The sequence below is a fragment of the Polaribacter vadi genome, assembly GCF_018861005.1.
GTDB classification, from domain to species: domain Bacteria; phylum Bacteroidota; class Bacteroidia; order Flavobacteriales; family Flavobacteriaceae; genus Polaribacter; species Polaribacter vadi_A.
Map to the genome: position 1 here is coordinate 1 of NZ_JAHKQL010000003.1, position 57,671 is coordinate 57,671.

Below are 57,671 nucleotides of genomic sequence, written 5' to 3' on the forward strand. Positions count from 1 at the left end.
TATATTTGGTAAACCAATTTGGTCAACCAATTTTTAATTCCGTATATGAAATCCTATTTTTACTTATCTGTTTTTGTTGTTATTGTCCTTTTTACATCTTGTAATAAAGTGGAAAATAACATCTTTGTTTCTAATGTTAATGAATTAGCTGAAGCTTTAAAAAGTGTAAAAGCTGGTGATGATATTGTACTTAAAAATGGTACTTATAAGGATGTTAATCTAAAATTTATAGGTGAAGGTACAGGAGAAAATCCTATTACATTGAGTGCAGAAACTCCTGGAAAGGTTTTTATAGAAGGTGAGTCTAGTTTAGAGATTAGTGGAAATTATTTAAAAGTTAATGGGTTGTTTTTTAGAAACGGGCATTCACCAAAAACTAATGTAATTGCTTTTAGAACTTCTAAAAAAGATGTTGCTAATCATAGTACAGTTTCTAATTGTGTAATTCTAGATTTTAATAATTTACAAAGAGATCAAGATAATCTTTGGGTACAGTTTTATGGTAAACACAACGAATTAAGTAATTGTTATTTGGCAGGTAAAACAAATGGTGGGCCAACAGTTAGGGTAGATTTAAAAGGAAATCAGAGTATTAGAAATTATCATAAAATCGTTAATAATCATTTTGGTCCAAGACCTAGAAAAGGTGGTGCAAGAGGAGAGACCATTCAGTTAGGTAGTAGTTTTACATCAATGTCGCCAAGTAATACAACTATTGCAAATAATTTGTTTGAAGAATGTAATGGAGAGGTAGAAATTATATCAAGCAAAACCAATTTTAATATCATTAAAAATAATGTTTTCTATAAAAGTGAAGGTTCTGTGGTTACAAGACATGGTAATTATGTAACTGTAGATGGTAATTATTTTATTGGTGATGGTGTTAATGATCAATTTGGTGGAATTAGAATTATAAACACTGGTCATTGGGTAATTAACAATCTGTTTTATAAAATAAAAGGTAAGAATTTTAGAAGTCCGATTGCAATTATGAATGGAATTCCAAAATCGCCTTTAAATAGATATAACCAAGTAACAGATGTAGTTGTAGCATACAATACGTTTGTAGATTCAGATTCACCTTTTCAGTTTGGTGTAGGTACAAATATTGCACAAGCTGCTGTTTTGCCAAAATCTGAAATTAGATCTGCAAGACCTATAAGAACAGAAGTTGTAAATAATGTAATTTATAATTCTAAAGGTGATTCAAACCCAATTATAGAACATGATAAAGCAGATGGCGTAACATTTGCAAGTAATATTATTGATAATAATGGAGTAGAATTTTCAATGAGAAAAGGGTTAGTTACAAAAGAACTTAAGTTAAAAGATGTTGGGTCTGATATTTCTGTGCCAACCTCTGGTTTTGGTGATGTAGAACCTTATTCTGGTTTTGATTTCGAGAAAATCACTAATGATTTATTAGGTAAAACAAGAGTAAATTCTAATCAAGTAGGTGCTATTTTAAGTGCTGAAAGTGTTAATTTAAATTTGTTAGATAAAACTAAATACGGTACAGATTGGTACTCTAATGAAATTGAAAAGAAAGACCCAGTAACGCATAATGTAGTAAATGTTGATGAATTAGTGACTAAATTAAAGGCTGCAGAAAGTGGTGATATTATCAATTTAAATGATGGAACTTATGCAATTCCAAATTCATTAATTATTGATAAGTCAATTACAATTCAATCTAGTAATAAATCTGAAATTTTATATTCTGGTGATGAAAATACACCTGCAATACAATTACAGCCTTATGGAAAACTAGTATTGAAAAACATAAAACTAAAAGGAACAAATACACAATATGCTTTAGCTAGTTTAAAAGAAAATATGTCTAACCATTTTGGTTTAGAGGTTATCGATTCTGAAATCAGTAACTTTAATTTTGCACTTAAAGTTTTTAAACAGTCATTTTCTGAAGAAATTACTTTTAAGAATACAACTATCATAAACTGTAAAAACGGATTAGAATTATCTGAAGAAACAAATGATAGAGGTGATTATAATACCGAATTTTTAACCATTGATAATTGTAAATTTAATAATGTAAAAGAAAATGTGATCGATTATTATAGAGGTGGTTATGATGAGTCTACAATTGGTGGTAATTTATTGGTAACAAACTCAACATTCACAGATTGTGGAGCATCAGAAAAAAATAGAATTTTGATTAATCACAGAGGAATTGTAAATGTAAAAATCAACAATAATGTATTTAAAAATAATAAAGTAAAATTAGTTGCTTTATTGTGGGGTGCAAAAAACAATACACAATCAAATAACACTGTTACAAATTCTGGAATTATAAAAACAGAAGAGAATTTGAAGCAAAAATTAATGTATTAATTAACTCTTTTAAATAAATAGTAAAATGAAAAAATCAATCTTAATACTTGCTGCTGTAACTGTATTTTTTGCTTGTAAAAACAATTCAAAAACAAATGCGGATAAAATTACTAATACTAAAGAAGAGATAAAATACCCAAGTGATGTTTTACCTTTTTTAGATGAATGGAAAATTCTTTTGGGTGATGGTACTTACCAAGATTCATTAATAAATTATAAAAAAGATGATTTTTTCTATGTAGAAAATGATGGAAAAACGGATTGGGTGGTTTATAAAACACCAAATTCTGGTGTAACTTCTAGAACATCTAAAAACACAAGAACAGAATTAGGGCAAAAAGAACATTGGATTCCTGAGGTTGGTGGTAAATTAACAGGTACTTTAAAAGTGCAACACGTTTCTATTTCTGGTGATGCACGAGTTGCAGCTTCTTACTCAGTTGTTGTTGGTCAAATTCATAGTGATGAAGGTCATGAAAATGAACCAATAAAGATTTTTTACAAAAAATTTCCAGGTCATACAAAAGGTTCTGTTTTCTGGAACTACGAAATCAATACAAAAGGCGATAATTCTGGTAGATGGGATTTTTCAACAGCAATTTGGGGTAATGATATGTCTGTAGTTGGTAATGCAACAGATTCTTACCCAGAAGAACCAGAAGATGGTATAGAGTTAGGTGAAGAATTTAGTTACGAGATAAATGTTTATAAAGGTATTATGTATTTGACTTTTACCAGTGAAGGACATAAAACTGTAAAATTCACCAAAAACTTATTAAAATCAGATTTCTCAACAAAAGAAGAAGTGCCACAACAAATTTGGGATTTATATGCTGCAATTGGTAGAGATGGTATTGAAAGAGAGACTGCTTATGCAGGAGAAATTCAGTATTTTAAACAAGGTGCATATAACCAAACTAATGGTAAAAGTCCAGAAGACAATATTGTTTGGTATACAGGTTCAGAAACATATAATGGAGATATTGCAAAGCAATACGCAAACGGATGTTACTCAGAAGTATGGTTTAGAGAAGCTACTGTTGGTGCAAGTACGCAACCTATTCAATAAATATGAAATCAATAATATTATTGATTTCATATTTTATTAAGTGTTTAGTGTTCAAGTTTTTAATAAAGTGTTAATTAAATTTTGATAATTCAAATTTTATTGTATTTTTGGTAAACCAATGTGGTAAACCAGATTGGTATATTAATTATTAACTATAAACTAAACACTTAATTATGAAAAAAACATTACTTTTTTTTGTTACTTTAATCAGTACCTCATTATTTGCGCAAGACCCTGTGATTTATAATGATACTTTTTCAGAGATACCAAAAGCAGAAGGAACTTCAGATTGCTCTTGTTCTTTTTGGATTAACAAAGATTTGGGAGATCAAGCTGAAACTTCTAATTGGAATTCATCTACAATTCAAGGGGTTAAATTTGACAATGCAGAATCTGATTTAATTTATCAAGAAGTTGCTGTATTAGCAAATACAGAATATAAATTAACCTACAGGTATAGAATAGGTGATCCAGATGATAATAGTGTAGAGAGTAAAATTGAATTTAGAATTTTAGCTGGTTCTGGGTATAAAGCAGATTATACTCCAGTATATTATGATGATGCAACTACAAAGCCTACTTCTGGTTTTGGTTACGAAACTATTGCAGATGTTGAAAATTCAGCAAATAATTTAAAGGTAGAAGAGGTTGTTTATCCTGGAGATGATGATGATTATATTGCGGAATTTACTTTTAATTCAGGAGATAATACAAGTATTGCTATCTTAGGTAGAGGAATAGGAAGACCAAATACTCCTCCTTCTGACGCAAGTGATAGTCGTCCATGGCAATGGTCTTCAGGGGATCAAGAAACAAGATTAGATTATATTAAATTAACTAATGAAAGTGATGTAGATAATGGAGGTTCAGATGATGTGGTTATTCAAAATGCTACTTTAGATCTGGTTGAAAGAGATGGTCAATCTGATTGTTCTTGTGCTGGTTGGCAAAATAAAGATTTAGGAGATCAATTAGAATCTTCAAGTTGGAATAGTAGCTCTTCTTTTGGTGCTAAATTTGATGAATTAGAGTCAGATATTATGTATCAAGAAATAGCGGTTTCTCCAAATACCAATTACGAGTTTACTTACTTATATAATTTTGAAGATAAAGCAACAGGTGACCCAGCTTCATCTTTAGATGTAAGAATTTTAGCAGGTGCTAATTATACTTCAGGTTATTCACCATCTTATCCTACCCCTTTTGCGGCTAGTTCAACTGGTTACGGATATACAGAGATTACTGTTACTGAAGATAGTAATAATAATTTAGCATCAGATGTTGTAACAGCTCCAGCTGATACAGATTTTAGAACAGGAACTTTAACTTTTAATAGTGGTGATAATACAAGTGTAGCTATTTTCTTAAGAGGAATTGGACGTGATGTAGCACCAAGTGATGGTAAAGATTATAATTGGTCTAATGGAAGTTCAGAGATTAGAATTGATGAAGTAAGTATTTCTGTTGTAGCAACTGCATCTGTAGATGATTTTTTCAATTCTGAATTAAATGTTTACCCAAATCCAGCAAAAGAATTTGTAACTATCTCAACACTTGAAAAAATAGATCACGTAGAAGTATTTAACTTGTTAGGTAAACAAGTAATTAAAACTTCTAAATTAAATAATAATATTTTAGATGTATCTTCTTTATCAAAAGGAGTGTATTTATTAAAACTTACAAGTGGTGATTCTGTAGCTACAAGAAAGTTAATTAAGAACTAACAATTATATTGAAAACTGAAAATAAGGACTCATTAATTTGAGTTCTTATTTTTTTTAAAAATTGAAAATGAATTACCATAAAGCGCTTTTATTTGTTCTATTAATTGCCTTTTCTTGTGGCAAACAAGAAAAAGTATTGGTTTCTGATTCTAATAGTCAACATCCAAAATTAATTCTTACTGCACAAGGTGTTAAAGATATTAGAGCACAGTTAGGTACTATTCCAATTTTTGATAATTCTTTACAAAAAGTAAAAGAAGAAGTAGATGCAGAAATCGCTCTAGGTATAGAAACACCAATACCAAAAGATTATTCTGGGGGCTATACACATTCTAGGCATAAACGTAATTGGTTTATATTACAAAAAGCAGGTGTATTATATCAAATTTTAGATGATGAAAAATATGCAAAGTATGTAAAAGACATGTTAATGCAATATGAGGAAATGTATAAGACATTGCCTTTACATCCAAAAACAAGATCTTATGCAAGAGGTAAATTATTTTGGCAATGTTTAAACGATTCTAATTGGTTGGTATATGTAAGTCAGGCCTACGACTGTATTTACAATTATCTAACAGAAGAAGAACGTAATAAACTAGAAACAAATTTATTTAAACCATTTGCAGATCATATTTCAGTAGATAGTCCGCAATTTTATCAAAGAGTTCACAACCACAGTACTTGGGGTAATGCAGCTGTTGGTATGATTGGTTTAGTAATGGATGATGAAGAATTAATTCAACGTGCTCTATATGGTATTAAAGGTAAAGAAATGGATAAAACTGCAAAAGATGATGATGGTGGTTTTATTAATAAGTCTGGTAAAGCAGGTTTTTTAGCCAATATAGAAGAGCCTTTTTCTCCTGATGGTTATTATAATGAAGGCCCTTATTATCAAAGATATGCAATGTATCCTTTCTTAATTTTTGCAGAAGGATTGCATAATGTAAAGCCTGAGTTAAAGATTTTTGAATATAAAGAAGGTGTACTTTTAAAATCTATAAATGCACTTTTAAATTTATCAGATGCAGATGGCGATTTTTTTCCTTTAAATGATGGCCAAAAAGGTATGTCTTATTATACAGGTGCTTTAGTTACAGCTGTAGATATTTCTTATAAATATGGTAGTCAAGATGCTGGTTTATTAAGTATTGCAGAAAAACAGAATAGTGTTTTGTTAGATGATTCTGGCTTAGCAGTTGCATTAGGTATTAGAGAAGGAAAAGTAAAATCTTTTGAGAAAAAGTCAATTAATCTTTCTGATGGGCCAAAAGGAAAACAAGGTGGAGTAGGTATTTTAAGAAATCAAGACATGGAGCTTGTTTTTAAATATGCTTCTCAAGGTTCAAGTCATGGTCATTATGATAAATTATCTTACTCATTATATGAAAATGGAGAAGAAGTAATTCAAGATTATGGTTTAGCACGTTTTGTAAACATCGAACAAAAAGGAGGTGGAAATTATTTGAAAGAAAATAAAACTTGGGCTAAACAAACCATTGCACATAATACTGTTACTCAAAACGAAACTTCTCATTATCAAGGTAAATATGAAATTGGAAGTCAAAATCATCCAGACTTACATTATTTTTCTTCGGATGATGAAAACGTTCAAATAGTAAGCTCTAAAGTTAGTAATACATATTCAGGTACAGAAATGCATAGAACTATGGCTGTAATCAAAGATCAAGATTTCGAAAAGCCATTTGTGTTAGATATTATGAAGGTAGAAGCTGAGAGTAAGAATCAATACGATTTTCCTTTTTACTATTTTGGGCAAGTTTTAGATGCAAATTTCGAATATAAAACGCCTAAATCTTTAAAGCCTTTAGGTAAGAAAAATGGGTATCAGCATTTGTTTTTAGAAGGTGAAGCAAAAGCTACTAACGAAAACAGTAAATTCTCTTGGTTTAACAATAATAAGTTTTATACGTTAACTTCTATTACAAATAATAAAGACGAATTACTTTTTACAAGAATTGGTGCAAACGATCCACAGTTTAATTTACGAAGAGATCCTGCTCTAATTTTAAGAAGAAATAATGTTAAAAATACAACCTTTGTTTCAGTAATTGAATCACATGGTAGTTATAGTGCAGTTTCAGAATCTGCTTTAAATTCTAAAAGTAGTATTGTTAAATTACAAGTAATTTTAGATTCTGATTCTTATACAGCTATAGAAATAACAAGCATAAAAGGAAATACAAAATTATTTATTACATCAAATAAAAACGCTTCGAAAGAAGCAAAGCATACTTTAAGCATAAAAGGTAAGAACTATTCTTGGGTAGGAGCTTACCACTATAAACAAATTTAAATAAAAAAATAAAAAAAAATGAAACGATTTAGTGAAAAGTACGTCATCGCAAAAGACATGGAATGGGAAAACCTTGGTGGAGGAGTATCAAGAAAATTCTTGGGTTACGATAATCAAATCATGATGGTAAGTGTAAAGTTTGATGAAGGAGCATTAGGTTCTCCACATCAACATTTTCATACACAAGCTACTTATTGTGTTTCAGGTAAATTTGAGTTTGAAATTGATGGTGTAAAACAAATTGTAGAAGCTGGAGATGGTGTTTATATAGAGCCAAACTTATTACATAGCGCAGTTTGTTTAGAAGAAGGGCAGTTAATAGATACATTTAGCCCTGTTAGAGAAGATTTTTTAACAGGTGATGGTCCATCTTATTTTGGAGATAAAGAATCATAAATTTTTTTTGAACTTATACTTGAAGTTTCGAAATCAATAAATTTTATTCAACTTCAGGTAACAAATAAGATGATTTGTTAAAAAACAGGTCTCTTTTTTGATATATTTTGTTTTAAAGCTATAAAGTTTATGAATTTTTTAACAAAAAAATTAATTTTTATAAAAAAAACATATATATTTGGTAAACCAATTTGGTAAACCAATTGAGTGATTCAAAGAATTTTTGTGTAAAAACAAATTTAAAAACTAAAGTTTTGATTATAAACAAAACAATTTAAATCAGTTAACTATGAATTTAAAAATAAAATCAGTGTTTTTTGTAGTGCTTTTATTCTGTACATCTTTGTATGCGCAAAATGAAGTTACGATAAAAGGAACTGTTACTTCTCTGTCTGATGGAGAACCTGTTTTAGGTGCAAACATTATTATAGTTGGTACTAAAAAAGGAGCAAGTACAGATTTTGATGGAAAGTATACATTAAAAGTAAAAAAAGGAGATATAATTCAATTTACGTATTTAGGTTTCAAATCTAAAACCATTACATACTCTAATCAATTAACATTAGATGTAGCTTTAGAAGAAGATGCAGATGTTTTAGATGAAATTGTAATAGTTGGTTATGGAGACCAAAAACAGAAAAATGTAACTAGTGCTTTAACTAAAGTTTCTGGAGATGATTTACAAAACCAAGCAGTATCTCGTGTAGAAGATGCACTAAAAGGTAGAGTTGCAGGTTTAAGGATTCAAGTTGTTTCTTCAGAAGCTGGTGGTGATCCTAAAATTACATTAAGAGGGCCAGGTTCTGTAACAGGTTCATCTTCACCATTAATTGTGGTAGATGGTGTTATCTTAGGTACAGATTCAGATATTTTAGGTTCTATTGATAATAATAATATAGAGTCTATTAGTGTTTTAAAAGATGCTTCTTCAGTTGCTATTTATGGTTCTAGGGGTGCAAATGGTGTAATTTTAATTACACTTAAAAAAGGAGTTGTAGGTAAAACAACTTTCTCTTACAATACTTTTACAGGATATAAGTACGCAGATAATAATGATAATTTTAATACATCTATTGCTCAAGAAAGATCTAGATTAAATGGTTTACAAAGTACTGTTGATGCAATATCTACAACTAGTGCAAATTATGATAGAATTATTAATGATTACGAAACTGCTTATGCAGAATTAGAAGCTATGGATTTTATTGCTTCTTTAGGAAGTGGAGAAAAAAATTTACAAGATGAAGTCTTTGAAGGTGGTTTTATTAAAAATCATTCTTTCTCAGTAAGAGGAGGTACAGAATTAACAAGTTATTCAGCTTCATTAGGGTATTTAGATGATCAAGGTATTGCTGTTAAAGATAACTTTACTAAGTATAATGTAAGAGTTAAAGTTGATAGTAAATCAAAAAATAAGAAAATTAAATATGGTGGTAATCTTCGTGTAAATTACAACGATCAAGAAAAATTACCAGCAAGATTTACTGATCCTTTAAGACAAATGGGGCATATTCCATTATACTTAAATGAAGAACACTTAAAATATGTAACACAATTTTCTACAGATGTAGGTGTATCAACAGATGCAGGTAAATTATTCGAAAATTTAGGTGTTGGTAGTTATGGTTTTTCTAGAGCTTTCGATCATGTTTTTACTAAAGATCCAGCAAACCCAAGATCAATATTAAGAGATCCTGTTACAGGATTACCAGTAGCTAGTCCATTAACCTCTGGAGGTTTAACATTATCTACTACTAAAAATGTTCATCCTTTAGTTCACTTTTTAGAAAGATCTAGAACTAAGAAAAAATTAAGTTTAAATGCATCTTCTTATTTAGATTTTAAATTAGCAAAAGGACTTAATTTTAGACAAACAGTTTCTGGTGTTTTTAGACACAATAAATCTAATGAAGCAGATTATTTATATGGTCAAGAAAATAGAGATCAAGAAGCTTATCGTTTAGAAAGAAGAGACGAGTTAAACCAATTTACTTTCGAAACTCTTTTAAAATATAATAGAGAATTTGGTAAGCATGCTTTAAATTCAGTTGCTGGTTTTGAGTATATGGAGTCTCATAATTACAGACAAGAATCAGAAGCAGTTGGGTATACTAACGATTTTAATGATAATATTGCACTTGCAGATGGTGGAACAACATATACAGATAATGCAAGCGAAAAATTAGTTTCTTATTTTGGTAGATTAGATTATAGTTATGATGATAAATATTTATTTCAATTATCATTACGTAGCGATTCTAGTACAAGATTTGGGCCTAATACAAGAACAGGATTTTTTCCTGCAGCATCTTTAGGTTGGATTTTATCAAACGAGAAATTCTTGGAATCTAACGATTTAATTTCTTTCTTTAAAGTTAGAGCAAGTTATGGTGTTTCTGGTTCTAATAATATTTCTAATAACATTTTCGAATCATTATATAGATTCGAAGAAACATATAGCACAATTAGTTACAATGGGCAAACAGGTGTAAAAGGAACAACTTTAGCAAATCAAATTTTAGGTTGGGAAAAGTTAATTGAATTTAACCCTGGTATAGATGTAACTTTTGGTAGAGGTCTTGTTAATTTAACTGCAGATTACTATATTAGAACTAGTGAAGATTTACTTTTATTAGCGCCAGTTTCTGCAACTTATGGTACAGATAGTTGGTTGCAAAATCTTGGAGAGGTTCAAAACGAAGGTGTAGAACTTGAATTAAGTTCTAGAATTATGAGAAAAGATAACTTCAGATGGAGTGCTTCTGGTCAGTTTTCATTAAATAGAAATACTGTAAAAAGTTTAGGAAACAATGAGCAAATTATTTCTAGAATAGATCAAGATACAAGACCAACAGAATTTATAGCAAAAGTAGGTCAGCCAATAACATCTTTTTATGGTTGGGTTTATGATAAAGAAATTCCATTAGAATGGGTAGATAATCCTTTTAATAGATTTAATAATGATTTTGCAGATGTTTATGTAAAAGATTTAAATGGAGATGGTATTATAGATGATGATGATAGAACAGAATTAGGTAGCCCTTACCCAGATTTCGAATGGGGTTTTAACTCAGATTTCTCAATATATGATTTTGATCTTTCTTTCCAATTTCAAGGATCTCATGGAGCAGAAGTTAGAGTGGCAGATTTAGATCAATTATATTATGCAAGTGAATCTGCAGTAAACGAAGTGTCTAATTTTCCAGATAGAGATTTAACAGTTCACAGAAGGTTTACAGACGACCATATTCAAGATGCATCTTTTGTAGCATTAAGAAATTTAACGGTAGGTTACACTTTTCCAGAGGCTATTACAGATAAGTTAAACTGTAATAAACTTAGATTGTATTTAACAGGAGAAAATTTATTATTCTTTACAGCTAAAGGTTATGAAGGTTTTAATCCAGAAGCACAAGGGCAAACATCTAACAATGCAAATACGCCTTTAACAGCTGGTTATCAAAGAGGAGATGGACCTGTAGTTAAAACAGTTTCAGCAGGTATTAACTTTCAATTTTAATTAATTATGAAAAATATATATAAAAATATAATAGTTTGTTTTTCTTTTATGACTTTATTGACAAGTTGTGAAACAGAACTAGACTTAAGCAACCCTACTGCACTTTCTTTAGAAGAGTTGTTACAAACAGATGATGGTTTTATAGCCTTAGCAAATGGTGTTTTAGATGCATATCAAAAAGTACCAGCTAATGAGTTCTATTTAACAGAATTAAGATCAGATAATTCAAGAGCAAATTCAGAAAATGGAAATTTCCCATTAATTAGTTCTTATAATGTAGATCCTAATAATGGAGATGTTGCAACGTATTATTCTAATAATATGCATACAATTAAACATGCAAATACAATTATAGATAATCGTTTTTTAGCATCAGAAAGTCAACAATATGCTGTTGGTGAAGCTTATTTTATGAGAGCTTTATGTCACTTTAATTTAGTAAGAGCTTATCAAAATGTACCTTATATCGATAAAGTTTTAGATGTAACTACAGAAGAAGCTTTAGATTATCCTCAATTGCCAGAAGCAGAGGTTTATGCAAATATTATTGCAGATTTTAAAACTTCTATTGCTTATTTAGATGGAGCAACACAAAACAAATATCGCCCATCAAAAGGTGCAGCAATTTGTTTAGCAGCAAAAGCATATTTAAGTCAGCCAAGCCCTAATTATACAGAAGCAGAACTTTTATTAGCATCAGTAGTGCAAAATAATTCTGATTATAATTATGATTTGTTATATACTGATAGAGCAAACGCAGAAGATTTTGATGGAGATGGTATAGTTTCAGATAGTGAGTATTATGCAACTTTAGCAATTGATTTTGGAACTGTATTTGGAAATGATTATACAGGCGGATATCAAGAAGGAGAAATAGTTTTAGATGCAGATTGGTCTAATAATTCAGGTTTAGAGTTAAATGATGAAATAATCTTTTCAATTGCTTATGATTTAGTAAGTAGTGATAATTATGCAACTAGTGATAGTGGTTTGGATGATCAAGTAGAAACAGATTCTGAGTCTCATAGTTTTTCGATGACTTTACAAGGACCATCAAATGGTGTTAATATTGCAACTTTAGAACTTTTAGATGTAATGACACCAGTATTACAGCCTGTAAGATTTCCTGTAACTTTTGATGCAATTTCTTACAACCCAGCAGATATTACTAATGATACTTTTAATGCTAAGTTTCCTACGGATGGTGAAATAGGAGATAACGATTGGATTGTTTTAAGATATGCAGATGTATTATTATTATATGCAGAAGCAATTTTAGCAGGTGCAGACTCAACTACAGATATTAGAGCAATTGATGCTTTTAATCAAGTAAAAGCAAGAGCTGGTTTAGAAGAAGTAGCTAACTTAACCAAAGCAGAATTATTAGAGGAGAGAAGAGTTGAGTTTGTTTATGAAAACCAACGTTTATATGATTTAGTTAGATTTGGAGAAGCAGATAATGTTCTTGGTGCTTTTTCAACAGCTAATAGTTTAAATTATACAAGTGGTAAAAAATACCTACCTTTTCCTCAAAGAGAAATGGACAATTTACCTAATTTTTATTCACAGAATAATGGATATTAAAATCGCTTAATTATGAAAAAATATTTAATAAATTTAAAATATATAGTTTTAGGGATTTTTATATCTCTAACCTCTTGTGTAGACGATACTTTGCCAGATGTTGGTGATTTAGAAGATTTTACAAGCCCAACACCTTTTTATAGTGTTGCAGATGTCTCTTCTTCAGAGTTCGATTGTAATGATGTAGAATTAATTGCAAATTATGATTTCAATTTTCAAGCTGGTTCTAATTTAGCCGTAAATGGTACACAATATTTATGGTCAGTAACACCATCAGAAGGTTTAACTTTAATCAATAAAGATTTACCAGTATTACAACAATCAATAGATGCTCAATTATCTGCAGTAGTTGCTTTAGAAGCTGAAATTGCTAAATTAGAGTTTAAGATTCCTTGTGAATCTAATCCTGATAAAGTAACTGTAATGGAAGCTCAAATAGCAGATTTAGAAATAGCTTTACAAGAAGCTGAAGATGCTGTTACAGATGAAGTAAAACAAAACGTTGCAGAATTAGAAGCCCAAATTGCTAGTTTACCAGCTGCAACTTTACAAGATCAAGAATTAATATTTTCTTTTCCTGGTCCAGATGTTTATACAGTTGGTTTAACAGTAACAGATGAGCTTGGTAAATCAGAATATACAGAAAAAATAATAACGGTTAATCAAGCAGTACCAACAATACCAGTTCCAGAAATTGCTGAGCCTGGTTTTGAAGATAACAGTTTATTTGACGGTACAGGAGATGGTAGAGCTTCTTGGGATGTGCCAAGTCCAAGAGTAAATTGGAACCCTTTTGGTCAAGATTCATTTTCGGGAATACAAATCAATACCAAAGTAGAAGGTGTTTTACCAGAAGGTACACAAGCTGCTAAATTTCCATCTGATGGAGGTAGAGTTGCTTATCAAGAAATCGAAGTTACACCAGGAGCAACATACGTGTTAACGTATTTTACAGGATTTAATGTAGATGTTTATGGTACAATGACTGTTTCTGTATTAACTCCAGAAACCTCTTCATATACAGAAGCTAAACAAGAAGCAAATATATTAGGTTCTAGAGTAGATAATAATGTGGGTAGAGTTGCAGATGTTTTCAAAAAACACGCAATTACTTTCGAAGCAGGAGAAAATGAATCTGTTATAATTTTTGCAACTAATACAGGTGTAGAAACAAGATTAGATTTATTTGATATCGTTGTTAAACAATAAATAGTTTTTAAAATTTTATATTATGTTTTATAAATTAAATAAAAAATTCAATACAAGTTTCGCTCTAATATTTATGATGTTGTTAGGCTTTCTTTCATGTACTGATAATGGTTATGAAGAGTTTGTGCCACCAACAGGTAATATAAACGATATTCAGCCAACAACACTTTTTACGTCAAGTACTAGTGCAGATTCTAATTTAGAATTAGTGTTTAGAAGTTATTCTACAGATGCTATTTCTTATGCTTGGGATTTTGGTGATGGAGGATCATCAACAGAAGCAAACCCAGATTATACATATACAACAGGTGGTTTATATAAAGTAAACTTAACAACAACAAGTTCAGATGGCTTAATAGCTATAGATTCTGCTCAAGTTGCACCGATTTATGCAGATTATAGTTTTTCAATAATAGATTCTCAAGTTACTTTCGATAATATGAGTACTGGAGTAAGTTCATTAGTTTGGGATTTTGGAGATGGTTCTACAGCTTCTTGGGAAGCTGCAGATGGTTTAACAGACCCTAATTATAGTCCTGTTCACACCTATGCAACAGCAGAAACTTTTGATGTATCACTTACAGCAACAACTTTTTTAGGTAAAGAAGTAACAGTTACTAAAAAAGTAGAAGGTTTAGTTTTAGCAGCAATTCCAGATTTTAGTTTTACAACAAGTTCTTTAACAGCTTCTTTTACAGACGCTTCTCTTTTAGCAATATCTTATAGTTGGAATTTTGGAGATGGAAACACATCAACAGATCAAAATCCAGTACATACTTTTGCTACTAGAGGTACTTATGATGTAACATTAACAATTACCAATAGTGCTAATGTTCCTAGAAGTATTACTAAATCTGTACCTGTAGGTGGTGTAGAACCAACATTTAAAGCAATTGTTTTAAATGGAACTGCAGATGATTTTCAAAATGAAACAGGAGACAATGCAGATGCTTGGGATATGACTCCAAATAGTACAGTAAAACTCGATTCAGATGGTGGGGCTACTTCAGATAGTCCTTATAGAGCTTTATGGTATAATTCAGATTTAGATAGTTGGTTAGATACTGCCTTTGGTGATAATAGCGAACAACCAGGTTCGTCTAGTGATGGTAATAAATTTGCAGGATTAGGAGATAGAGGCGTAAAAATAAATGAAGCAAGTCGTCGTTTATACCAAGTAGTTACTGTAGAAGTAGGAGTAGAGTATACCTTTACTATCGATTCACGTTCTGAAGCAGAAGGTGTAAATACAGAAGTATTTATTTTAAATAATGAAATTACAACAGAAGATACTATTAATACAGAAGATCAAAGAGATAAGAATGCAGATGCATATTTATTAATTGATAATGATTTTAATTCATCTAAAGCTTCTTCTTCTAGTGATACTTTTACTACGAATACTTTTACATTTAAACCTTCAACAACAAAAGTTGTAATTTATGTTAGAGCTCTAAATGCTATTGATGGTTCAAATGAAGTATTTTATGATAACATAGATATCATTACACCAGGGTTTTAATATATTGCATATCAAAATTCTATTTATCTTTGCAGATTTTAATTAAAATATAATTATGAAGTTAGACATACTTACAAAATCAGAAAACTCTGATGTGCAGAAGGAAATTATTTCTAAAATAAAAGATTTAATAAATTTTAAAAATTTAGAACCTGGAGATAAACTTCCTTCTGAAAGAATGCTATCTGAAAAATTTGAAGTAAGTAGAAGTAGTGTAAGAGAAGCTATACAAAGACTAGAATTTTACGGTTTATTAAAATCTATACCTCAGAGTGGAACATTCGTAGCAAATATTGGTGTAATTGCTATGAATGGAATGATTGAAGATATTTTAAGGTTAAATGAACCAGGTTTTAAATCTTTAGTGGAAACAAGAATTTTATTAGAATTAAAAACGGTAAGACTTGCTGCTACAAGAAGATCAGAAGCAGATTTAGTAAACTTAGAAGAAGCGTTAAATGCTTATAGAGATAAAGTAATTAATGGAGAAGATGCTGTGCAAGAAGATTTGTTGTTTCATTTAGCAATTGCAAAAGCAAGTGGTAATAGTACTATGAATACTTTTATGTTAATCATTACTCCAGAAATTATTACAAATTTTCAAAAACATCATGTTTGTGATGCGGGTCTTTCTCAAAGAGGTATAGGAGATCATCAAGCTATTTTCGATGCAATTAAAACACAAAATCCACAATTAGCAAAGCAAAAAATGAAAGATCATTTTAAAGAACTTTATAGTTATTGTTATAACATAGAATAGTGTTTATTAAATAAAAAAACGATTTATAATTTTTTAAATAAAATCTAAAAAAAACTTTTTTTTAGGTAGTAGTAATTAATTTAAAAACAGTAAATTTGGTTTACCAAATTGGTTAACCAGAAATTAGTATAACATTTTAGATGATAAAAGAATGAAAATTAAAGGATTACGTTGGTGGATAATTGGATTAATCTTTATTGCCACAGTTATTAATTATATAGATAGAACTGCATTTGCCCTTCTATGGCCACAAATGGGTGAAGATTTAGGGATGAATCAAGAAGACTATGCCTTTATGTTCAATATCTTCTTAGGATGTTATGCTTTAGGTAAATTTGCTTCTGGTAAATTATACGATTCTATTGGTACAAGACTTGGTTTTACAGTATCTATTATAGTTTGGTCTTTAGCTTCTATTTTTCATGCTTTTGCACGTGGAGTAATTACTTTGTCAATTTTTAGAGGAATGTTAGGGTTAGGTGAAGCTGGTAATTGGCCTGGAGCTGTAAAAAGTAATGGTGAATGGTTTCCTGTAAAAGAAAGAGCAACTGCTCAAGGTATTTTTAATGCAGGTGCATCAATAGGTAATGTTATTGCTCCTTTTATTATTGTTTTTTTATATACTCAATTTGGTTGGAAAACTACTTATATCATTTTAGGTTCAGTAGGTATGTTATGGGTAATTCCTTGGTTATTTTTAAATAAATCAACTCCAGAAAAACACCCTTGGGTAACACAAGAAGAAAGAGATTTAATAATGTCTAGTAGAATAGACAAGGTAGAAACAACAGAAGTTAAGCAAAAAAGTTTATCAGTATTAAAAATATTGAGTTATAAACAATCTTGGGGAGTGTTATTATGTAGATTCTTCATTGAACCAATTTGGTGGTTTTTTGCAGCTTGGATGCCAATTTATTTAAATAAAACTTTTGGCTTAAGTATAGAAGAGATTGCTGCAACAATGTGGATTTCTTATTTAATGGCAGCAGCAGGAAGTATAATTGGTGGTTGGTTTACAGGTGTTTTAATGAAAACTAAATCTGTAGATGCATCAAGAAAAATAGCAATTAGTGTAGGAGGATTACTTGTCTTTTTAGGTTTTGTTGGTATTATTCAGTTTGTAGGTGAAGATAACTTTATGACCTTTATTTATTTAGCAGGTTTAGTATTGTTTGGTTTTCAGTTTGCAATTGGTAATGTACAAACTATTTCAAGTGATTTATTTAGAGGACCTTCAGTAGGTACATTAGCAGGTTTAGCTGGTACAATTGCAGCAGTTTCACCAATGATAATGAATTGGTTTATAGGTCAAATAACAAAAGGCGGTTCTTACACACCTGCGTTTATCGCAATTACTCTATCAGTAATATTAGGTGTGTTATCTATTTTCTTCTTTATCAAAAAAATAGAGCCAGTTAGAAAAACAGCAGAATAATCAACAAAAAATATTAGTAAAAAAACAATAACAAACATTAAAAAGAATACAAAATGAGTACAGTACAAGGAAAAGTAGCAGTAATTACAGGTGCAACTGGAGGAATAGGATTTGAAGTAGCAAAAAGATTAGGTAAAGATGGGTATACAGTTGTTTTAAACGGTATTGAAGATGAAGCTGGAGCTGCAAGAATTAAAGAACTTACTGCAGAAGGAATTACAGCAGAATATTATGGTTTTGACGTAACTAAAGAAGATGAAGTAACTGCAAATATTACTACTATTGGAGATAAATATGGTAAAATTGATGTTTTAGTAAATAATGCAGGTGGTTTAGGTGGTAGATCTAGATTTGAAGAAATGACTACAGAATTTTATAGATTCGTTATGGCTTTAAATTTAGATTCAGTTTTCTTTGCATCTAGAGCAGCAATTCCTTATTTAAAGAAAGGTGAGAATGCTACTATTATAAACTATACTTCTAATGCAGGATGGAATGCAGGTGGACCAGGAGCAGGAGTTTATGGTACTTCTAAAGCAGGAGTTCATGCAATAACTAGAGCATTAGCAAAAGATTTAGCAGAATACGGAATTAGAGTAAATGCAGTATCTCCAGGTACAATAGATACTCCTTTTCATAAACAAATTAAATCTACAAAACCAGAAGTTTTTGCTTCTTGGAAAAATAACATTATGTTAGGTAGATTAGGTCAGCCAGAAGATGTTGCAGGTGTTGTTTCATTTTTAGCAAGTACAGATGCAGCTTTCTTAACTGCAGAAACTATTCAAGTTGGTGGTGGTCAAGCCTTAGGAATCTAATAAGTTTTTATATTTTTTATTACTTTAAAGCCATTTTGTTTTAAACAAAATGGCTTTTTCTATTATCCCTATTTAAATTTATTATTACTTCATATTAGCCTTTAATTTTAATTATATCCTTTAAATATAATTACTTGTTTTTTCTTTATTTAAAAGTAAATCTTAAGAAGTTTTCATTTTTTCTTTTTTAATGTTTTTAATTGTCAAATTCTCTTTTTAAACCCCAGTTTTTACCAAGTTGTTATAACGAATCTTAATATTTTATGAAATAATTAACAAAAAGCTTTTTTATTATAAAATATGTATATATATTTGGTAAACCAAACTGGTAAACCAAAATGGACAGCCAATTAACTTTAAAATAGATACCTGCGTATGATGAAAATTATTTAATTAATTATAAACAAAAAAACAATAAACAATTAGGGTAAGAATTTACTTATCCGAAAAAAAACTAAATCTAAATTATCAGATTCAATCACAAAATAATCAAAATAAAATTTATTAAAGTAAATAAGATTTCACTTTAGTTTTTCTTTTTTTTGATTTATTCTGTAAACCAAAGTTCATTCACAAATGCTGAATGAAGTTCATTTTTAAACATAAAATAATATTATGAAATTAAAATTAAAAATAACATTATTGCTTATAATGTTAGTAAATATCTGCTCTTATGCACAAGACAGCTATACCGTAAAAGGTACTGTAACATCACAAGCAGATAAAGAAGTTCTTCCTGGGGTTACTGTTATTATACAAGGTACTACAAAAGGAACAGAAACAGATTTCGATGGAAACTTTTCTATTGAAGTAAAAACTGGAGATATCTTAGCTTTTTCTTATTTAGGATATTCTCAAAAAACAGTAACAATAACTAATCAGAAAACGATAACTGTAAGTTTAGCAGAAGATGCTAGTGAGTTAGATGAAATAGTTGTCGTAGGTTATGGTACTCGTAAAAGATCTCAAATTTCGGGTGCTGTTGCTAAAATTGGAGGTGAAGATGTTGCTGCAGTTCAGGTTGCACGTGTAGATGACGCCTTAGCTGGTAAACTTTCAGGGGTTTTAATTCAGAATCAAGATGGTTCACCTGGTGCTGCTCCAAAAATTCAAATTAGAGCAGCTTCTTCAATTTCAGGAGCTTCAAACCCTTTAATTGTTGTTGATGGTTATCCTATTTCCGGAGGTTTAGAAACAATTAACCCAAATGATATTGAAAGTTTAGAGATTTTAAAAGATGCTGCTTCTGCTGCTATTTATGGGTCTAGAGGTGCAAATGGAGTTGTTTTAGTTACAACTAAAAAAGGTAAATCTGGTGAAGCTAAATTTAGTTACAACACTTACTTTAGTACATCTAATAAATATAGAGATAATATTCTTATGTCTGGTCCAGAATGGGCAGCTCATTCTAGAGAGCAAATTGCTGCAGGAAATTGGGATGCAACAGTTGCAACTCAAGATCCAGCTTTCTTAGAATATAGATTAAGTGCTTATGAAGATTCTCCTGGTGCAATTAGTCCAGAAGACTGGTTATTTCAAACAGGTATAACTCAAAGTCATGACTTTAGCGTAAGTGGTGGTACTGATGACACAAAATATTTTGCTTCAGTTGGTTACCAAAATGCTGAAGGTGTTGTAATTACACAAGGTTTTGAGAGAATGAATGCTCGTCTTAATGTAGATGCGAATTTAGGAGATAAGTTTAAAGCAGGTTTAAGCTTTAATGGTTTTGTATCAGATAGAGATATTTTAGCTCATGATATGAGAGATTTATTAAGATCTTATGGAGTACACTCTATTTATCATACAGAAGAATCTATTGCATTTGTACAACAATTAGACCAACAAGCACAAGCTTTAGGTTTAGCAGCTTTTGATAGTGGTTATAGAGGATCTACTTATGAAGCTAGTAGTATTTATGAATTAGAGCCAGGTATGGCTGCTCAAGATTGGCATTATGGTAGAGCTAACAATGGTATTGGTGGTTCTGGTGATGCAGGTCCTGCTGCTAAACTTGATAATGTAGATAGCTGGCAAAAAACATTTTTTGGAAATGTAAGTGGTTATTTACAATACAATATTATAGAAGGATTAAATATTAAAACTGTATTAGGTGGAGATATGAAAGATACTCAAACCTATGCACACAGATTATTAGGTTATGATTCTAGAGCAAGAGATTCTCAAACTTTTATGGATCAAGTAGATTTAAAAGTATCTTCAGTTTTAAGCGAAACTACTTTAAGTTATGCTACAAAAATAGGTAAACATGATATCTCTGCAGTAGCTGGTGTAGAATTTCAAAACACAAGATTTATTGGTACTAGATTAGATGGTTCTAATGTGCCAGATGAAGCAGTTTTAAACTACAATTTATTCGATCCTGCAGACATCGTTGTTACAGAAACAGATGAAACAAGAGTAAGAGAAAGTGTATTTGGTAGAGTTAACTATTCATACGATGATCGTTTTTTACTTTCTGCTTCTTTAAGAAGAGATGGTGATTCTCGTTTTGGAGCTAATAAAAAATATGAAACTTTCCCAGCAATTTCTTTAGGTTGGAATTTACATAATGAATCTTTCTTAAAAGAAAATGAATTATTAAGTAGATTAAAAGTAAGATTTAGTACAGGTTCTTTAGGTACAACGTCTTTCTTAGGTTCTTACGATTCTTTAAGTCTATTAGATCCTTCTGCTACAATTTATGGAACAGGATATTTAATTCCTTCAAATTCTCCTAATCCAGATTTAACTTGGCAAACAAATACCGAGACTAACTTTGGTGTAGATTTTGGATTTTTAAATAATCGTTTTACTTTAGGTGTAGATTATTATACATCTGATATTCAAGATATTTTAATTAACCAAGCTCAATCAGAAGTTTTAGGTAACCCTTCTTCTATTCTTAATGTTGGAGATGTTGAAAGTTCAGGTTTAGAATTAGAAATAGCTGGTAGCTTAATGAATACTGAAGATTTCTCATGGAATGTGAGTGCAAACTTATCAACGGTTAATACAGAGATTACTTATTTAGGTGGTTTAGATGAATTACCGCAACAAATTTTTGGAATTAGTGGTAGAGGACCTGTATTTAGAAACTACGTAGGTGGTGGAATTGGAGAAATGTGGGGATTAGAAACTATTGGAGATGTAGAAATGAAATACTTAGCTGATGGTACAAGACACCCTAATAATGCATCTGGTGAATCGTATGTAGTAGACCAAAATGGTGATGGTGTAATTGATAGAACAAGAACAGTTGCTGATGGTGGAGATTTAGTTCAAATTGGTCAGAATACACCTGATTTTTACTGGGGTATGTCTCAAAACTTTAGATATAAAGATTTCGATATGTCTTTCCAATTACAAGGTTCTCATGGTGCAGAAGTTTATAATATAGATCCACTTTATTATGGTTCTCAATGGGGAGGTAGATTAACTAGCACATTTGACGCAAATAGCGATGGTATTGCAGATCATAATGGAGAACACTATACTGCAAACAGAAACCAAACAGATGCTATGGTTCAAGATGCTTCTTATGTTGCATTAAGAAACTTAACTATTGGTTATACGCTTAATTCAGATGTAACAGAGAAAATAGGATTCAGTTCTATTAGATTTTATGGAGCAGCTACTAACTTATTATATTTAATGGGTAGTGATTATACTTCATACAATCCAGAAGGTGTAAATACTACAGATCCTACAGTGTATGGTGCTCAAGTTGGTGCTAGTCCAGTAGTAAGAAGTTTCACTATAGGTTTAAATGTTAATTTTTAAATAAAATAAAATGAAAAAAATATATATATTATTAACATCGTTGTTTATAGCAACAGCATGTTCAACAGATTTAGATCAAGCTCCACCAAATTTAGCAAGTGCAGACTCTTTAACTGATTTTGAAGGTGTTTTGAATGCAGCTTATTACTATCAATTAAGTAGTGTTACTCCATTAGCAGTAATGGGTGAATTTAGATCAGATAACGCAGTAATGGACGAGGCTCCATATACAGAGTTTGATGTTTACACAAATAATTTGACAACAATGGAAGACCAGTTTTTTGGTCCATTATACACTGCAATGTATAAGTCTATTTTAAGTGCAAACAATGTTATTGAAAACTCAACAAATGCAACACATATTGCAGAAGCTAAGTTTTTAAGAGCTTTATCTTACTACAAATTAGTAAAATCTTTTGGAGCTGTTACAGTTAATTTATCTGCGGCACCAAGTTTAACAGATACATCAATCTTAGCTAGAACACCTGCTACAGATGTTTATAACAATGTTGTTATTCCAGATTTAAATGATGCTATTGCAGATTTATCTGCTACCATAGATAATGGTAGAGCATCTAAATACGCAGCACAAGCTTTATTAGGTAAAGTATATGCAGCTATGGGTAATTATGCTAGTGCAGAAACGCAACTTGCAGCTGTTGTAAACGGAGCTTCTGGAGCTGGAATTGCTTTAAAAGATGACTTTAGCGAAATATTTGGAGCTGATAATGAAATAGAAAATTCAGAAATTATTTTTTCTACTCAAGTATCTAGTTCTATTGTAGATGAATATTCTTTTGGTTCTGATTTTTGGAACTGGTTTGTTGGTGATGATTCTAAAGCAGATTTTCCTGTAGATCCAGATTTAGTTGCTGCTTTCGATGCTAGTGATGCAAATGGTGGTGGTACAGATTTAAGAAGAGCTGTTACTTTAAGTGATGCGGGTACTACTGCAATTAAATTTCCAAAAGATGGAGGTCTTGGAGGTGAGCATGATTGGATTGAAATTAGATTAGCAGACGTTATCTTATTATATGCAGAAGCATTAAATGAAAACGGAAGTACTGCTGCTGCTGTTACTCAATTAGACAAAATTAGAAATAGAGCAGGGTTAAATAACTCTACAGCATCTACTCAAGCTGAAGCTAGAACTGCAATTTTAGAAGAAAGAAGATTAGAATTAGCTTTTGAAGGTAAAAGATGGGATGATTTGGTAAGAACCAATAGTGTTAATGCTGAAATGGGAACAACTGTAAATAGTGATTATTACTTATTTCCAATTCCGGTTTCTGAAATATTAGCAACTGGTGGTGTAATTACACAAAATTCAGGATATTAATTTTATTTGATTTGTTTATATTAAAAGTCGTTTTGTAATTTTACAAAACGACTTTTTCCTTTTATATAAAATATTAGTTATGAAAAATAACAAGGCAATTATTTTTATGATATTTAGTGTAATTGCTTTTGCAATTATGAATGCAGTTGTTAAATACTTATCTGTTTTTAATGTATATCAAATTGTCTTTTTTAGATCTATAGGTACTTTGGTTTTTACTTTACCATTAATTTTAAAATCTAAAATTCCACTTTTAGGTACCAATAAAAAGTTATTATTAACACGTGCAATTGTAGGAGTAATTTCGTTAACTTGTTTTTTTCAGTCTTTAAATTATTTACCTGTAGGAACTTCAGTTTCTTTAAGGTATACATCACCCATATTTGCAGCCATACTTGCATTTTTTTTATTGAAAGAAAAAATTAAAACCATTCAATGGTTTTTGTTTTTATTAGCTTTTGTAGGTGTTTTAATGATAAAAGGTTTTGGTGCAGACGTAAATACATTAGGTTTGATATTTGTATTAATATCAGCTGTTTTTCAAGGATTAGTTTTTGTTTTAATTCGTAAAATTGGTAGCAAAGAACATCCTTTGGTAATTATCAATTATTTTATGGTTACAGCTTTTGTTTTTGGCGGATTAATGTCTATCAACAATTGGATAAACCCAAAACCAACAGAATGGCTTTTATTACTAAGTTTAGGTGTTTTAGGTTATATTGGTCAGTTATATATGACCAAAGCTTTTCAGACCAATGAAACCAATCTTGTTGCTCCTCTTAAGAATTTAGAAGTAATTTTTGCAATAATTATAGGTGCTTTTTGGTTTGGAGAAATCTATAATTTATTAACACTTTTAGGTGTTTTTCTAATTCTATTTGGTTTAGTTTACAATATTTACATCAAAAGAAAAAACACACATCAAAAATAACAGTTTTACTCTTTTAGTAAACCAATTGTATCAATATCATTATTTTCTTTTAGCAAAACAGATTTTTTACTTGGTATAAATAAATCGTTCTTTTCCCATTTTGGGTTCTTGTATAAAAGATTCTCTTTTTTAGCTCCTTTGCTTATTTTTACAAAACCACTATTGTAGATTAAAGAATTGGTTATAAAATTGAATTTACCTTTTAAGTCTATTGGTGTTTGAGTTTTATAACTGTTCTCAAACACAGAATTTTTAATTTCTACAATTTGAATTCCGTTAGTTTTTAAAATTTTCCCTTTTTCTTCATTAAATACATTGCTAAAAATGCAGTTTGTAACTATTAATTTACCTCCTGGAAGATCTTCTAAAGGGGTAGTTCTAACATAATTTACTGCAGCTTCTTCAATATCTTTAAAAACACTGTTTTCTAAGATTATAAAGTTTGCATTATAAAAACCCATAACATCTTTATCGTAAGATAAATTTAAGCCTCTATAACTGTTTTCGAACATAGTGTTTACAAAGCTTAAGGTATCTGCTTTAGTGCCATTATATGCCTTAAAAATAGATCCTCCATCTTTGTTTGTAAAGTTTTTGAATACAACATTATTTACAAATAAATTATAAAGACCTTTTTCTTTTTTATCTGGTGATACAATTGCATATTTTACATTAGAGGCTTCACCATCAATAGTAACATTTCTTAACGTTAATTTTGCGCCTTCGTTAACTCTAAAAAAATAACTCAAAGGTTTTTCTAAACCATCTCTAGATTTTATGATTGTTGCACCTTCTTTATCACCAATAATTGTAATTTCTTTGCTAATTTTTATTGTTTTTTCAGCAACATACTCTCCAGTATTTAAACGAATTGTAGATCCAGGTGCAGCTTTATCTATGGCTTTTCTTAAAGTTTCTGTACCGGGTTTTACTGCAATATCAGCAGGTTTAATAATTGGAGCTACTATATCTGGTTTCCAACCTGGACCAGCTCTTAAACCTAAGGCTTTAGGTAATTTTGTAGCATCTAAATTAAAAGCGCCAGCATTAAAAATTTGTCTAACAGCTTTTGTAATATCTCTTTCCGGACTTTTATCATTTTTAGAAACAACCAATAAATCTGGATTTTGTTTGGTTGGAATTGGAAAACTCTTAATTTCTTTCCAGTCTATTTTTGTGTTTTTAAACCCTTTTACAGGAGCTCCTTTAGCATCAATATAATTATTATTAAAATTGATGTTAGCAGTTTCATCTACAAATAATACGTTTTCTGATGCTGAACTATGATAAAATATATTGTTAGCAAAGTTTACATTTTTAGGTGATAATGATTTTTCATCATCTTTACCTTCACCAAAAGCAATTGGTCCAGAATTTATAATTGTATTGTTTTGAATATCTACATTATTTACTTGATGGTATCTGTTTAAAGGCGAATTTGGAACACCATTCATCAATACAAGAGAACCTCTATAACCATCGCCTAACAAACCAACCATTAAATTATTTCTGATGATATGCCCTGCATTTATAACTCTAATTCCACCAGTTTTAGAAACTCCGTTTCCTAAAAAAACATTTCTTTCTACTAAAGCATTATTTCCATGACGTAAGGTTAAACAACCTTTACTACCCACAAATAAATTATCTCTAAAAATATTATCACCAGATTTGTTTGATATAATTTCGATTTCTCCATCACAATTGGCAAAAATATTTCTTTCTACAATTGTTTTAGAAGATTTCATCGAATTTGCACTTGTACCAATTCTGATAGTTTCTCCTCCATTTGTACCTAATTCAGGTCTAGATCCGAAGAAATTATTATCTATTTTATGATTGTTTTCTATGTGTTCTTCGCCTTTTAACCAAACTACAACAGTAGTTCCAGGGCTTGTTTTACCAGTAAAATTATTATGATCTACTCTGTTATTTTTTCCCCAAATATCTACCCAATGATCTTTAATTCCGTCTGCAACTTTGTAATAAGAAATCGTTGAATTTGCAAAACGGCAGTTGTTTGCAAAGGTTTTAGAATCTTTACGAAACTGAACAACAGATTTATAATTAGAATCACCGTCTTTAAACCACAAACCGCTTACAATTACATATTCGCCATAAATATTTAAGGTAGAATTACCAGAAATGATAACTTCTCCTGCAGTTTCTGCCTTTACAACAATTGGGTTTCCATCTACACCATTACCAAAAGCGTTTATTTTTACATCTTTCCAAATTCCATTTTTAAGAATTATGGTTGTACCTGGAACTGCATTTTTAATAGCAGTATTATATTCGTTAATGTTAGAAACTAAAGTTTCTTGAGCATTTGTTTTTAAACTGGTTAAAGACAATATTATGATTAAAATTAGTGCTATTTTTTTCATATATCTATAAGTTTTACTTGCTTTATTTTTATTCAATAAATGAGCCAAAATATAGTAAAGCTATATATTTAATTGGTTTACCAAATTGGTTTACCAAATATACGATAAAATTATAATTATTTTCTAATCAAACTAAAATTTCCAGTTCTACTTTTTATTTGATCTTGTTGGTTGACTAATATTGCTCTAAACCAGTAGTTGTTAGAACTTAAAATGTTTCCATTATACGTACCATCCCAACCCAAATCATTAATAGTAAAGGTTGTAATTTGTTTACCATATCTGTTAAATATACTGATGGTACCTTCTTTATAATAACTTTTATTAATTCCTTTAATTTGCCAGTAATCATTGTTTCCATCTGCATTTGGAGTAAAATAATCAGGAAAACTTATTAAGGAAATTTCAAAAGGCACACTACCACAATTATTTAAATCGTTAACCTCTAATATATAATTCCCGCCTTCTAAATTTTCAAAATTAGGATCACTTTGATAATTAAATAAAACATTTAAATTATCATCTAAAAGTCTAAATTCATAATCTCCTAATCCTAAATTAGAGGTGTTTATTTTAATAAAATTGTTTTCAGAATCGTCTTGTACTTCAATATCATTTATTGTGATTTTTGAAACAGAAGATTCTTTGATTAGAATTTCTTCTTTGTCAGAATCACATCCATAGATAGAGGTTGCTATAACATTGAAGGTGCCTCCTTTATATACAGTTGTGGAAAATGAATTGCCAACAATATTATTATTTTCATCTCTCCAAGTGTAAGAATAATCAGAATTAGGGTTTTCTACTGTAATTTCTAACTGAGAGTTATTTGTGATACATATAATATCGTCTGAAATTAAATTTACAGTTGGTTTTTCTCTTACTATAAAATCGATAGTAGTTTCTTCAAAACAAATATCATAAGTAGGGTTTTCTAAACGAACTTTAATTGTTTGAGAAGATGTATAAAAAGGATTTGGTAAAGGACTAGGTAATGCATTATTATTCTCATCAAAATATTTTACTATCAAATTAGTTTGGGTGCCTATAATTGTGCTTTCTATGTTGGAAGTATCAAAACCAATAATTCCATCAAAATCGTCATCACATTCTTCTTGTGGTAAAATAGGATTTGCAATTGGTACAGTATTTACTATAAAGTTAATCGTAGTTTCATCATAACATTTACCATCTAAATCTTTAGAGTATGTGTTTTCTATTTTAACAGTAATATTTTGAGTTTTTGTTATAAACGGATTTGGTAAAGGGCTTGATAATTGTGAACCATTTTCATCAAAATAAGTAACAGTAACATCTGTTTGACTACCTATAATTGTATTTTGAATTGTAGATGTATCAAAAGAATAAAACCCATCTCTATCATTATCACATTCTGGATTTATAGTTACTGAATTTGCAATAGGTATGTTTTCTACATTTAAAGAAATATGAGCACCTAAACCTAAGCAGTCGTTATCAAATTTACTATCAACTCGAATGTAAATATTTTGTTGATTTGGGTAGCCAATATTTTGATAATTTGTTATATCAGTTATTGCATTTTCTTCAGCTAAAGCATCATCTTCATTTCTATAATAATTGATAATTAATAGTTGACCAGTTGGAAAAATATTTTCAATATCTGAAGTTACTGAACTAAAATTGAAAGTAGCAATGCCATCAGTTGTATTTGTTCCATCATCACATTGATAAAATGAATTTAATAATGTTGCAGGAATTTGAGTCGTAGAAACAAAAAGATTTACTTCACTTACTCTATAACATCCATTTGAGTTTTCTACTCTAGCCCAAACTTTATCTACACTTACAATTTCGTTTTTATAGGTTGTAACATCAGTTATTGAAACTCCATTATTTTCAGCATCTATTTTTTCTTCATAAAAAGTGATGGTATAATCATCGGAATTTGTAATAATTTCTTCTTTTACTTCATTTAAGTTGAAAAAGCTAAAGCCATTAATATCGGAATTGTCACATTGTTTTAGAGAAACAGGTGTGTTGATGTTTGGTGCTTCAAAAATTTCAATTTCTTTAGGTATTGTATAGCTAGTATTATCTAAGTGAACCACTTCTGCAGTAACATTATAAATGCCTGGACTAGAAAATTGATGATTTACATCAATATCAGTAGAAGTATTATTTGCGCCAGAACTTGGATCATCAAAATTCCAAACAACAGACTTTATTTCTGATTGATTGGTTAAACTAAGATTATTTGTTAAGTTACTACAAGTATTATCATTGGTAATTTCGAAAGGAAGTATTGTTTTTGCTTCTCCATTTACTGTTATAAAAAAGTTAGCATCTGGTATTCCTAAATCAGAGGTTTTTTTAAATTCATTATAAGGAGGACAACCTCCATTATAAGATTTAAACCAAGAGATACCATTATCTACTTTTGTTCCTGCTGCAAAAGCTACAGCAGCACTAGATAAACTAGAGAGTTGTTTTACCTCAACTAGAATTTTTTTTACACTTGCATCAATAATTATTGGATTATCAAAATAAATAATTGATATATGAGCATTTTGAGGACTTCCAAATTTTGATAAACTTTGACTTTTCCCTATAAGTTTTGTTTCCGAAAAAGAATCAGGGAAATCATCATCAATTTCATAGATGTTAAATTCAATATTAGTATCCCATTCATTAGACTCTACTATACCAATTTGACCTGAATTAATAATATATTCTTCATTTTCAGTAATTCCAAAGTCTGATAAATTAAAAGTTTTTGACCAACTAACTCCACCCCAACTACATCCATAAATACCAGTTTCAAATACTTCATCACTAACATTAGAAGACAATGTTAAATTTGATTTTGTATTAATTAGACTTCTTTTTTCTCCTGTAACATTAATAAAAAAATTAGCATTTGGTTTTGGACTATCTAATTTATCAGTTGTTGTCCAAGAATATTTTCTACAACCGCTAAACCAAGAAACATCACTGTCTTGATTTGTACCTGCAATTAAAACTTTCTTATAATTAGAATTATAAATATCATCAGATTGTGAGATAGTAACTAAAATATTAGTAGCCTTTGATGGAATAACAATAGCTCTATTAAAATTAATGGTAATGATTTCTGGAGTACTCCCAATTTCAGGAGTTGTAACAGATCCTCCTCCAAGATATGTTGTATTTGAGTTTGGGAAATTATCATCAATACTAAAAACTCCTATGCTTATTCTTGCTCCATTGTATGAGTTGCTAATTGCAGTTTGTCCAGAAGTAATTATAAATTGATCTGTTTCAGAGATTCCAAATTCAGAAAGTGTAAATGTTCTAGCCCAAGACTCTTCATCATCACAAGATTCCCAATCAGTTTTTATTGGTGTATTCCCTACATTATGAGTAAGTGTAATTTGTGAGTTAATGTTTAAATAAAATAAAAAGCAAAAAATAAATAGAGGTAAAAGTCTTTTCATAGACTTCAAAAATATGAAAAATTACCTCAACCAACCATCTCTGTCTAAACTTCTGTATTGAATTGCTTCTGCAATATAATTACGGAATTTGTATCTGTTATTATCTAAATTTTGATAATCTTTTTTGTCTGAATTCCTTTATCAGAGATAACTCTTAAAAAATATATTCCTTGAGTTTTATTTTCAAAATTAATGGTCATTTTATTTTGATTACTTTTTTTTGAATAAACGATTTTACCATTTATATCAAAGATGACAACCTGTTTTAAGAATCCTTCTTTTAAACTCACTTTTAATAGATTTACAACAGGATTAGGAGCAATTGAAATAGTATCTAAAAAGAAATTATTTTCTATTGATAACACTTCATTATTTAAATAATAAGCTTCAAAATCTGATAAAACTAATGTATTACCACTGTTATCTGTTACATCATTTTCATTTTTTAACTGTAAAGAAACAAGTCCTATTTCTGAATTTATATCTGAAATATTTACTTTGAATTGCGTCTTTGATAATGGTTCTACAGAAGAAATTGCTAAAGCATTTGCTGCTGCTCCTTTTAGCTTAAAATCAGTTTTATCAACGTTTAAAACATCTTCATTAAAATCAACAATAAACCACCAGGAGTCAGCATTTGTATCTACAGAAACAGTATGTATTAAAGGTTTATTAATATCGTAAATTATCGCTAGTTTATTTGAAATTTCATTTTGATTATTATCTTCATCTATAGTTGAACTCTCTTTAACTTGCGCTGATAAAAGACCTTGAGAAAGAGGAATAATTTCTACTTTAAAGTTTTTTGAATCTATTTTAGTGAAAGAAGAAATAATTGCATTTTCTATAATAAAATCAGATGCATCAAAGCCTATTATGTTATTAGAAAAAGAAATGTTTAATGGAATTGGAACTATATTTAAATTACTAGCGTTAGAAATAGTAACTGTTGTTGGGTTTTCATTTACAGTAGAAGTAACTGTAACTTCATACGTTGTTAAAACTGCTTCGTTTTCTGATAAAACTTTGTAAATAATTGGATTCCTAAAATCTTTAGTTGAATTGCCTGACTCTTGTAAAATAGCATCCACAAAAACTTTTGAACGAATACTTGAATTATAAACAGGAATTAATGTACTCAAATTTGTGTCTTTTGGCAACACAATATTTATTTTATCAGAAGAAATATCTTTACTTAGAGCAGTTATTCCTAAAAAATTAAAAGAACTAAAAACAGCTTTATCACTTAATGCAGGACTTGCAATACTATAGGATTGAAAAATTCCACCAACATTACCATCAAGAGCAAAAGTTTCATTTTTATCAATATTTACAACTACATCTTTAGCGCTATCATATATTTTAAAGTTGATAATTTCATTATTCGTATTTGCATAAACCGATAAATAAGCCACATATTTACTTACATTAGCTTCATAAATAACATTAGAAACACCTCTTATTTCTCCATTTACAAAAGCTGCAACTTTGTCGTTTGTAGCTGTTAAGGTTTTACCATCTATATTTAAAAAGGTAGTAAATGTCATACTATATTGATAATTGGATGTGTTTACAGTCCAATTTGGGTCTTGAGCATTTAAATTTTGGACCCAAAAACTAGTGAATGCTATGCACAAAATTTTATAGATAATTGTTTTCATACCTTAGTTTTGATGTGGGTTAATAGCAGAGTTTAGTAATACATTAGAAGCCTTGTCTTTAATCGAATTAGTCCCTTTTATGTTTAGTGAAACTGCACCTTTAATATCATCTATATTCGTAATTGTGACTATATATTTTGAATCAGTTTCTTTGGTTAACGCAATCTCAGAATCAGAAACACTTTCAAAATCGGTTACAGATACATTTTCTACAGCTTCACTAAAAATTACAATGAACTCCAAAGTATCGTTATCAGTTATTTCATCTATTGGATTATTTCTTTTGGTGGATAATACATAAGGATTTACAATATCATAATTGAATACTAATTTGTTGGAGGCTAAATTTCCAACATCACCAGTATTTTGAACTGAATTTTCAGGAAGTTCTATTGAAAATTCTCCTTGCTGAATAGGAACAATTTGAATTGAATAATTTAAATCGTTGTTTTTTTCTACGGATAATACAATAGCATTTGTTACAGAAATAGTTTCTTTTAAAAGATTGGTAAGTGGAGTACTAGTCTCTAAATTTATAAGCAGTGGTGCTTTGTTTACAAAAAGTCCAAAATCACTTGTTAAAACAATTTCTGGAGGATTTGAACTTTCTGTTTCTATTGTAACATTAACTTCATATGCTATAAGTTTAGATTCGTCTTCTGATAAAACTTTATAGATTACTGGATTTGTAAAATCTTGTTTTGAAACTCCAGAGGTTTGTTTTTCATTATCAACCAAAAATGAAGCGCCATCACTTAAAGAAAAATCAACAATTAAATTTGTTAAATTTGTTTCAAAAGGTAAAACAATATCAATCTTGTTATTTGTGATCGTTTGAGAAGTACTTGTAACTCCAGAAAAAGCAAACGAGTTTAAAATAGCCCCAGCATTTAATGCGGGTTTTGCAATACTAAAAGATTGTAAAATTCCACCAATATTACCATCAATAATAAAGTCTTGAGTTTTAACAACATCAATTACATTATCATTTGTACTGTCATAGATTTTAAAAGAAATGGTCTCATTATCGGTATTTGCAAACACAGATAAATAGGAAACATACTTATTTAAACTAGCTACATATTCTACACTAGAAACTCCTCTTATTTCATCATTTACAATAGCAGCAACTGTATCATCTAAAGATGTAAGAGTTCTGCCGTCAATATTTAAAAAGGATGTAAACGTCATACTATATTGATAACTAGCAGTATTTACAGACCAATTAGGATTTTGAGCTTTTATGTTTAATGTGATTAAACATAAGAATAGAAAAATAAAATAGCTTTTAATCATCTTATTTTTTAACTATTTTCTTAATAATACTCTTTCCATTAGAAGCGCTTAACTTCATTAAATAAACTCCTTTTGCTAAATTAGAAGTATCTACAGTAGTAATATCTTTATTGGTAGAAATTGTATTTACACGCATACCAATTGTATTAAATATTTCTATTTTAGTAACCTTGTCTGTTTGTAAAGAAGCGTTTATAATCAGACTATTTGAAAACGGATTTGGATACACAACAACATTACTTAAAAACACATCTTCAGTTGATAAACTCTTTGCATTTAATACCACTGGGTTTTTAAGGTTACCAAATACTTTATTGTTTTCAAAAACAAAACTAGTAGTAACATCGACTTCAGTATTTCCATCAGAAATTATAAACTTTAAAGCATCATTTGTATTACTGAAAACAGCAATAAAACTCATTCTTTTCTCATTCAAAGTAACAATTGGAGATGTTCCTCTTAAAACACCTTCAGCATCATATACTAAAATTGTATTAAACTTACTATTGGCTATAACTTCTGCAACAACACTCATATTTACACTGTATTTTGCAAACTGAGCAATTGTTTCTGATGAATGCTCTTGACCTGTTGTGTTTGATTTTTGTTGGTGATTAGAGTTTGGATAGTTCAATGTCTGTGCAACTCCAGATTTTATCATATACCCTATATTAGATTGCATATAATTAAGTGTGCCACTCCAACCAGAATTTGAATCGTAAATTGCAAAATTGTACTGATCTTTTATAACATCACCATCTGTGGGATTATAATTAGCAAGTGCTTCTTCTAAACTTATATTTCTGTGAATTGGGTATGCCAACCAGTTCCAACCTTCATTAATTACAATATGAACATTTGCTTCATCTACATCATTCCCAATTAATTTTAATAAATTTTCATTGGCTAGTTTTACTTTATACATTTTGGTGTTTTCTAAAGTAGTTAAAGAACCAAACCAATCGTTATTTTCGTAACGTGTAAATTCATTTTGAGATTTAATTTGATCATCGTCTTCTAAAATTAGCCCATCAAAAGTTGATTTGATATTTACAAAATTATCGTGTTCAACAAAGAAAGAAGCCCAAGTCCAACCTTTATTTAATAAAGTAGTTTGCTCGGAAAATTGAGCTCCAGAAAACACAACAGGTATTGTTTTTGACCCTAATACTTCATTCTGTAAAAAGAGTGTGTTTGTTGAACTATTAACTGCTGCTATTAATACTTTTCCGTTTAAAGCATCCCAAATTTTAAAGGTTACTTCTTCACCACTTGTAACATTGCTGTATGCAGTTAAGTACACAAAATAGCTATCAAAAGCATCATCATATTGTAAATAAGCTTCTCCTCTAGGTGTATCATTTACAAAAGCACCAACTTTAGTGAATTGATCTCTAGAAAATATTTCATTAATTTTAATTTTCCCAATAATATTCATAGTATTGGAATAATCAGGAGCTTCTACAGACCAATCAGGAGCAGGTGTTATCACTCTTAATGATAAAGTTAATCTATCATTAAATCCAGATGCAGTTTCTAAATAGATATCTGCATTATAAATACCCATTGATAATTCTTCATCAATTCTAAAAATAACTTGCTTTGTGGTATTTGGGGCTACAGAACCATCAATATTATCAGCACTTATCCAAGTTGGCAAACCACTAATTGAATAGGTATGATTGCTACCCCCTTTATTCACAATATCCATTGTAAAAGAATAGACTTCGTTTACAATTTTTTCAGTTACAATTTCTTTAGTTTGGTTTTGTGTAAACCATTCTATTTCTTGCTTACTTACTAATGCTGACCAAGTTATTGGAGATAATTGCTCGTTAAAATGGGTGTCATTCATTCTAGAAACAGAGAAATCTAAAATTTGACTTTCAAAAAGCGACCATTCTTCTTCTGTTAATGTTGGTGTAATAATCATTTGATCACCATTAATAACAGTAGAAAAAGGAATGTTTGTAAACTTTAATTTCGGTTTTAATGGTGGTGAATCTTGGGTGTAATTTTGTGTTGATGCTGCACTTAATATTGAAAATGAACTACTAACTGTATTATTTACAAATAAATGATTGTATTTAGGTCCTTTTGTAGTGTTGCCGTCTTCTTGATTAAAATCTGTATATAATAGTAAACCTTCAGAATCTCGTTCAATTTCAAAATAACGATCTCTTTTAATTTGTTGTAAACTCCTTGCAGTATTCCACAAACGAATTTCATCTAAATTTCCTGTAAAATGATTGTCAATGGATTCATTTAAATCAAAATCTTCAAATAATCTTGCTCCAATTATAATCCTATTTCCAGAAACACCACCAATATTTACAGAAGAAACAGAACTAGTTTCTAAAGCATTTACATAGGTATTTAAAGAGCCACCTCTTTTTAGAACCAAAGCAATATGATGCCAAGTATCATCTGCAACAGATACATTTGTTAAGTTGTAAGAAATGTTTTCTGACAATAATTCAAGATTACCATCGGCTTTCATGTTTATAGACCATTTATTTCTAAAACCATTGGATTGTTCTGATTCATCATCATTTCCTCTACCATTAGAAAAAATAGTTCCCACACTTGCTGTGGCAGTTTTTATCCAGAAAGAAAGTGTTATATCTTCTACTTCAGTTAGTTGTACAAAGCCTACATTTTCTAAAGATAGATAAGTATTGTTTTCAAAAGCATACCCAGTTCCTTTTGGTTTAATAGCCCAATCTAAATTTACAATTGCGTTTCTACTTTTAGCTTTATCAATACCAACTTTACCATTTCCTTCATCTAAAATCCAGTAGCCTAATAAATTTAATTCTCTACCTGTTAACGTTTTGTCTTTTGCTACTGTTGCTTGCGCTGGTGTAAAAGTTTTTGACCAAAAACGAAGATCATGAATGCTTCCTTTCACATTGTTACCACCAATAAAAATTGAACTGTTAGAATTGAAGTCTAAATCACTTGTTAAATTTGTATTACCAGTTAGTGCTAATTCAGCTCCGTTTTCAAAAATTAATAATTGAGGATTTGCTCCTGTTTGATATACTAATGAATAGAAATTATATTGAGAAGAATCTATAGTTGCTTTTACTGATTTTCCGCCTAAACTAAATGTAAGTTCGCTACCATTTAAACTAGCATTAATTCCGTTTTCTTGTGAAATTAATGTGCCAGGTGTTGCAAGTGTTGTTGCATTTTTAAACCAAAACTGTAAGGTAAAAGAACCATTTGGCAATATTTGATTTGGCAATTCAATTTGATTTGCTCCACCATCTAAAAATACAGAAACACTATGATCTATTTCTTGCTGATTGCTTAAACCTGTTACTTTAATATTTGTAGCTCCGCCTTTAAAAATATCTTCATTATATCGTAAAGAAATATCTTCTCCAACATCTAAAATACCATCAGAAGGTTGTGGTGTACCAAATTGAATAGGTGCATTTAAATTGATAACCCCTGTAACAATATCAGATTCAAAGGTTACATCAGCAGTACAATAAGAAACTGCTTTAAATTCGTAGTTACCATCTGGTATTTTTTCACCAATAATATTCCAGTTATAGGTAAATTCTGCATCTGAATCCTCTATAACTATATCATCAGCATTGCCACCGTCAGTAATTTTGAATTCTTCTGTTCCATAATAGGTTTTAAACTTTATCCAATTCGCAGAACTAGCATTTCTATATTGCAATTCTATTTTTTTAAAACTTGCAAAATTGGTATTAAAATCTGTAAATGTAATTGGTAATGTATTTGTAGTTATGGTACCCACTGCATCTTTAGAATACGCTTCCGTTCTATTAAAAATAAAATTATTTTGTGGTGCAGAAACAGTTACTTCAGAACAAGAAGGTTTAAACTCAACAGAAACATCTATAAAAGTATCAGAATCAGTAAGACCATCACAAGGACTTTTTAAATACACTCTAATATTATCATACTTAAAAGTGCTTGATGCCGATGTTTTATATACTTCAAAAGGAAATTCTATGGTTTCATTAAAAGGAATATATACATTTACACCATTGGTTTCTATATTTGTGGTTGCACCGTTTAAAGTTAGGGCATCTACTTCTATAATGTATTCTAAATCTGATTTTGTTACACTCGTGTTTTTTAATATTAAATTAAACAAAGCACCACTATTTTCTGGAATGTCTGTTAATGTTGTTACGCCTTCTACACCTATTTCTGATTGATATACAGCAACTGTACCTGCATTCAATTCTTCGCCACCAGTACCTACCAAAGCTTCATCAAAACCTATATTGTTATAATAGTTAGAAATAGTTACTTTTTCATTAGGGCAAGAAGTTGCACCACCTTTTGTTATAAAAATTGGTCCAAAACCGTCAAATAAATTTACAATATCTATGGCTAAAAAATTATCTTCATCATTATCTTTTAAAGTATAGGAAATAGTTGCTGTTAAATCTTCATCTGTAGAAAAACCTGTTTCATCTACAAGAGAAGAAGTACCAGTTATACTACCTACGGCTCCTACATCATTAAGAAGCAAACCCAGTTGCCCTATAAATTCAGTAGACATATCTATTGTTTTTGTGTAGCTTTTTGATGTGATTATAGAAGTACTAACAGAAGAAGTAAACTCACCAACACCAGCATCTATACTTATATTTGATTGAAAATTATCAGTAAATAAATTATTTAAAGTAACTTGATGAGAATCAAATTCCGTTAAGTCATATTCTTGTTGTAGTATAAATGGTAAGTCCATTAATTCAGTTAATCTTGCTTGTCTTTCTATATTTTTTATTTCAATGTCTGTAGTTAATTTAGCTTCTAAAGTTTCTCTTTCTTTTAAAGCTAAATATTTATCTCTTTCATTATTTTGAATTATTTTTTGCCATGAATCTACCTGATCTAAATAGAATTGTCTAGTTTTTGGTGCTTCTGGGTCTGTAGATGTTGTTGCTACAGTTTCTGGTGCTGTATTTCCTTTAGTTATTAAATTAGGTATTAAGGTTTCTATAATATGCCTTTGTGTGTAGATAAAGAAAGTATTTGTAGGTTGCTCTGCAACAAAGTAATCTTCTTTAAAACTAATATAAAGGTCGTTACCATTTGCATCTTTAACAAGAATATAAGGAACTTCTGTATTCTCTTTTAAGGTAGGTATCGTTGTTGTGATAAATGTTTTATTACAAATTCCATAATATTCATTTTTAGCATTCCCGATATAAATATCTGCATCTGCTCCTACATCGTTTGGGTCATCACTAGTTGATATTGTTTTATTAAATTCATAGGTTTCTGTAGAAGAACCATCTTCATTTAATTGTTGTGTTTTCGAAAAGTTAGTATCAGCAGTACCTATGGCGCTAACTGCTAAACCAACAGTGAAAAAAGGAGTCCCAGCATTACTTTCAAATGTAGGACCAACGCTAACGAATAATCCACCTCCTACAGAACCTTCTTCTGATGAACTATTTGACTTTTGAAAAGAGATTGTAGTCCCTTTTTCTATAGTTGCAAAACTATTAGAGCCTGGTGGATCTCTTAAAATAATGTCTGGTACTTCTGGAGCTACTGTTACAAAAATTGTACCTTCTGGTTCTATTGCACCAACAACGATACCTTTAGTTCTTACATCTTCTATATTTGAGATATTTACAGATGTATCATCATCAAGAATGTATGCTATGGAGATAGTATTTGAGAACCCAGCATCTACAGAAGGATTTGGTTTAGCTGCTTGAAAAGTATATAGATATTGTGCTACGTCACCTTGTCTCGCAAATTTTATACGTGGATCTCCAGCAGGCGCTAAATTATTATTAATATTAAATCTACCTTCATTATAATATTCTTTAGTTTCTTCATTTGCAACATCATCTTTGTTTATATAGTTTTGAGTTACCTCAAAAACCATAGAATAATCATTATTTTGTAAATATAATGGCACCTCCAAAGTACTAACATCAAAAGCAGTATCTCCAATACTATATTCCTCTTCAAATTGTTGTGTTATCAATTTTAAACTTACTGTAGAGTTATATCTAAAACTTTTTTTATAATGAAATGGCTTAGAATAAAGTTCTGTACCATCTTTTGTTGTATATTTAACAGAATCTAAAACTGGTGTTGCTGATAATTTTAAGGATTCAGTGGTAGTAGCAATGGCATTGTTAATTGCTGAATTTGAAGTGATTTTAACGTCTCCTGCTTTTATAAAATAAGTAAAAGGAATTAAAGAAGCACTATATTCACCAGTTACAGGATTTGTAGGAATTATAACCTCAAAAGTATTTACATCAACACTTTTTCCTTTTAAGATAATATTTGCTACACCAATATTGTTGGTTGATGAAATCATTTCTTTTTCTTCGTCTTCAGTTCCTGCTTCATTGGTAAATTCAAATGCACCATCCAAACCAAAACCTATCGGTTTATCCGATTCTATTTTACCACCAACAACTCTACCAACTAATGATATTCTTGTAGTATCTATAAACCATCTTGGGCTAATTTGATCTTCAAAAAAATCAAACGATCCAGAGGCTGGAAAAAAGCCTGTATGAGAAAAAGTATGTCCATCTTTTCTAACTTCAATTTTATGCTTACCAATAGGAACACTTACGCTAAAATTTCCTTCAGCATCGGTTTCTACTGGAACATTATCTTCATTAATTACAACGACGCCATCTATATATACAAGGGCTTTTTCTAAACCAACCACTGGGTATTGTTTTAAAGAACCACCTTCATAAAGGTTATTTGTTGAATTTATACTACCACCTTCGTAATAATATTCTCCTTTATTAATGATTTCAGTTCCATTAATTCTATATTGGTTATACCCATAATCTTCAATTTGTGCGCCTGCATAAGCATCTTCATCTACAGCGTTAAATACATTTTGAACATTATACACAGCTCTACCATTAAATTTAAAAGAAGAAATATCTTTAAAATTTAACTGATTTACAACACTTGATTCCGCTCCTAAAAATACAGTTTGACTGGCAGGTTCAAATGCATGTACACCAAAAGAAGGTGTAACAACAAAAGACTCTCCAGTACCAGAATACCCAATACTAGCAATAGCATAACTACCATTTGCATCTGTAACTCCAAAAACACCTAACTGATTTTTTGTAGGTGTTACTGAACTAAAAACAACACCACTTCCAAAAAAACCATCATTTTTGTTTTGACGAAATCCTTTTCTAGAGAAATCATATACATTGTTCCCTTCTTTTTCATCCATTCTTAAGTAAATACTTAAATCGGTTTCAGCACCACTTAAATACCTTCTAAAATCTCTTCTTATTTCTTTAGCAGAAAGTGCTCTTTGCCAAATTCTAACTTCATCTAAATGCCCTGTATATCCTCCTCCTTGAAAACCTTGTCCTAAAGTTACTTTATCAATGGTAGTATCTACAACATAATTTTGACGCTCACTTATGTATACAGTAGGTTTTAAAACGGCAGCAATTGCTGCTTCAGTATCTGTAGCAGGTATGCTATCAGAACCAGAAACTCCATCTATATATGTTTGGGTAATTTCTCTTCCATTAAGATAAAGTTTTGTTGTACTTCCTTGTTCAAAAACCGCAGAAATATGAATAAAAGTGGTATCTGTTAAAGAAGAAATATTTTCAAAAACATCATTTCCTTCATTGTCTATTTCTCCTGTTGGGTAAGAACCGCTGAGATGAATTGTTTGCCATTTATCATTTATTATCAGATTTAAACCTATTTTATGAATGCCATTTTCTACATACTTACCTCCATTTAATTGTATTTGATTGCCATCTCTGGTGTTTCGCAGAGACATAATATAGTTCGATTTTGTAACCCAAGTTTGCAAAGTTAATTGGTTGGTAGGTATTTCATATTCAATGTCATTAATTTCTAGAAAACCTTTTGTAAACTGTAAACTAGATCCAGAATTGTTTTCTGCCCCATTTGCTTCTGCAAAAACAATAACATCTTGCACTGGGCTACCACCATCATAACTTATAGATCCAGAAACTGTGGCAGTTGGGTTTCTAAACCCAATACCTTCTATAAAAGTAGTATATAACTCTTCAATAGGTGAAACACCAACAGCTTCAATTTTATATTCATATAAAACTCCACCTTCTATTTGGGTATCATCATACTCAAAAACATCTTTACTAACGCTACCAATTAATTGCACTGATGTTACACTCCCTAATTCTTTTCTATAAATATTAATTTTTTCTATTTTCTCTTGATTTGCACTCAAGGTCCATTTAATATTTATTCGATTGGTATAATATCCTTTAGAAACTTCTAAACCACCTTTTGGATGAAAGGTTGAAGCTATATAAAGTATACTATAAGGAAAACCAATGGTGGTAGGTTTTATAGATAGATTACTACTTGTATAATAAGAGCCAGAAAGAACGCCACTTCCTACTTGCATTTGAATTTGCAAATTATTGTTAGCTGCATCAGATTTATAATCTACTGCTGCAGTGCCCAGAAAAACTTGGGGATCGCTTTGTTCTTGTGCCTTGGCAACATACGTTACCAAACACATATATAAAATGTATAATATTTTTTTCATAATTTAAGTTTTATAAAAAAAAGATTATAATTTTATAATGTAGTTTACACCATAACTACTTGGTCTAACTTCAAGTGTAGTTGCAGTAGTATTACCTGTAGTACCTGTAACTGTATGAGAATGACTACCACCCCCACTAGTAGTAGACTTATTATCGGAGCCATCATTACCATTAGCAACACTAGTATAATACTCGGTTCCTCCATCACCTTCAGTACTTAATTCAACTAAACCTACACCTGCATAAGTTGTTGCTTTATCTTTCCATATTTTAGTTGTGTGGCTATGAGCCCCTTTACTATCAGTGTTTAAATTACTACCTGCAGCATGTGTGTGCTGGTTTAACCTTGTTTGTTGATTTTGGGTTGCTTTTAAACCAATTGCATCAACATTAGATTCTGCAGGAGTACCCACACCTTTTAAAAATCTTCCATTTAAATTAGGAGAATTTTCGCTACCTAATAATGTTCTTAAAGCTTGAGAATCTGGGATAGACGAGATATTAAGACCATCACACAGCACCCAACCTTTTGGCGCATTTTCACCTAAGAAGGGCATTATTGCACCTGTAGGAACACCATTTTCTGCTCTTTTAGCATAATGAGCGTAAGGTGTATATTGAAAAGGCTTGTTATAAATCTCAATATTATTACCATTTGGAGCTACAGAAATTTTTAATGTTAAATTATCTAACGAAAAGTCAATACTATTAAATGTTGCACCAGACGCATTTCCGTTACCTACAATGTGTGAAAAAACTCCAAAAAGATCGGTTTTAATCACTTGTGTTTCCTCAAAAAGTGGTGCGTCACTGCCTTCAGAAATTATAAATGTAAAGGTTAAATTTTGATCTGTAAGTGCAGCACCTGTAGCATCTCTGGCAATTCCTTGAACAGCTATACCTTGTGCAAAAGAGATTGAAGTTAAAAATAAAAATAATAATGTGCTGTAGACTTTTTTCATAATGTTAGGTTTAGATATTCTTTTAAGTGGAATAAAAATACCCAGAACCTAATCTTTAGAAGAATTTTAGCTGTAACGAAAAGTAACAATTAATAAGTAACTGAAAGTTAATATATTAAAAAGTATAATTATATGGATTTATTGACTTTAAATAAATAAAAAAATTGGATTCTATAAAAAATCAGTGATAATAAAAGACTTAAAACAATCGATTTTTGTTTTCTAAAGGCTTTGAAAAAGTGTTTCAAAAGACTCTTCTTTGGTGATTTTTAGTTTGGCTCTAGACCTTTGTCTTGTTACTCGAATACTTGGGCGTCCAACACCTAACATAGCAGCCATTTCTTTGTCTGATAACGAAAGATAAGTAAGACAACAAAAACGAACTTCTGACTCCGTTAATTTTGGATATCGCTTTTTTAAACTCATTACAAAACGTGGATGCACTTTATTATAATATTGAAGAAACTCACGCCAATCTTCATCAGTTAGTATTACTTTTTTAGAAAGTGCTTTTTGCTGTGCTTCTTGTATAAACACATTCAGTTGCTTTTTAGAAGCATTTAATTCTTGGGTAACTTTATCAACTTCATTTAACAGTGTGTTCTCTTGTTGTTTCGCTTTCTGTTTAGATTTTCTATAGCTAAAATAGGTTATAATAAGTAGCAAGCCTAAAATGAACAAACCAATATTTCTACGTTTAATATTATCGTTTTTAATTTGTAATGCTGTTTCTGCTTCTTTTTTTAGTTGATGCTTATTATAAGCTTGCTCTACATTAGCACCTCTAAATTGATTGTTTTTTCTTTTTAAACTATCTAGTGAAATAAAAGTAGAATCTGCATAAGTCAATGCAATATTGGGTTGCCCAATTGTTTTATAAAATTTAGATAAAACAGGGTACAATTTGCTGAGTCTTTTTATGTCTTTTGAAGTATGAGCTGCATAAGTTGCTTTATCTAAAACCTCTTTTGCTTTCTTGAAATCACCTTTTCTTAAGTAGATGTCTGCTATTAAAATAAGTGCATTACTAGCATTTCCCCAAACTTTTACTTTGGTAGTAAAATCTGCATCCTTTTGTAGCAAAGGCAAAGCATCGTTATAATTGCCTTGTAAATACAAATTCTCGCCTAAATTACCACCAGAAACTGCTTTCATAAGACTGTCGCTAGAGAAACTCTTATTCGTTAAAGGTAAATCATAAACTCTCTTAAAGTAAAAAGTAGAGGAGTCTAGTTGCTGATTTTCGCGATAATAGACACCTAAATTATTATTAATACTCCTATAGGTTTTATCTTTAGGTGAAATTAATTTTGAACCTTTAGGATAGTCCATATTTAATGCTTTTACGGAATAAATAATTGCATTAGGTAGATCTTCCATATTATAATAGCAACTAGTAAGCACTCTATAATGTTCTAAAAGAGTTGCTGGAGAAATATTTGTATCATTTTCTTTATGGATTTTCTCTATATTTTCTCTTAAAATCCAAATTCCTTTTTCTATATTTTTAAATTCCTCTTTTGCATATAAAAGCTTGTATGCATACTGAAATTTCGCGGTGGTTTCAATCCATAAAATTTTAGAATTGGTTGCTTTTTCAACTACTTTTTCTAAAATTTTAATAGACTCATAATTTGAAACATAAGTGCTTCCTCTAGTATAGTATTGCCAAATTCCAGCATACATTTCAAGACCAGAGTTTTGATGAGTTGCAGCCAATTTTTCTATTTTTTGAAACAGTTTAAGTAGCGTAGCCTTTTTTATTTCTCCTCTATTTATTTTTATTGTCCTCCAAATATTAGATAACGGAGCCTTTTCAGTAATAAGAATAATAGAGTCTAAAGCAGGTAAATGCAAAACTTGTAGTAAAGAATCTACTTTAGCATCTGTAAGATTACTTTGTGCAGTTGCTTGAAATGAAACAGCAATAAAGAGTATTAATGTGAATCTTCTAAGTAGATGAAACATAGTATATAGAAACGCTTAAAACCTTTTGAGTAAAAGCGTGTATGGTTTTTTGTTAGTTATTGCTAATATAATATAAAATGTTAGGTTTCTAACCTAGCCAACCATCTCTATCTAAACTTCTATACTGAATAGCTTCTGCAATATGATCTGGAGAAATAGCATTAACTTTAGCTAAATCTGCTATAGTTCTAGATACTTTTAGAATTCTGTCATAAGCTCTTGCAGAAAGGTTTAGTTTTTCCATGGCTGTTTTTAAAAGCGATAAACTTTCTGGTGATAATTTACAGAATTCACGAATCTGTTTTACACTCATTTGTGCATTATAATGTGTGTTTTCAAAATCTTTAAAACGATTTGATTGAATCTCTCTAGCTGCTGTAACTCGTTTTCTAATTTCTACGGATGATTCTCCTTTTCTTTCTTCGGATAATTTTTCGAAAGGAACAGGAGTAACTTCTATATGAATATCAATTCTGTCTAAAAGTGGCCCAGAAATTTTACTCAAATAACGTTGCATTTCTTGTGGAGTAGAAGTCATGGGCGAATTTGGATCATTAAAAAACCCTGAAGGAGAAGGATTCATACTTGCAACCAACATAAATGAACAAGGATAAGTAACTGTAAATTTAGCTCTAGAAATAGTAACATCTCTATCTTCCAAAGGCTGACGCATAACTTCTAATACCTCTCTTTTAAATTCGGGTAATTCATCTAAAAATAAAACTCCATTGTGTGACAAAGAAATTTCACCAGGTCTTGGGTATTGGCCTCCACCAACTAAAGCTACATTCTACATACTATTTAAAAGTGTGGTAATAATTATTTAGTAATTGTAAACTATGTTTTCTCCTACTAACTTTGCAATTTTACCAATTTCTATTTCGCTGAAATCGTCAATATAAATTACAACTTTTAAGTTGTTTTTTCTAGCGTAGTCTATAGATGTTTCGATTTCATCAGTATTAATGCTTTCATTTAATTTTATTACTCCTTTGTCGTTATTTTCAAAATCTTCAATGCTTAATAATTTCATTTCATTTCATTTATTTACTTATTTATTTAAAAAAAGAATTAAAAAAAACATCATTTGAAATTTCTTCTTTTGTATTGAAAACTATAACTTTCTTAGGTGAAATATTATATAAATGATTACTAAAATTATTTAAAAGAGTAGGGTTGTCCTCGATTTTAAAAAAAATCTCTATTTTAAATTCCCCAAAATTCTTACCATTTTTAATTACAATTTTTTGTATTGAATTAGTAATTATTTTTCTAGCTAATATTGTTTTTTTATTGTTTAACTCTAAGCTGTTAACAGAATCACTTAAGCTTTTTATTTTATCCAAACCCTCACTAAACATAGAAATTCCTTTACTAATCAAACTAAAAGATTTAATCTTATAAAAAGTATCAGAAGTTAAAGCATTTTGATTCTTAATTAATTCTTCGCTTACTTTATTTTGTTCATTAATATCTTCTTCAATCTCCTTAATTTTCAAATCCAAAACTTCTTTCGAAATTTCACTACCTGCATATAAATCTAAAATTTTTAAATACTTTTGGTTTAATTTTTCTAACTTTAATTCTACTTGTTTCAACTTTTTAAGATTCTGTTTAAGTTTCATACTGTGGTTTTCCTTAGTTAGGTTAGTATTTATATAATTATCAATTTCTCTTTTTAAGAATTCTGAATTTTCAAATTCGTTCCAAATTAATTTATTAAGTTTAAAAAGATTTATACCCCTTGAACCACAATTGGTATGAGTGTGTCTTTTTGAAGTACACCTATATATATATTCTCCTCTGCTAACTTTTATTCTGCCCTCCATATTATTACCACACTTACCACATATAAGAAGACCGGCTAGAAGCCTAAAGTATTTGGGAGTTCTTTTTTTTGAAATTGCATTTTGTTTTCTTTTGGAGGCTATTTGGTTAAAAACTGTTTTACTAATAATTTTGGGACTTTGAACCTCATTATATAAATTATTTCCTTTTTCATCTACTCCAACCTTAAATTTTCTTACACCATAAAGAATACTATTTTTAAACATTTCGTTTATGGTTCCAGGGTTCCATAAATTATCTAGATGAACTAGTTCAATTTCAGAATCTTTAGTAATTTTATTTTTAAATATTATAGTTTTTGATTTTCTTGTTAAAACCTTTTGTTTATTCAATATGTTAGCAATTTTGTTAGTACCCCAATTATTTTTTAAATACCAATCAACAATTTGGTGCATAACTTTTACCTCTTCCTTATTCAAACTTAAAGTATTGTCCTCATTTTTTTTATAACCATAAGGAATATTTGGTTTTGTATAAATTCCCTTTCGATTTGCAGAAATATTACCCATTTTAAATCTATTAACTCTGGTTGCATTGTCGTGTTGTGCAACTACTTTCATTAAGTCAAAAATAAATTGGTCTTGGGTATTTTGAAAATTGTATTTTCCGTTACTAGTAAATAATGTTACCCTTTTTTCCTGCAATATATTACTAAGATAAGCTTGGCTAATTTGATTACGACTTAAACGTGTAATATCAAAAGCATATAAGTATTTTATTTTACCTGATTTTATTAGTTCTAAAATAGAAGAGTAAATAGGTCTATTAGTTAAATCTTCATAACTAGCACTTTTTCCTAATTCTTTATGCACAATAAATCGAAGATTATGTTTTTCAGCAATTTTTTTTCCAATTATAATTTGTTCATCAATAGACAAATCCTTTTCGACTTGTTGTTTAGTGCTTACTCTAGCATATATATGTAATTTTTCCAAAATTTATAGAATTTAAAATTATACTAGTTAAAAGAAAAAAAGAAAAAAATGTTTTTTTTTAAAAGGTTTTGGTTTAGGTTTTATAAAAAGTTAAACCAAAAAAAACAAAAGTTTTGTTTATATAATAAATTGTATTATAAATTTAAATAGATTTCTGCGATCTCCTCTTGTTTAATCCCTAGGTAAATTCTTGTAATAGAAGGACAAGAATGATTAAAAATACTACTAAGAATCATTAAGGCTTCGTCAGTTTTACCTAAATTTTCATAAACACGTCTCCCAAATGTTTTCCTAAGAGAATGCGAACTAATATTTCCACTGCAACAAATATTAAAATCTTTACAAGCTTTTCTTAAAGAAGAATTTACATATTGTAAACTAATAACTTTAGAATTATATCTATTTAAAAACACAAAATCCAAATTACAAGTACCAAACGAATCATAAGAACTTAAAATTAAACTTTTTAAAACAGGATTTAAAGTAATATGACGAACTTTAGAAGTTTTTTGTTCAGGTAGCAAAATAAAATCGACATTTAAAATTTGAAACCATCTTAAGTTTAAAATGTCGCCAATCCTTAATCCAGTAAATACCCCAAAACCTACTATTAATGAAATTTTAGGAAGCTTAACCTTTAAATTAGAAATTAAAAAAATAGCATCGTTAAAATTAAAATAACCAGATGTATAACTTTTCATTGTAATGTCTTTCTTAAAATTATAAAAAAATAACTAGAAATTAAAAGATAAAAATTAAAATTATCTAGAAAGTAATTTTTTTACATATATATCTTCTACGAGAATCCTGTAATTGTGTCTTAATTAATGGTTTAAAAAAAACAAATTCATTGTAAACTTTTTATAAGAGAAAATTATACACAATGAATTATATGTTACCTGAATCTTCAATTAAAGAGTTAAAAAGTTTAATTGAATTAAGAAATGAAAAACACACAACACAAAAGCTAAAAATAGAATATGCCTATATGATTTATGGGTTCATAATTAATATTATAATGTTTAATAAAAAAAATGGAATTGAAGGTTCTGTCTCAATTCACTCTGAAGCATTAAAAAAAATATATTCAAGATATTACTTATATACTAACTTTCTCGTTAAAATGAATTTCTTGTACAAGAAAAATTATTACAAACCAAAAGGGAAAACAAATGAATATGATATACATCATAGATTTTATAGTGATAAGTTTGAAATGGTTAAGAAAGAAAAAAGAGTTAAAATTGACTATAAGGATATGTATAATTCTTCAAAACATTTAAAACCATATTTATTTCTAATAGAAAATTTTAAAAATTTAAATTTTGAAACAAAAAAAGCTTTAGAATATACGGTTAAATTACATACTGATAATAAAATAAATAACTCACAATTTTTATATTATAATTATAGGATAGCTAAAATTGACTCTAAAAATTTTGACTTTAAAAGACCTGTCACTGATAAAAGATTTCATTCAACACTAACAAATACACCAAAGCAACTAAGAAAGTTCTTTAAATGTAATAAAAAGAACCTTTTTAACTTAGATTTAAAAAATTCACAACCATTTTTTTTGGCTGCTATTCTTCATTTAATAATAAATAAAGATTTACAAGTTTTGGAGAATCTTAAAGCGGTATTATTAAAAGTAAAAAGTAAAAAGTCAGATATACCCTATAATTATTATAAAATAATAAAAAGTTTGATGGCTAGAGAATTTTTGGAATCGGAAATAACAGAAATAAACTCTTTTATTCAATCAACCTGTAAAGGTGAGTTTTATGAGTATTTATTAAAGAATTTAAATTTTAAAAGAGACGAAAATAATAATATTTATAATTACAAATATTCTGCACAAAAAAAGATTCGAGAAATAAAATATTATAATAAAAATGAAGAAGATTTTTTAAATAAAAGAGATTATGCCAAAAATGCTGCTTTTCAAGTTTTTTTTTCATCTGCAAAAACAAAAGATTCTGATGCCTTACAATTAAAAAAAACCTTACCTACAGTTTGGGATATAACTAAAGTTTTAAAGGGAGAGTATTCAAGTAATTTTGCTGTTTTGTTACAAAATATTGAAAGTTATATAATTTTAGATTTATGTTCAAAAAAGATTAATAAAACGTTAAAAGCGAATATTTACACTATACATGATAGCATTGCAACTATAAATGAATTCGTTATAGATATTAAAGATATTATTATAAATGTTACTAAAGAAACATTAAAGATTACTCCAACAATTGAGGTTGAAGAATGGGTTTAAAGATAGCTTTAACGATATAAACAAATTAGTTCATATTAACTATAAATTCTTTTTGAGGGTCTTCAAATAACCATACTTTGCTTTTGTCTGCTAAGTTTTTATTTGAAGACTGTCTTCTTGCGAAATCTTTCCAATTTAAATATGTTGTGGTAGCACCTCCAAAATTTAAGTTAGATTTAGCACAAATATTATTTAATGAACTCATTTTATGCTCATCTACTTCACCGTCGCTTGTAACTGCTTCAATAAACCATAGTTCTTTTGTTTTTGGATTAATGAAAATAGCATCGGGAAATGCATCTTCAATTCCCAAAGAAATACCATAAGATTCCATTAATTTTTTTTCCTCTTCGCTTATTCTGTCTCCATCAGAATCATCCTTGTAAACTAGTATAAAATCTGGTAAAAAATGCTTAGCATATAAATTAATAGACATTTGAATTAAAAACTCATGTCCTGAACTTTCTTGCAATATCTTTTCTTTATTAAATGCTTCTAGCTGTATTTCCAATCGAGTACGTTTGGAATCTTCTTTTATCCAATTTTGTAATTTATTATTAAGTTCATCTTTAGATTTTATTTTTAAAATATCTCTAAAATCAGAGTTTAACCTATAACAACTATTAGGAGATTTGGCTTTTATATGACCATTTTTAAAAGTACTAGATTTTGAATCATATGTATAAGCCTCTATTGCTCCTAACTCCTTTAATGGTTTTATCCAATAATCTCTTCCTTCCCTATCTAATTTGTTTCTCCCTCTTAAAAAAATCCCTACATAACAAGCTAGATGTGCTGTTGTAGCACCATCAGAGAATTTAAACTTGTTTTTGGTACTACTAAATAAAGAATTTAGATTGTTATCTAATAAAGCAAATACAATTTCTGTTAAATCTAGTGTATAAAGATCAATTTTTTTTAGAACACAAGCAATATCAATTCTACTAATTCCTTGAAGTTTAGTTGGGACTAAATATTTTTTCTCTTTGGATAAACGTTTAAAATACTCATCTATTTTTTCACCTTTTTTCTTAATCATTTAATTTTGCTTTACAAGTTTTTGTAAAACAAACATAATCAAATTACTAAAGGTTTGAAAGTTTAAATGCTGTCTAAAATAGTTTCAATTTTTAAATTTAAATCTTCCATAGATTTATAATTTAGTTCACCAATTTCTATAATAGTTTTCTTATTAGGGAATGGAATGTTTTTTAATTCAGTTGCACTTACTTGTGTATTTCCATTAAAAATTGAGAAATAATTATCATATATATTAGTATTTAATAAATGACTAATTCCTTTAGTCATGTATTTACTTAGTTTGATTTCTTTGGAATAAATATAGTTTAACTTGTTTTCAAAGCCGAATCTATCAAAGTTGTAATCATCTTTTAACAAAGGAGCAGCAATTATCCTTCTCTCATCATCTTTTGTGCTAAACCTCCTAACAAGAATATAATTATCATTAGCTCTTAATTGTTTTTCAATTTTAGAATCTAATATCAAACTTTGTTTATTAAATTTTGATTTTATAGGAAATTCGATGTAACCATGCATAACATTATTAAGCCAAATTAAAGGAACTAATTTTTCACTATAACTAGTTAAATTAGGTTTACTTCTAAAGTTAACTACTGGTCCAGTCGAGACTGTTAATTTAAAATCTGCTAATAAATTTTTAAATTTTTTAAAATAATTAATTAAATATTCATCTTGGTTAGAAGTTGGTAAAAACAGAAAATAGTGCTTAGAATGTAAATCAATTAGATAATCAATACTGTAAAGTCTAAAGTTATTTTTAGATAAGTCTTTAATCCCTTCACTTGTAGTAATTCTAACTTTATATGTTTCATTATGTATTTTTGGTACAGCCATATAGATTAAGTTTTCTTGGAGTACTTTTTCTTCTTTGAAAGCTTTTTTTCTTGATTTAAATAAATGAATTTTTTCAATTTTTAAATTTTTAAATAAGAACTCTCTATATTTTTCAAAATATACACCAGATGCAAAACTTCTTGGTATAATAAATACTGTTTGACCCTTAGGTTTTAGTAGTAATGCACTAATAGCAGAAAAAGCTGCGTAAATATTAGTAATTTTTAATACACTTACTAATTTAGTTAGAGGATTTGTTTTGTTTAATTTAAAATACGGAGGGTTACTAATAATTAAATCATATTTTGCAGTTTTAAACGAACTATTTTTGTTTAAAACTTTGTGATTCAGAGTAACAAAATCTTCTTGAATAATATTAAATGCAAAATTTATACCTTTTTCAGAACATTTTTCTTTTAGGGAAGTCAAGTTTGTGTTTAAAATATTGGCAACTTTTTTATCAATTTCATAAGCAGTCAAACATATTTCTAATTTTTCATTTAAACTTGAAAGTATGTGTTCAATTAGACTTATAGAAAGTGTTCCAGTTCCTGCACCCGGATCCAAAATAGAAATATTTTTCCCTAAATTTTCAATATTAAACAAACTAGACATAAAATGAGATACTTCATGTGGAGTAAAATATTGACCAAAACATTTTTTGTGTTCTTCATTAGTGTCTTGTCTATATACAACAGCAGATTCAACAGCTTTTTCTAGTACTTTCATTAATTATGTTAACCTTAAATTTATTCGATACAAACTAAACAAATTTAAATTAAATATAATGATTAATACTTCGATATTAAACTTAAGGTTTGTGGTATTTAAAATTCCACACTTTTAAACATAGTCTTATTTGATATTGTGTGATGAGGACTTCTAAATGGTCTTTGATATAATAACCCGTTATTTTTTGTTTTACCAACTACAGAATGAATTTTAGTGGTTTCTAAAGCTTCGTGTAAAGTCATTGGTGGTAAAATACTTGGTAATCTTTTTGCTAACATTGTTTTCCCAGATCCTGGAGGACCTATTAAAATAATGTTATGACCACCTGCTGCTGCAATTTCCATACAACGTTTTATAGATTCTTGCCCTTTTACATCAGAAAAATCGAATTCTGGAAAATCTATGTTTTTATAAAACTCAGCTCTTGTATCAACAATGGTGGGTTCAATTTTGTCATCACCATTAAAATGATTAATTACCTCTAAAATATTATCAACTCCTAAAACTTCTAAATCGTTAACAATGGCAGCTTCTTTGGCGTTTTCTTTGGGTAAAATAAAATATTTAAAACCTTCTTCTCTGGCTTTTATAGCCATTGGTAAAACCCCTCTTATGGGTTGTAAACTTCCATCCAAAGAAAGTTCGCCCATAATAATATAATCATCAATATTTTCTGATTTTATTTGATTTGAGGCTGCAAGAATTCCGACAGCTAAAGTTAAATCATAGGAAGCACCTTCTTTTCTGATATCTGCAGGAGCCATATTTATGATAATTTTTTTACCAGGAAGTTTGTAAGAATTATTGTTTAAGGCTGCAGAAATTCTGTAAGAACTTTCGCTAACGGCTTTGTCTGGTAAGCCAACAAGATGATAGCCTATACCTTTGTCTATGTTAACTTCTACAGTAATTGTTGTAGCTTCAATTCCAAAAACAGCAGATCCAAAAACTTTAACGAGCATTTTTTTCTTTAAAGATAAATAATTTTTTTTTACTCAATTATAAGTTTTTGTGTCAATTTTTTATTGTCGGAAATAATTTCTAAAAAGTAAATTCCTTTAGTTAAGTTATTTACATTAAGTTTTGTTTCTAGTGTATTTTCAATATGTTTTTTAATAATAAGATTACCTCTTATATCGTAAATATTTAATTTATTAAACCACTTACCACTTTTAATGTTAATAAAACTATTTGAAGGGTTAGGGTGGATGCTTATTTTATTTAATTTATCAGTACTTTGAAAAGTATGTAAATTTAATACTGATAAATTAGGAGTCATTACAAAAAGTTCTTCTCCACTTAAATCTGTACGTCCAGAAAAATAAAGATTATCACCACTAGATGTTAAATTGTATTTATAAGAATATTCACTTAAACTATCATCATTTGTAATTACAATATTTAGCGATTTTGGTTCATTTAAATTATCGTTAAGGTATTTTATTTCATTATTATCAGTAGTATAAAATAGGTTGTTTTTATGACATTCAAATAGTGAACTATTTAAAGAGCTATCAATGTCTAATTTTTCTGTAATGTTACCATCCGTTCTCCATAATTCAGGTACATTTGTATACCAATAATCTGTTATTGTAAAATAAATATATTTACCGCATTTAATTAAATTTTCAATTGATACAGTAGATATTGTTGGGTGATTTAGGCCTTCATAAAGTAATTTTGTTCCATTTGCTGTTCCATCTGTTTTATACAATCCATACCTATTGCTAATATCTTTTAATCTAGAAATAAAAAATAATTCATTATTTAATGTGATATTCGTATTTATGTTTAAATATGATGGTAAATCTGAAAGTGTTGTGCCGTTTGTTGTTCCATCTGAGATCCAGTAACCTCCAGAAGAATTATTAATTAAAAGTTTATTGTTAATTTTATTTATATAACCTATGCCAGAATATGTAGTAAAAACAATTTCTGTACCAGATTGTGTACCATCTGTTTTCCATAGCGAAGAATTAGATGGGATATTTGCATTAAAATATATGTAACCATTTAATTCAGTAAAATACATTGAATTACTAGAGCCTCCTTCTGCATTATACCCTGTACCATTTCCGACTGTATTTATATCTTTTAGCATAAATGTACCTTGTTCTGAACCATTACTTACCCAAGGTTCAAAGCCATGAACGCCATCATTAGCAGAAAAATATACTTTATTATCTGATGCATAGAAATATTGCTTATTGTTATGATTTCTTAAACTACTACCATCAGATCTTATATCTTTAATCATAAATGTACCTTCTTCAGTACCATCACTAATCCAAGGTTCGTATCCATTAGAATTATCATGAGCACTAAAAAACAATTTATTATTTATAACAACTGTTTCAGATAAATCATCGATGTTGGAGTTTTCACCAATCCTTTTAACCATGATAGTTCCATTTATTGTTCCATCACTAGAGAATAGTTGGTTCCCAAATTCTTGTTCATTAGAGCCTCTAAAGAAAACTTTTCCATTTACATCTGTGAGTTTAGCTGGAGCACTACTAGTTGAATAATTTAAATCTTTGAAGAAATTTGTTCCTTGAAGAGTACCATCAGTTACAAATAATTCATTTCCGTTTTTTTGGTTTTTTCCTGAAAAAAAAGTTTTATCATTGAAAGTACAGAAATATTCTTGAGTAGATGAGGTATTTGGGGTTTCTACATTGGGTATTTGTATTGTGCCATTTTCAGTTCCGTCAGAAACCCAGAGTATTCTCTGGTTAGAATTAGTACTTGTTGTATAAAAAAGAATCTTATCATTTGATTCATCAACATGGATTTTTTCAATCCAAACAGATGCCTCTCCTTCATTTATATCCTTTACTAATTTTGTTCCGTCTTCAGTACCGTCACTTGTCCATATTTCTGTTCCATGAATATTATCATTACCTAAAAAATAAATTTTATTATTTAATTTTTTAAAAATATTGTTATAAGATAACCCGTTAAAATTAGATTTATCGATGTTTTTTACTAATGTAGTACCAGCCTCAGTTCCATCACTTTTCCATAATTCAGCACCATTAATACCATCATTAGCTGCAAAAAGTAAATTTCCATTTAATTCTATTCCTTTAAATTCTGTATTACTAGAAGCTGTTCCGTCTCTAATATCTTTAACCATAACTGTTCCAGTTTCTGTTCCATCACTTCTCCAAAGTTCGTAACCGTAAAAGGTTGTACCAGTGTAATAATTATCTGATGTTGCATAAAAAAAGAAAAAATCATTAGAGACAATGAAGTTTCCGTTTAAACTACCATTACCATTGTTGTTGATATCTTTAACTAAAATAGTACCGGCTTCAGTTCCATCACTTTTCCATAACTCTTTCCCATGAGTTCCATCATCTGCTGAAAAATAAAGAAAATTATTAAAAACAAATAAATTAAATGGAGAACTATTACCATTTGTATTTATATCCTTTACCAAATTAGTCCCTTCTTCTGTGCCATCACTAACCCATAATTCGTAGCCATTTACACCATCTGTTGCATTAAAATAAACTTTATTATTAAAAGCTACTAAATTACGTGGTGGATTGTAGGTGCTAGAATTATTAGATTTGATATCTTTCACTAAAACAGTACCCTCTTCAGTTCCATTACTTTTCCATAATTCTGTTCCATGAATTCCATCGTTTGCCGTAAAAAAAAGAATATTATTTAAAATAGTAAATGAATTTGGACTAGAAGAATTACTCCCTTGATTAATATCTTTTATTTTATAGGTTCCGTCTAAAGTTCCATCAGAAAACCATAGTTCTCTTCCAAAATTATCAAAATATCCATCTGTAGCTGTAAAATAAAATCCAGATTGTGATGCAATTAAGTTTTGTGGATGACTATCTTCTTGAAAATTTAATTCAATTTTAGTAGCTTCGATAGATTGGCCAAATGAAATTTGAAGATTTAAAATAAATAAAAATATTAAGTATGTTTTTTTCATAGTCTTTATTTTACCAAGTAGTTTCTAAGATTCGTTGTTTAAGGCTGCAGAAATTCTGTAAGAACTTTCGCTAACGGCTTTGTCTGGTAAGCCAATAAGATGATAGCATATACCTTTGTTTATGTTAACTTCTACAGTAATTGTTGTAGCTTCAATTCCAAAAACAGCAGATCCAAAAACTTTAACGAGCATTTTTTTTCTTTAAAAGTAAATAAAATTATGGCATAAAAAAAATGCAATCAATATTTTTGATTGCATTTTAGTTTGTTTTTTTAAGAATGTTTTAAGCTGAATTTCTACTTGCATTAATGTTACCAAATAAAGAACGCATTACCATTTTTTCATAAACTTCTATTTCTGCTTCATTACCTTCTTCTTTCTGTAGGTCTTGAATTTTCTTTAAAGCATATTGTTGAATAGTTAACAATGGTAAAACAATATTTTCTCTTATTTCTATAGAGGCTTTTCCTACAGGAAAGTTTTCCATTAACTCTTTATGACCAGTTAATTTTAGTAAAAGACGTTTTGTTGTTTTATATTCTTCAAAAATTAATTTCCAAAATTCTCCAAAAACAGGATCATCTGCCATATAAGCTGTTAAGCCAAAGAAAGATTTTGTTAAACTCATCATACTATTTTCTAGTAAAGTTTTAAAGAAATCTGATGAGTTATAGAAATCTACAATTTCATCAAATCTACCTGCATCTTCGTATTTTTTTAGTGCAGTACCTACACCAAAAAATCCTGGAACGTTTTGTTTTAACTGACTCCAACTACCTACAAAAGGTATTGCTCTTAATGCAGAAAAGTCTAAAGTATCAGAATTAGAACGTTTACTTGGTCTACTACCAATATTAGTTTTTGCATAGTATTTTAAAGTACTCATTTTTTCTAAATACGATAAAAACTGAGGATGATTTTTAAAATCTACGTAAGTTTTATAACTAGTTTCAGCTAAATCATTGATAATAGTTCTATGACTATCATTCA

The 57,671-nt window shown here is 29.3% G+C and carries 30 protein-coding genes and 3 pseudogenes (1 of these 33 running past the window's edge); 16 read left to right on the plus strand and 17 right to left on the minus strand.

All coding sequences use genetic code 11. The annotated features are described in order from the left end of the window. The first annotated feature begins 45 nt into the window (after positions 1-45). The 15 genes from KO506_RS01955 to KO506_RS02025 all read left to right on the plus strand — a co-directional run bounded on the left by KO506_RS01955 (position 46) and on the right by KO506_RS02025 (position 24,762). The gene (locus tag KO506_RS01955; RefSeq protein ID WP_215993222.1) at positions 46-2,352 is read left to right on the plus strand and encodes a chondroitinase-B domain-containing protein; all 2,307 of its coding nucleotides are present in this window, start codon (positions 46-48) and stop codon (positions 2,350-2,352) included. Between the two features lie 25 nt (positions 2,353-2,377). Next, positions 2,378-3,421, plus strand: coding sequence for a polysaccharide lyase family 7 protein (locus KO506_RS01960; protein WP_215993223.1), 1,044 nt, complete (start codon positions 2,378-2,380; stop codon positions 3,419-3,421). A 173-nt stretch (positions 3,422-3,594) separates the two neighbouring features. Further along, positions 3,595-5,145 carry a T9SS type A sorting domain-containing protein gene (locus KO506_RS01965; RefSeq protein WP_215993224.1) on the plus strand — a complete coding sequence of 517 codons (1,551 nt, stop codon included), beginning with the start codon at positions 3,595-3,597 and terminating at the stop codon, positions 5,143-5,145. A 67-nt stretch (positions 5,146-5,212) separates the two neighbouring features. Next, positions 5,213-7,465 (plus strand): alginate lyase family protein, encoded by a 2,253-nt coding sequence (locus KO506_RS01970; RefSeq protein WP_215993225.1) that lies wholly within the window; start codon positions 5,213-5,215, stop codon positions 7,463-7,465. Positions 7,466-7,483: 18 nt separating this feature from the next. Beyond that, on the plus strand, positions 7,484-7,861 hold the full coding sequence (locus tag KO506_RS01975) for a cupin domain-containing protein (protein WP_215993226.1): 378 nt from the start codon (positions 7,484-7,486) through the stop codon (positions 7,859-7,861). Positions 7,862-8,150: 289 nt separating this feature from the next. Next, positions 8,151-11,381, plus strand: coding sequence for a SusC/RagA family TonB-linked outer membrane protein (locus KO506_RS01980; RefSeq protein ID WP_215993227.1), 3,231 nt, complete (start codon positions 8,151-8,153; stop codon positions 11,379-11,381). Positions 11,382-11,387: 6 nt separating this feature from the next. Further along, the gene (locus KO506_RS01985) at positions 11,388-12,965 is read left to right on the plus strand and encodes a RagB/SusD family nutrient uptake outer membrane protein (protein WP_215993228.1); all 1,578 of its coding nucleotides are present in this window, start codon (positions 11,388-11,390) and stop codon (positions 12,963-12,965) included. 12 nt (positions 12,966-12,977) lie between these two features. Continuing rightward, the gene (locus tag KO506_RS01990) at positions 12,978-14,174 is read left to right on the plus strand and encodes a PKD domain-containing protein (RefSeq protein WP_215993229.1); all 1,197 of its coding nucleotides are present in this window, start codon (positions 12,978-12,980) and stop codon (positions 14,172-14,174) included. A gap of 22 nt (positions 14,175-14,196) precedes the next feature. After that, positions 14,197-15,696, plus strand: coding sequence for a PKD domain-containing protein (locus tag KO506_RS01995; RefSeq protein ID WP_215993230.1), 1,500 nt, complete (start codon positions 14,197-14,199; stop codon positions 15,694-15,696). Between the two features lie 55 nt (positions 15,697-15,751). Beyond that, complete coding sequence (locus KO506_RS02000) at positions 15,752-16,456, plus strand: FadR/GntR family transcriptional regulator (RefSeq protein ID WP_215993231.1); 705 nt, start codon at positions 15,752-15,754, stop codon at positions 16,454-16,456. A gap of 151 nt (positions 16,457-16,607) precedes the next feature. Continuing rightward, the gene (locus KO506_RS02005) at positions 16,608-17,891 is read left to right on the plus strand and encodes an MFS transporter (protein ID WP_215993232.1); all 1,284 of its coding nucleotides are present in this window, start codon (positions 16,608-16,610) and stop codon (positions 17,889-17,891) included. 53 nt (positions 17,892-17,944) lie between these two features. Continuing rightward, a complete protein-coding gene (locus KO506_RS02010) occupies positions 17,945-18,709 on the plus strand; it encodes an SDR family NAD(P)-dependent oxidoreductase (RefSeq protein ID WP_215993233.1) in 765 nt (254 codons plus the stop codon). 615 nt (positions 18,710-19,324) lie between these two features. Continuing rightward, the gene (locus KO506_RS02015) at positions 19,325-22,492 is read left to right on the plus strand and encodes a SusC/RagA family TonB-linked outer membrane protein (protein WP_215993234.1); all 3,168 of its coding nucleotides are present in this window, start codon (positions 19,325-19,327) and stop codon (positions 22,490-22,492) included. Between the two features lie 10 nt (positions 22,493-22,502). Continuing rightward, positions 22,503-23,831 (plus strand): RagB/SusD family nutrient uptake outer membrane protein, encoded by a 1,329-nt coding sequence (locus KO506_RS02020; protein WP_215993235.1) that lies wholly within the window; start codon positions 22,503-22,505, stop codon positions 23,829-23,831. Between the two features lie 79 nt (positions 23,832-23,910). Then, positions 23,911-24,762 carry a DMT family transporter gene (locus KO506_RS02025; RefSeq protein ID WP_252726751.1) on the plus strand — a complete coding sequence of 284 codons (852 nt, stop codon included), beginning with the start codon at positions 23,911-23,913 and terminating at the stop codon, positions 24,760-24,762. A 5-nt stretch (positions 24,763-24,767) separates the two neighbouring features. Here the strand turns inward: KO506_RS02025 and KO506_RS02030 are convergent, their stop codons facing one another. The 11 genes and pseudogenes from KO506_RS02030 to KO506_RS02080 form a co-directional block, all read right to left on the minus strand. After that, positions 24,768-27,149 carry a polysaccharide lyase 6 family protein gene (locus tag KO506_RS02030; protein WP_215993236.1) on the minus strand — a complete coding sequence of 794 codons (2,382 nt, stop codon included), beginning with the start codon at positions 27,147-27,149 and terminating at the stop codon, positions 24,768-24,770. A 116-nt stretch (positions 27,150-27,265) separates the two neighbouring features. Continuing rightward, positions 27,266-30,604 carry a T9SS type B sorting domain-containing protein gene (locus KO506_RS02035; RefSeq protein WP_215993237.1) on the minus strand — a complete coding sequence of 1,113 codons (3,339 nt, stop codon included), beginning with the start codon at positions 30,602-30,604 and terminating at the stop codon, positions 27,266-27,268. 104 nt (positions 30,605-30,708) lie between these two features. Then, entirely contained in the window at positions 30,709-32,265 is a 1,557-nt protein-coding gene (locus tag KO506_RS02040) for a T9SS type A sorting domain-containing protein (protein WP_215993238.1), read from the minus strand. A gap of 3 nt (positions 32,266-32,268) precedes the next feature. After that, positions 32,269-33,561: a hypothetical protein gene (locus KO506_RS02045; RefSeq protein WP_252726752.1), complete on the minus strand. Its 1,293-nt coding sequence runs from the start codon at positions 33,559-33,561 to the stop codon at positions 32,269-32,271. A 1-nt stretch (position 33,562) separates the two neighbouring features. Then, positions 33,563-42,127, minus strand: coding sequence for a LamG-like jellyroll fold domain-containing protein (locus KO506_RS02050; RefSeq protein ID WP_215993239.1), 8,565 nt, complete (start codon positions 42,125-42,127; stop codon positions 33,563-33,565). Between the two features lie 24 nt (positions 42,128-42,151). Next, positions 42,152-43,090, minus strand: a complete 939-nt coding sequence (locus KO506_RS02055) for a tail fiber protein (RefSeq protein WP_215993240.1) — start codon at positions 43,088-43,090, stop codon at positions 42,152-42,154. A 222-nt stretch (positions 43,091-43,312) separates the two neighbouring features. Continuing rightward, positions 43,313-45,058: a tetratricopeptide repeat protein gene (locus tag KO506_RS02060; RefSeq protein ID WP_215993241.1), complete on the minus strand. Its 1,746-nt coding sequence runs from the start codon at positions 45,056-45,058 to the stop codon at positions 43,313-43,315. 88 nt (positions 45,059-45,146) lie between these two features. After that, positions 45,147-45,848, minus strand: a pseudogene (locus tag KO506_RS02065) (YifB family Mg chelatase-like AAA ATPase); the annotation flags it as partial. 33 nt (positions 45,849-45,881) lie between these two features. Further along, positions 45,882-46,091 (minus strand): hypothetical protein, encoded by a 210-nt coding sequence (locus KO506_RS02070; protein ID WP_215993242.1) that lies wholly within the window; start codon positions 46,089-46,091, stop codon positions 45,882-45,884. Positions 46,092-46,113: 22 nt separating this feature from the next. Beyond that, the gene (locus tag KO506_RS02075; RefSeq protein ID WP_215993243.1) at positions 46,114-47,841 is read right to left on the minus strand and encodes a recombinase family protein; all 1,728 of its coding nucleotides are present in this window, start codon (positions 47,839-47,841) and stop codon (positions 46,114-46,116) included. Positions 47,842-47,975: 134 nt separating this feature from the next. Beyond that, entirely contained in the window at positions 47,976-48,542 is a 567-nt protein-coding gene (locus KO506_RS02080; RefSeq protein WP_215993244.1) for a tyrosine-type recombinase/integrase, read from the minus strand. A 182-nt stretch (positions 48,543-48,724) separates the two neighbouring features. Here KO506_RS02080 and KO506_RS02085 point away from each other — a divergent pair, with 182 nt between their 5' ends. Continuing rightward, on the plus strand, positions 48,725-50,113 hold the full coding sequence (locus KO506_RS02085) for a hypothetical protein (RefSeq protein ID WP_215993245.1): 1,389 nt from the start codon (positions 48,725-48,727) through the stop codon (positions 50,111-50,113). A 25-nt stretch (positions 50,114-50,138) separates the two neighbouring features. On the opposite strand, the gene KO506_RS02090 is transcribed toward KO506_RS02085, so the two are convergent. The 6 genes and pseudogenes from KO506_RS02090 to KO506_RS02115 form a co-directional block, all read right to left on the minus strand. After that, on the minus strand, positions 50,139-51,152 hold the full coding sequence (locus KO506_RS02090; protein ID WP_215993246.1) for a BsuBI/PstI family type II restriction endonuclease: 1,014 nt from the start codon (positions 51,150-51,152) through the stop codon (positions 50,139-50,141). Between the two features lie 62 nt (positions 51,153-51,214). Further along, the gene (locus KO506_RS02095) at positions 51,215-52,717 is read right to left on the minus strand and encodes an Eco57I restriction-modification methylase domain-containing protein (protein ID WP_215993247.1); all 1,503 of its coding nucleotides are present in this window, start codon (positions 52,715-52,717) and stop codon (positions 51,215-51,217) included. Between the two features lie 128 nt (positions 52,718-52,845). Beyond that, a pseudogene (locus tag KO506_RS02100) lies at positions 52,846-53,682 on the minus strand (YifB family Mg chelatase-like AAA ATPase); the annotation flags it as partial. Between the two features lie 29 nt (positions 53,683-53,711). Continuing rightward, positions 53,712-56,681 carry an ELWxxDGT repeat protein gene (locus KO506_RS02105; protein ID WP_215993248.1) on the minus strand — a complete coding sequence of 990 codons (2,970 nt, stop codon included), beginning with the start codon at positions 56,679-56,681 and terminating at the stop codon, positions 53,712-53,714. 33 nt (positions 56,682-56,714) lie between these two features. Further along, a pseudogene (locus tag KO506_RS02110) lies at positions 56,715-56,873 on the minus strand (YifB family Mg chelatase-like AAA ATPase); the annotation flags it as partial. Positions 56,874-56,964: 91 nt separating this feature from the next. Further along, a protein-coding gene (locus KO506_RS02115; protein ID WP_215993249.1) for a phosphoenolpyruvate carboxylase crosses the window boundary here: on the minus strand, positions 56,965-57,671 show its 3' portion. The gene runs 1,873 nt beyond the window's last position; only the last 707 of its 2,580 coding nucleotides appear in the window; its start codon lies beyond the right edge, outside the window — the gene reads right to left on this strand; the stop codon is at positions 56,965-56,967.

What these genes read in the sequence shown, in the direction of transcription:
- KO506_RS01965 (WP_215993224.1), top strand. Translation starts at nt 3,595, where the DNA reads ATGAAAAAAACATTACTTTTTTTTGTTACTTTAATCAGTACCTCATTA.
- KO506_RS02045 (WP_252726752.1), bottom strand. Translation starts at nt 33,561, where the DNA reads ATGATTAAAAGCTATTTTATTTTTCTATTCTTATGTTTAATCACATTA.
- KO506_RS02020 (WP_215993235.1), top strand. Translation starts at nt 22,503, where the DNA reads ATGAAAAAAATATATATATTATTAACATCGTTGTTTATAGCAACAGCA.
- KO506_RS02040 (WP_215993238.1), bottom strand. Translation starts at nt 32,265, where the DNA reads ATGAAAACAATTATCTATAAAATTTTGTGCATAGCATTCACTAGTTTT.
- KO506_RS01980 (WP_215993227.1), top strand. Translation starts at nt 8,151, where the DNA reads ATGAATTTAAAAATAAAATCAGTGTTTTTTGTAGTGCTTTTATTCTGT.
- KO506_RS01990 (WP_215993229.1), top strand. Translation starts at nt 12,978, where the DNA reads ATGAAAAAATATTTAATAAATTTAAAATATATAGTTTTAGGGATTTTT.
- KO506_RS02030 (WP_215993236.1), bottom strand. Translation starts at nt 27,149, where the DNA reads ATGAAAAAAATAGCACTAATTTTAATCATAATATTGTCTTTAACCAGT.
- KO506_RS01985 (WP_215993228.1), top strand. Translation starts at nt 11,388, where the DNA reads ATGAAAAATATATATAAAAATATAATAGTTTGTTTTTCTTTTATGACT.
- KO506_RS01975 (WP_215993226.1), top strand. Translation starts at nt 7,484, where the DNA reads ATGAAACGATTTAGTGAAAAGTACGTCATCGCAAAAGACATGGAATGG.
- KO506_RS02070 (WP_215993242.1), bottom strand. Translation starts at nt 46,091, where the DNA reads ATGAAATTATTAAGCATTGAAGATTTTGAAAATAACGACAAAGGAGTA.
- KO506_RS02050 (WP_215993239.1), bottom strand. Translation starts at nt 42,127, where the DNA reads ATGAAAAAAATATTATACATTTTATATATGTGTTTGGTAACGTATGTT.
- KO506_RS01995 (WP_215993230.1), top strand. Translation starts at nt 14,197, where the DNA reads ATGTTTTATAAATTAAATAAAAAATTCAATACAAGTTTCGCTCTAATA.
- KO506_RS02035 (WP_215993237.1), bottom strand. Translation starts at nt 30,604, where the DNA reads ATGAAAAGACTTTTACCTCTATTTATTTTTTGCTTTTTATTTTATTTA.
- KO506_RS01970 (WP_215993225.1), top strand. Translation starts at nt 5,213, where the DNA reads ATGAATTACCATAAAGCGCTTTTATTTGTTCTATTAATTGCCTTTTCT.
- KO506_RS02090 (WP_215993246.1), bottom strand. Translation starts at nt 51,152, where the DNA reads ATGATTAAGAAAAAAGGTGAAAAAATAGATGAGTATTTTAAACGTTTA.
- KO506_RS02010 (WP_215993233.1), top strand. Translation starts at nt 17,945, where the DNA reads ATGAGTACAGTACAAGGAAAAGTAGCAGTAATTACAGGTGCAACTGGA.
- KO506_RS01955 (WP_215993222.1), top strand. Translation starts at nt 46, where the DNA reads ATGAAATCCTATTTTTACTTATCTGTTTTTGTTGTTATTGTCCTTTTT.
- KO506_RS02095 (WP_215993247.1), bottom strand. Translation starts at nt 52,717, where the DNA reads ATGAAAGTACTAGAAAAAGCTGTTGAATCTGCTGTTGTATATAGACAA.
- KO506_RS02105 (WP_215993248.1), bottom strand. Translation starts at nt 56,681, where the DNA reads ATGAAAAAAACATACTTAATATTTTTATTTATTTTAAATCTTCAAATT.
- KO506_RS01960 (WP_215993223.1), top strand. Translation starts at nt 2,378, where the DNA reads ATGAAAAAATCAATCTTAATACTTGCTGCTGTAACTGTATTTTTTGCT.
- KO506_RS02000 (WP_215993231.1), top strand. Translation starts at nt 15,752, where the DNA reads ATGAAGTTAGACATACTTACAAAATCAGAAAACTCTGATGTGCAGAAG.
- KO506_RS02025 (WP_252726751.1), top strand. Translation starts at nt 23,911, where the DNA reads ATGAAAAATAACAAGGCAATTATTTTTATGATATTTAGTGTAATTGCT.
- KO506_RS02060 (WP_215993241.1), bottom strand. Translation starts at nt 45,058, where the DNA reads ATGTTTCATCTACTTAGAAGATTCACATTAATACTCTTTATTGCTGTT.
- KO506_RS02005 (WP_215993232.1), top strand. Translation starts at nt 16,608, where the DNA reads ATGAAAATTAAAGGATTACGTTGGTGGATAATTGGATTAATCTTTATT.
- KO506_RS02085 (WP_215993245.1), top strand. Translation starts at nt 48,725, where the DNA reads ATGAATTATATGTTACCTGAATCTTCAATTAAAGAGTTAAAAAGTTTA.
- KO506_RS02055 (WP_215993240.1), bottom strand. Translation starts at nt 43,090, where the DNA reads ATGAAAAAAGTCTACAGCACATTATTATTTTTATTTTTAACTTCAATC.
- KO506_RS02015 (WP_215993234.1), top strand. Translation starts at nt 19,325, where the DNA reads ATGAAATTAAAATTAAAAATAACATTATTGCTTATAATGTTAGTAAAT.
- KO506_RS02080 (WP_215993244.1), bottom strand. Translation starts at nt 48,542, where the DNA reads ATGAAAAGTTATACATCTGGTTATTTTAATTTTAACGATGCTATTTTT.